Source organism: Bacteroides sp. 51 (assembly GCF_010500965.1).
GTDB lineage: Bacteria > Bacteroidota > Bacteroidia > Bacteroidales > Bacteroidaceae > Bacteroides.
This window is the reverse complement of sequence record NZ_QVMI01000026.1, coordinates 57,672-104,464: the sequence shown is the minus strand read 5'-3', so window position 1 is coordinate 104,464 and position 46,793 is coordinate 57,672. Positions and strand designations below refer to the sequence as shown.

Below are 46,793 nucleotides of genomic sequence, written 5' to 3'. Positions count from 1 at the left end.
ATTTGTCAAAAACATCCGGCTTTGTTCTCTCACAAAGCGGGTGCAAAAGTAGAGACTTTTGGAATACAAACCAAATTATAACAAGAAATAATTGAAGAAGAATGAAAGAAAAAAGATAAGGAGCTGATAATGAGGAGCCATAAAAATAGACTCTCACAAAAACAACTATTCCAAATCATTCACTTCAGTCCAAAAGCCGGGCCTATCTGGTCTGACTGTTCTGGAATAACATGACACAAGGAGGATTGCTTCCGTTTCCAATCCGCTGGAATCTACAGCAGTAACGGTTACAGATGACTTTCCATACCCCACTGAAGAGATTTTAAGCTGATTATCAGTAAGCGTCAGCGACACCAGGTTTGATATTGTTGATATCCGGAAGGTTAATTCTCTATCTGCTTGGGTAGATGCAAAGTAATCGCTTAGCGTCAACGTTCGTGAATCATTGGTTTTGTAGAAGGCTAAATCAGGCAATGGTTTTAAGAGCACGGGAGGCGTTGGAGGGATTATCACACCACCAAGAAAGGCTTTTGAAGCGTCCAGCGCGCCAATGCCAAGCATTCCCTGATAGCCGGGGTTATATGCGGAGATGTCATATACAGACGCATAAAGCATCTCTTTTAATTGAGCCGGCGTCAATCCCCGTTGTTCCACACCATATTTAGATATAAGAAGAGCAGCTACACCGGACACGTGAGGGCAGGCCATTGAAGTGCCATCCATATAATAATAAGCATTGGTCACCACCCCGGAGCCATTCCATCCGCCGCAGGTACTCAGAATGCCGGCAGATGCCGAGAAGCCAATCTCGCCACCAGGGGCTACGATGTCGACGGTAGAGCCATAATTGGAATAGGTACCTCTTTTATAATTGAACCCCATAGCAGCTACAGATATTACATTGTCATCTGATGCGGGGAAGGTAGGAATCATTACATCGTCATTGCCGGCAGCAAAAACAACTAGTCCGCCCTTCATGGGGCCAACCTGATTGCCCGATTTATCCATACCGGCGTTGGTTATAAAATAAGCAATGGCTTCCTGGATGAGCTGAGGGGTAGCAGATACTGTACCGACATCAAATCCCCAGCTGTTCTGGCTAATCACAGCGCCGTTATCGGCACCATATTTAATAGCAGCGGCAGCGTAATAGTTTGTTGCCGACTTCTCTCCTTCTTCATTATCAAGGTAGATCTGGCAATTCATCAAACGGACTCCACTATCGGGAGTGCCATCGCCACCTGCAATGCCCGACACACCGATATGGTTATTATTTACAGCACCAATAATCCCGGCAACATGACTGCCATGCAAGGTGGGTTCAATGGCTTTGCCGGTAACGAAATTAAAACCATATATATCGTCCGCATAGCCGTTTGCATCGTCATCGTGGCTGTCTACACCATTCTGCTCTGCTTTATTGACCCACATATTAGCCGCCAGGTCCTCATGGGCATAATCAATACCTCCATCTACCACGCAGACAATCACATCGGGGTGGCCGGTAGTAAACTCCCAGGCATCGAACAGGCGGATATCGGCACCTGCTAGTGAACCTTCCAGGCTGCCGTTGTTCTCAAAATTCCACTGGGCATAGGTATAGGCGTCGTTGAAAATATAATTTTCGGATGTTTGTTTGAACTGAGCTATTTCACCTTCATTGAACTTCCGGAAGGTACCGGAGCCCGTTTTCCTGACCGGGATAACGGGTTCAATCACCGATACATTATCAAGAAGCGATAATTCTCCGGCAGCACGGGTAGTAGCTACCGATTCGTCATACTCAACGACATACCATAAATGGAGCCCGGCAGCGCGAGAGCGTTCCTCAAACTCTCCGGCATGCGGAAACACACGCTCCATTTTACGGATATCAATGCCCGATGCACGGGTAAATGCTTCTGTTGAAGAGGGTTCTTCTTTCAACTTAACGATCAGCCGGCCGGCTTGCACCTGCCTCCCCGAAAGAGAAGCCATATCAACTTTGGGTTCAGGCACAGGCTCCGTATACTCCGCAGGGTGTTCGCTACACGAGTTTAAGGCCAGGAACAAAGCAATTGATAAAATCGAAAGTATTTTCCTCATAAAAGCAGTTTTAATGCATCATTCTTTTATTTCAATACAGTGACGGAGGAGCGCAATATGGTCTTTCCCTTCACTTTTGAAGAAGCAGGACGAGTAGATATCTGCTTGGATTTAGAGAGTTTACCCCGCGATAGAGGGGATTTGTTAACTGCTGTACTGAAATCTCTGAACGGATTATTCAACGGAGAGATTTCCAGCCAGCCCAGGTCTTCTTCTGTGAAAACATCAAAAGTGTGGAATTCCATGACCGTGGCTGCTGTACTTAATTTACGGTCTTCGACAGTGAATACCAGTTCATCCACCGGATTTTCACCGTCGGTCAGGTAGATTCCGGCATACAGTGCACCGTCGTCCAGTATAAATGCAATATCGTTGAACATATCGTATTCATAAACATCTTGTCCGGTAAAAATGAGTTTCCCGGTTTTCTCGTTATATTTGGCCACCATCTCAACATCTCCCATCAGGAAAAGACCGCTGACGATGTACGTGTTTTCTTGTTTGGCTTTAGTTACCAAAACTTCATTTTCATAGGGGTCAACGTACTCACCATCGACCATTGCCTGATAGATATCCTGGTAATAGACACCCGGAATGATTGGTCCGTCGGCACTTTGGTCGGGGTCGGGTTCAATACCTTCGGCAGAGACAAAGTCGTAACGCTGTATCTTGCTTATGCCGTTCTGGGTGGGCATAACCATCAATGAGTATTCTGTGAGAGACGCCATTGCATCGAAATTCATAAGCAAACCTTCGGCTGTGTTGAGTTGCGCCAGATAGCCGGTAGCCAGATCACTGCCGTTTCTCGCCATAAATTCTTCCGGCGACATGAGGTTAAGCATAAACTCAAGCGATGCGGTAGGAAACAGTCCATATTTCAGAGCAGTAACGTCCTTGCCCGTAGCCAGGAACGAAGAGGTATGGGCACCGATTTTAAGACCGGTCAGTGTAACCAGATCGTTATCGCCCAGCTCAAATTCTACAAAATGCGTAGGTGAACTTATCACTTTTACTGTAGCAATAATTGACAATCCGCCGGTGATTTGCGATGCCTTCAAGGTTGTTTCCCACAGTTGTTCTTTTCCCAGATCTAGAAGTTGTACTTCTTTACCACCGATTTTCAGGTACTCATCTCCATGTTTAATCCTCAGCTCAACTTGTTTGGGGTGGAAATAAGCTTTTGCTTCCCGGTTGCCGTTTTCAAAGTATAGGGTGGTATGATCTTGTTTCATCTCCGGCACGATATCGCCATAGCCGGCTGCTTCCAAAGAGGGGTCGTAAATAAAAGTGATACCGGCATTGGCCTGTACACACTCTACTGTTACCATATTGGTTCTTCCGCTCAGAACGGGTACCGGATTCTTTATGCCTTCATACCAGGGGTCTTCGAATGCAGGTACGAAACCATTTGGGTGGGAAGTCAGGGTTAATTCATAAACGCCTACCGACACATCATCGACCCGCCCATGGGGGAAATCGGAAAACACGCCGGTGATTGTCGCCTCCGGATTCGATTCGTGTTCCAGGATCAATGTAAACTGGTTAACATCCGCTTCTGCGCGCGTTCCGGTTAGTTCTATTCCCTCGATGGATGAGGCAATATACAACGTCGCTTTTTCGTCCGAAAGAACGTCCTTGCTCTCCGAACAAGCAACTAAAATCATTAATACTCCAAATGCTAACAAACAATGCCTTTTCATAATTGCTTAATATTTATTCTTTAAAATTTTGTTTATACTTTCTTTTAATACTCTTTTTACCACAGCGTGTTGAACACTATCTATGATAAAAGATAATTTACTTAAACGATATATAGTTAGAAACCAGAAATATCGTAACGATTAAATAACCACCACAAAAACAGACATGATTGACACTAAGCCTTACTACAAATAAATGTATAAAAATAGGGCTAATTTACACCTGAAAAATACGCAAGGAGTTTTACCTGAATGGTTTAAGCTCAAATTTTGTGCAATTTAGAAATGTTATTCCGATATTCCAAACTTTTAAATGACAATTTTATTCAACTTTTCTGCTGCATTTCGGCATTAATAAAGATATTTCAAACCGGGCAAAACTGTTTTTGTATCAGATTTGTGCTCCGGCTACCACCACCGGTTTAAGAGGGTGTATCGGCAGCACAAATACTTACCAAATTGTCAAATTGACATTTCTGTTCTTTCAGATTGGCTTATTTACACCAAAGGCAAGGAAGCACAAACTTTTCTTCAAGGAAACAAGACTAACAGAACGCAAAACGTTAGCAGAATTCCGTTTTTAGCGACAGCAGCAACACCGTTTGATAAATCTGCTTATAGCAAATGCAAACACAGGAAAGCAAAACAACATAAAAACCGGACAAAAAGACAAATCAGAAACGCACAACAATACAGAGCAACCAGAGAAAAACAAGCCGTTTCCGGCAGGAATTACACACCTTTTCAAAGATCAAACCGGCATTCAGCCGGAATTGCATAGGTATTCCCTCCGGATTCCATAAGAATTCCGTTCAAATTGCATAAGAATCCGAGCCGGATTCTATAGGAACTTGAACGGGATTCTATAGGAATTCGAAGGGAATTCTATAAGAATCCGGGTCGAAAACCGGTAAAATTCAACCGTAGCGCTTGTGGTTGGAGCTATTTGAAGAAATAGTGATTCAGGGAATCTGCCCAATGGCTGACAAATAACGAACAAAAGCCGCCTTTCACTATCAATAAGTCAAATGAGGCCGGACGCTCAATAAATATACCATATCGCAAAGAAGTTACTGGCTTTTTTTGTATTTTTGCGAGAATCTGTGTAATTACCATAAAAATAAAGATGAAAGTAATCGACTTGATACACAATACAGAGAGAACAGCCTTCTCATACGAGATTCTGCCCCCGTTAAAAGGAACCGGAATCGACAAATTATACGAAACCATAGATGCCTTACGGGAATTCGACCCTAAGTATATCAATATCACCACGCACCGCAGTGAGTATGTATACAAGGACATGGGAAACCGGATGTTCCAACGCAACCGGCTGCGCCGTCGACCGGGAACCGTTGCCGTGGCCGCTGCCATTCGAAACAAGTACAACATCACCGTAGTGCCTCATCTGTTGTGCAGTGGTTTCTCACGCGAAGAAACAGAATATGTGCTATTGGACCTTCAATTCCTGGGCGTTACCGATTTGCTGGTATTGCGCGGCGATAAAGCAAAGCACGAATCGGCATTTATACCGGAAGCAGACGGGTATATGCATGCCACAGAGTTGCAGGAGCAGATCAACCAGTTTAATCAGGGCATCTTCGTCGACGGATCGGAGATGAAAGTCACCGCAACCCCATTCTCGTACGGCGTTGCCTGCTATCCGGAGAAACACGAAGAGGCTCCCAACATCGATACGGACATCTACTGGTTGAAAAAGAAAGTAGAAGCCGGGGCAGAATATGCCGTAACCCAACTGTTCTACGACAACCGGAAATACTTTGAGTTTGTAGATAAAGCCCGGAAAGCAGGAATAAACATCCCGATCATACCCGGCATCAAGCCTTTCAAAAGAATGGCCCAACTCAGCATGATCCCTAAAACATTTAAAGTAGACTTACCCGAGGAACTAACCCGGGAAGTGGTTAAATGCAAAAACGACGAAGAAGTACGCCAGGTAGGCGTTGAATGGTGCATCAATCAATGCAAGGAACTGATGGAACATGGAGTGCCCAGCATCCATTTTTACTCTATCGCCGCCGTAGACAGCATCAGGGATGTAGCTAAAATAATTTATTAAGTATGTTTTTCAGGGACGTAATCGGACAAGAGGCGGCTAAGCTAAAGCTTATTCAGGAAGTACATGAGGGAAGAATACCCCATGCACAACTGATTTGTGGACCTGAAGGAATCGGTAAGATTCCTCTTGCCATCGCATACGCACGGTTTATCAGTTGCACCAACCGCGGAGAAGCCGACGCATGCGGCACCTGCCCATCCTGCATCAAATTCAACAAACTGGTACACCCCGACGTGCACTTTGTTTTCCCGATCGTAAAAAGCGCAAAAGGGAAAAAAGAAGTCTGCGACGACTACATTGCCGATTGGCGGCGGTTTGTACTCGACAACCCCTACTTCGGACTGAGCCATTGGCTGAACGAAATGGGTGCCGAAAACTCGCAGGCCATTATATACGCCAAAGAAAGCGATGAAATTGTACGCAAGCTAAGTCTCAAATCAAGCCAAGGCGGATACAAGTTTGTTATCCTATGGCTACCCGAAAAAATGCATGCCGTATGTGCCAACAAACTACTAAAGCTACTTGAAGAACCGCCCGAGAAAACCGTATTCTTACTACTCTCGGAAGCGCCGGACATGGTACTGGGAACAATCCTCAGCCGTGCCCAACGCTACAATATGAAGAAAATAGACGAACAAAGCATCGCCCAAGTTCTCGAAAAGAAATATGGCATACAGCCCAGAGAAAGTCAGTCCATAGCCCATCTGGCAAACGGCGACTTTGTTAAAGCGCTCGAAACCATACATCTGAACGAAGAAAAACAACTATTCTTCGACCTCTTCGTCAGCCTGATGCGCTTATCCTATCAGCGCAAAATCAAAGAAATGAAAGCATGGAGCGAGCAGGTAGCCGCCATGGGACGGGAACGCCAAAAAAGCTTCCTCGAGTACTGCCAGCGCATGGTAAGGGAGAACTTTATTCATAACCTGCACAATCCGAACCTGACATATATGACGCTCGACGAACAGAACTTCGCCACGCGTTTTGCCCCGTTCATCAACGAACGAAACGTAATGGGACTAATGGACGAAATGAGCGAAGCCCAAAAGCATATACAACAAAACGTAAATGCCAAAATGGTCTTTTTCGATTTCTCACTCAAAATGATTGTACTATTAAAACAATAGCAGCGAGGCGCTGCACCCAAGTTATGCGGGTGCCGATCGCAAAATTATAAATACTTAATTCAAACAAATGGATTATAAACTGCATAATGGAAGCGGCAACCTATGTTGCAAAGGCTGCTCCCGACAAGATAACAAACTGAACACTTACGACTGGCTTGCCGATATACCAGGCAATACCGAAGAAAGTGATATGGTGGAAGTTCAGTTCAAGAACACCCGGAAAGGATACTTCCGCAACAGCAACAAGATCACGCTTGAAAAGGGCGATGTAGTGGCAGTAGAAGCAAGCCCCGGACATGATATAGGAGTGGTAACACTTACCGGAAGACTTGTACCGCTACAAATGAAGAAAGCCAACCTGAAGCCCGATGTCGAAATCAAACGCATCTATCGCAAAGCAAAGCCGGTAGATATGGAGAAATTCCACGAAGCAAAGGCCAAGGAGCACGACACCATGATACGCACCCGCCAGATTGCACTCAACCTCAGCCTGAACATGAAGATCGGCGACGTAGAATACCAGGGCGACGGAAACAAAGCCATATTCTACTATATTGCCGACGAACGTGTAGACTTCCGTCAACTGATCAAAGTGCTGGCAGAAACTTTCAAGGTACGTATTGAAATGAAACAGATCGGTGCACGCCAGGAAGCCGGACGAATCGGAGGAATCGGTCCTTGTGGCCGCGAACTCTGTTGCGCCACCTGGATGACCAGCTTCGTATCCGTATCCACCAGCGCCGCACGTTACCAGGATATCTCACTCAATCCACAAAAACTGGCGGGACAATGCGCCAAACTTAAGTGTTGCCTCAACTATGAGGTAGACTGTTACGTAGAAGCACAGAAACGCCTGCCATCGCGTGAAATCGAACTGGAAACCAAAGACGGAACATTCTATTTCTTCAAAGCAGACATACTAAGCAATCACGTATCCTACTCCACAGACAAGAACTTTGCTGCCAATCTGGTCACTATCAGCGGCAAGCGCGCTTTCGAAATTATCGGCATGAACCGCAAAGGAGTCAAACCAGACAGTTTACTGGAAGAAGAAAGCAAACCGGCACCCAAAAAGCCTACCGACCTACTGGAACAGGAAAGCCTGACACGTTTCGACAAACGTCGTGGCAATAAAACCGAAGGTGGAAGACCCGAAGGCGGAAGAGGCGAAGGAAACAGAGGCGACAGAAACCGCAAAAAGAAGAAAAAGAACGGACCAGGCGACGGACAACAACCCCAGCAAGGAGGCCAACAAGGACAACAGAGCCAGCAAAACCAGCAACAACGTCCACGTCGGGACCGGGATCGCGACCGGGAACGAGACAATAAACAACGCGGAGGAGACAGGCCACCAAGAAATGACAGACCCCGCAACCATAATAACAACAGAAACGGGAACGACAGACCCAAGCAAGCAGAGAAAAAGCAGGGAGAATGAAACAATTTAAAGGCATCTGTCTGATCCTGATCTCTATATTATGGGCTTCCTGTACGGACCATATAGTATATCACTCTTATCACCATTTTCCAACAGAAGGATGGGCTAAGAGTGATACGGTTTTACTCAATCTTCATATCACAGATTCAGTAGCAAGCAATGCAGAGATAACCTTTCTGCTGCGTAACAAAACCAACTATCCTTTTCAGGATTTCAGTGCCATGCTACTACATAACATTCCGGACTCCACAAACTGGCGAAACTATGACCTGAACTTTATTCTGGCAGACAAGGATGGCCGATGGAGTGGTTCCGGATGGGGCGGATTATATCAATCATCCGTATCTCTTGGAAACCACTATGTAGCTCCGGGCACCTATACATTCAAAGTGATTCACCAAATGCAGGACGAACAGTTGATAGGCGTTAATGATATTGGGATACTGGTCGAGAAAGAAAAACTCAACTTATAATCTACGACCTCTTCCCGCATCAATCCGCAGAAAGATAAACAGAAGGATAGTAAAGCCCCACAAGGATGAGCCACCATAGCTAAAGAAAGGCAATGGAATACCAATAACAGGAGTCAGCCCAAGCACCATCCCCACATTGATTATCAAGTGAAAGAGGAAGATACTTAATACAGAGTATCCATACACTCTGCCAAAGGCGGAACGCTGTCGCTCTGCCAATGTTACTAAACGTAGAATCAGAACAAGATATAGAAGTAACACTCCCGCCGATCCGATAAAGCCCTGCTCTTCGCCAATTGTACAGAAAATAAAGTCAGTATCCTGTTCGGGCACATATTTCAGCTTAGTCTGGGTTCCATTCAAAAAACCTTTTCCGGTCAATCCCCCGGAGCCAATCGCAATCTTAGATTGGTTCACATTATAACCGGCACCAGCCAGGTCTTCCTCCATTCCTAATACAACCTTTATACGGATTTGCTGATGTGGTTCCAACACCCTGTCAAATACATAGTCGCTGGAATATAAAAAGAGAGTTGAACCTAAAGCAAAAACCATGATCCAGATATACTTCCATTGACGTTCGTTTATCGTCAGGAAGATCAGGTAAATAAGAAGAGCAACCAACAATCCCCAAAGAACATACATCAGGTTGAAGGAAACATGTTGCGATATATAATAAGCAAGCGCCAAAACAGGTATGCTAACCAACAAAATATAGCGAGCCGGTTTAGGCTTCTTCAACAATATCCAGGTCATTCCCGCTGAAAAAAGGATAACCAAAGAAAGCACAGCAAACTGCCCGATAGGAGTCGGCGTATTGGGAATCATTACCTCATCAAAGCGTATGCCCACAATAAAATAGATAATAGCGCAAACACCCAGGAAAAGAACAACACCGGGCATACCTTCCCGGTAAAGAACAAGAAAGAAAGCCAGATAAACCAAAGCAGACCCGGTTTCTTTCTGTAATATAATCAACAACATGGGAAGCAGAATAATTAATCCCACAACCAGCACATTATTGATCTTCTTCATACTAAACGTATAAGCATTCATGTACTTGGCCAGAGCCAGTGCTGTAGCAAATTTGGCAAATTCTGCCGGTTGCAAACTAACAGGTCCCATCTGAAGCCACGAACGCGATCCCTTCACATCGGGAGCTATGAAGATCGTGACAATAAGCAACAAGATCATACCCGCATAAACAACATACGAGAACATATCATACATGCTGTCCTCCAACATCAGCAGAATAAATGCAAGACCAAAAGAGCAGATTATCCAAACGAATTGCTTACCGGCACGGGTAGAGAAATCGAAGAAATCTTTCTCTCCATAGTCGTAACTGGCTCCGCACACACTGAACCAGCCCGCCACGATCAGCAGTAAATATATACAGATGGTTACCCAATCCAGGCTTTTCCAAAGATTAACGCTTCTGGAGGTCATATGGTATCAAATTAGCATTCTTGATATAATCTATCTTATATTCGCGTTCGGGAGCAATCTTTCCGGTCAGGTATTTCTCAATCATCAAAGCACCGATAGGCACTGCCCAGGTAGCACCGAAACCTCCATTCTCTACATAAACAGACACGGCAATCTTAGGCTTATCCATTGGAGCAAACCCCATAAAGATAGAGTGGTCTTTACCGCGATTCTGCGCCGTACCGGTTTTACCGCAAACCTCAATACCAGGTATATTGGCTCCCCGGCAGGTTGCACCATATGCACTACCGATCACCGCGCCACGCATACCTTCGACGATATACTCATAGTACGCTTTATCAACAGTTGTATGACGGGGAAAGCGATATATGCTATCCAACTCGTTATCTTCAATCTCCTTTACGATATGCGGAGTAATAAAGTGACCTCTATTAGCAATCGTTGCGGCAAGATTAGCAATCTGTATAGGAGTAAGAAGTACCTCTCCCTGGCCGATGGCTGTTGAAATGATACGCAACGCCCCCCAACGACCTTCACCATGTATCTTATTATAGTATTGAGCATTGGGTATCAAACCTCTTTTTTCACCAGGCAGGTCAACTCCAAGCGGATAACCGAATCCCATAGAAACCATATGATCTTTCCAAACCGTAAGTGCATTGGCTGCGGAACCGTACTTCTTCTTATTATCAATCATACGATAAAGCCCCCAGCAATAATAGGCATTACAGGAAGTAGAGATAGATGGAATAAACGGAATAGGCGAAGCATGCCCGTGACAGCCAACACTTAATCCGCCAACCACGAAACCACTCTTGCCATAACAGGGGAAAGTAGTGTTTGTATCGACTATGCCTTCTTGCAAGAATACCAACCCTTGTGCTGTCTTGAAAGTAGATCCCGGAGGAGTACCCGACATCAATGCACGATTAAACAACGGCTTCTGAGGGTCCTGCGCTAAAAGGTTATGGTTTGCTCCACGCTGACGCCCTACCATAGTAGAAGGATCGTAAGAAGGAGCAGATACAAAACAAAGAATCTCGCCGGTTTCGGGTTCAATAGCCACAATACTACCGAGTTTGTTCTGCATCAGTTCTTCGGCCAACATCTGTAGCTCAATATCAAGACTCAGTGTCAGATTCTTACCCGGCACAGGTTTCTTATCAAACTCTCCATCCATATAGTGCCCTTGAATACGCCCATGCGCATCTCTCAACAATACTTCTACCCCTTTCTCACCACGAAGATATTGCTCATAAGACTTTTCTATTCCCTGCTTACCGATATAGTCACCCCGGACATAATAGTCATCAGCTTCAATATCCTTCATAGAAACCTCGGCAATATCGCCCAAAGCATGTGCAGCAGAGTTGTAGGTATATTGACGAATGGTACGGCGTTGTATATAGAACCCTGGAAATTTAAAAAGCTTTTCCTGAAACACTCCGGTTTCTTCGGCAGACAGCTGAGTCATAAATACCTGATGCGTATAACGAGAGTAACCGGGGTTCTGGCGTTTGTCCCGAATGTCGGACATACGCTTCTTGAAATAAGTAGGAGTAATGTTGAGTGTTCTGCAAAAATCAAGCGTATCCAGTTGGCTGATTTCTTTCATAACCACCGTAATATCATATGCCGGCTGATTAAAAACCAAGAGTTTACCCGTACGGTCATACATCGCACCACGCGAAGGGTATTGTGTTTTATTCAAGAAAGCATTACTGTCAGCATTCTTTTTATAGTCGTCGGAGAGGATCTGCAGGTCGAATAACCGCAGGCAAAAAATGAGTACCGCTACAACAACGATACCACTTATGACAAACTTCCGTTTTTCCAGCGTATAGTTTTTAGCCATCCTTAATTCCTTATACCGTCAATAGCCAGAATACAGGCAACAGTTAACACTGTACTGCTAACTATTCTTATTAATAGTGTTTGAATATCCGAGAACGAGAAAAAGGCTATGGTATACAACATCATGTGATGCGTAAATACAGCCACTAAAAGGTATTTTACATAGGATGAAAATCCGAGGTTCTTCAGTGAAGGCAATATTTCCTGATTATCGCGCGGAGTAAATAACCGAAGGAATATCGGGCGCACAAAGGCAAGCATAACGGTTGCCGCGGCATTCATCCCGGGAGTATTCGAGAAGACATCAATACACAACCCCAATGCAAATCCCCACAACATAGCTTCATTCCTGGAAGTATTCGATTCCAATCGCAAGATGAAATAGATGTAGAGGAAAGGGGTGGCATATCCGGCTATATGCACATTGTTCAGGATAAGAACTTGCAGAAGTACCAATCCGGTGAACCAGAATATTTTATGTATATAGCTTATGATCATTGTTTAGCAGCTTTCTTTTCCAATTCTAATTGCTCTTGTTGTCCCGTTCGTGCAAGGATACGTACGGCATTTACTTTTCCGAAATCCGTAGCCAGTTTTACTTTCAACAGATAGGAAAGTCCGTCGTGCGAATCGGACATATCATCTACCGTACCGACCATAACGCCGGCAGGGAAAACGGTAGAGTATCCACTGGTTACCACCGTATCACCCAGATTAAATGCCGCATGGCGAGGCAAATCTTTCAGATAAGCATACTTTGAGTCTCCATGTTCCCATTTCAGATAGCCGAAGTACTCACTTCCCATGATCTTACAACTAATATTTGATTTACTATTGAGCAGCGAGATAACAACCGAATAATGGGATGAGGTCATATAAACAATACCTACCACGCCATTGGCATCTACCACTCCCATTTCGGGACGGATACCGTCATTTTCGCCTTTATCCAGAGTGATATAATTATCGGCGTTGGTCAAACTGTTATTGATTACATTTGCCTTAAAGATTTCATAATCGCCCATTGGAGTATTCTTAATGCTAAGAATCTTCAGTGAATCGGCATGATATGTTTTTAAAGCATCCTCCAATTGAGTGATTTGCTGCTCTAGAACCAAATTACGGTCAAGCAGAGCTTCATTTGTCGACTTCAGGTGAAAATAAGAAGTAATTCCACCAGATATCTCATAGACTTTCCCGGTCACTACATTGGCAGAGGTAAAGAACACCCCCTGCTGATAGTGATTGAAACGAAACAACAGGAGCAGGCAAACCACCTCCAAAAAGATGAAGAGGAACCAATGATTATATTTTATAAGAAAATCTAATAAATTCCGCATGGCATGCTAGAAGTAAGGGCAAAAGCCCTCTATAAAATAAATCCGTCGGTTAAAACCGACGGCAAGAGAGCAAGTTATATCTATCTCATTAAGAATGAGAAGCGATCCACGTTTTTCAATGCGATACCTGTACCTTTGGCTACAGCATGAAGTGGGTCTTCTGCAATATGGAATGGGATATTAATTTTGTCTGTCAAACGCTTGTCCAAACCACGGAGTAGCGCTCCACCACCTGCCAGATAGATACCATTATGAACAATATCAGCATAAAGTTCAGGAGGTGTATTCTCCAATGCGCTCAGGATGGCAGTCTCTATCTTAGAAATAGACTTTTCAAGACAGTGCGCCACTTCCTGATAGCATACCGGTACTTCCATTGGAAGTGCGGTGATACGGTTAGGACCATGAACGATATAATCTTCCGGAGCATCGTCACCCAGCTCGGTCAATGCAGCGCCTACATTTATCTTAATGCGTTCTGCCATACGCTCACTGACTTTCACATTGTGCTGACGGCTCATATATTCCTGAATATCGGCAGTCAGATCATCGCCTGCAATACGGATGGAGTTATTTGAAACAATACCACCTAAAGAAATCACAGCGATTTCAGTAGAACCACCACCTATATCAACAATCATGTTACCTTCGGGCGCTTCTACATCAATACCGATACCAATAGCCGCAGCCATAGGTTCGAAGAGCAAATACACATCGCGTCCTCCGGCATGCTCGGCCGAGTCGCGAACCGCACGAAGCTCTACTTCCGTACTTCCCGAAGGAACACCGATCACCATACGAAGTGATGGTGAGAAAAAGTGGTTACGTGAGTTCACCCGTTTGATCAAACCGCGCATCATCTGCTCGCAAGCGTAGAAGTCGGCAATTACACCGTCGCGAAGCGGACGGATGGTACGTATGTTTTCGTGGGTCTTTTCGTGCATCATCTTTGCCTTTTCACCCACTGCTATCATCTTGTCTGTGCGACGGTCGAGGGCAACAACCGAAGGTTCATCCACCACAATCTTACCATTCGTTATGATAATGGTGTTGGCGGTACCAAGGTCCATTGCTATTTCTTGTGTAAAAGAGAATAATCCCATGTCTTTTTTAATTTTGAATTTTAAATTTTGAATTTTGAATTATGACAAACCATACGATTTAAGCTAATACGCAGTCTACTCATAATTTATAATTCAAAATTCAAAATTAATGTTAGTGTTTAAAATGACGAATACCTGTGGTCACCATTGCGACACCGTGTTCGTTACAATAGTCGATCGTCAGGTTGTCTTTTACAGAGCCTCCTGGCTGGATAACTGCTGTCACTCCCTCTTTATCCGCAATCTCCACGCAGTCGGGAAATGGGAAGAATGCGTCCGAAGCCATCACTGCTCCTTCCAGACTAAAATCAAATGATTTTGCTTTTTCAATCGCCTGTTTCAATGCATCTACACGTGATGTTTGTCCTACGCCGCTGGCAATCAATTGCTTTCCTTTGGCTAGTACGATTGCGTTGGATTTACTGTTCTTCACGATCTTGTTAGCAAACAACATATCTTCTACTTCATCCGGAGTCGGTTCTTTTTCCGTAACGACTTTCAGATCGGCGATGGTTTCAATATTTAAGTCTCTTTCCTGAACTAAAACGCCATTCAAGAGTGAGCGGAATTGCTTTTTAGGTAACTTGGCCTCTTTGCGTACAAGGATGATACGGTTTTTCTTTTGTCCCAATATCTCAAGTGCTGCCACATCATAGTCAGGAGCGATGATAACTTCAAAGAAGATTTTATTGATTTCTTCTGCTGTTTCTTTATCAATCACAGCATTGGTCACCAATACACCACCGAACGCCGAAACCGGATCGCCGGCCAATGCATCTTTCCATGCATCGAGTACGGTTGGGCGTGAAGCCAAACCGCAAGCGTTGTTATGTTTCAGTACAGCAAAAGTGGTTTCTTCAAATTCGTCGATAAGTTCAACTGCTGCATTGATATCGAGCAGGTTGTTATATGAAATTTCTTTTCCGTGAATCTGGTCGAACATCGCCTCCAGATTTCCGTAGAAGTATCCTTTCTGGTGTGGGTTTTCTCCGTAACGAAGCGCCTTCTGATCGTTGGCTGTACTACGGAAAGCCGAACCTTCTTCAGCATCAAAGTAATTAAAGATAGCCGAATCGTAGTGCGAAGAAACGGCGAATGCTTCTTTAGCCATCCAACGGCGCTCTTCGAGTGTTGAAGTAGCTCCATGTTCCATCAGCATATCAAGCAACGGCTTGTACTGGTGCTGGGAAGCTACGATAATCACGTCATTGTAGTTTTTTGCTGCCGCACGGATCAATGAGATACCGCCTATATCAATCTTTTCGATGATAGCCGATTCCTCTGCTCCGGAAGCAACAGTTGCTTCGAACGGATAAAGGTCTACAATAACAAGGTCTATTTCAGGGATTTCGTATTTTTCGATTTGTTGCATGTCCTGTTCGTTCGAACGGCGACACAGGATTCCTCCAAAAACTTTAGGATGAAGGGTTTTCACTCTTCCACCCAAGATAGAGGGGTATGTGGTAAGGTCTTCTACCGCTTTGCACGGATAACCTAATGATTCAATAAACTGCCGGGTACCTCCGGTTGACAAAAACTCTACTCCTTCTTCGTGAAGTTTGGTTATAATTTCATCCAATCCTTCCTTATGGTAAACCGACACGAGAGCGGTTTTTATTCTTTTAGTTTCAGACATTTATACGCGCGTTAAATTTTAAAGATGCGCAAAGTTACTAACTAAAGTTGAAAGTTGAAAGTTGAAAGTTGAAAATTAATTGCAGATTATGAATAGATTAACAACATTATCTGCAAAGTTAACTTTCAACTTTCAATTTTCAACTTTCAACTGAATGAATTACCAAATATGCACACGTTCGGCCATCGGAACGAACATCGAATCTTTCTCCGTAATACCGAATGCTTCATACCATGCAGGGATATGCGGAAGGGCTCCGTTAACACGCCATTTGCCCAACGAGTGCGGGTCATCTTTTGTACGGCGAAGAATCTCTTCCGGGCGGATATTTCCTGCCCAGACATTGGCATAGGCCAGGAAGAAACGCTGTTCGGGAGTAAAGCCCAACTTGTCTTCCAACGGTGCATTAGCAGTTGCCGTTTTAAACGCCTGGAAGGAGACTTGCAAGCCACCATAATCGACTATATTTTCGCCTAACGTGAAACGTCCGTTTGCATGTACGCCGGGAGCTACTTCAATGTTATCGAAGAACTTAACCATCACATCGGCACGCGCTTCAAAATTCTTAGCATCTTCCTCTGTCCACCAGTCTTTCAGGTTACCATCTTTATCGTATTGACGGCCCTGATCGTCGAAACCATGAGTCATTTCATGCCCAATCACCACACCGATTGCACCGTAATTGAAAGCATCATCGGCATTCATATCGAAGAATGGATATTGCAGGATTCCGGCAGGGAAACAGATTTCGTTCGTTGTCGGATTGTAATATGCATTTACCATCTGAGGATTCATTAACCACTCATCTTTATCCACTGGTTTTCCAGCTTTGGCCAGCATTTCATTAAACTCAAAAACGTTAGCCCGATTTACATTAGCCCAGTAAGAGTCATCCTTAACTTCCAATGCGGTATAGTCTTTCCACTTATCAGGATAACCGATCTTCACGTGGAATGTAGAAAGTTTTTCCTGTGCCTTCACTTTGGTTTCGCCGCTCATCCAGTCCAATGCATTGATGCGTTCGCCCAATGAGACTTGTAGGTTTTTCACAAGTGTCACCATACGTTCTTTAGCAGCAGGAGGGAAATATTTTTCTACGTACATCTGCCCAACAGCTTCGCCTAAAGAACCGTCAACAACCGATACTGCACGCTTCCAACGAGGTTGAAGTTCTTGTCTTCCGGACATGGTTTTACCAAAGAAATCGAATTGTTGATCTACAAAATTATCGCTTAGGTAAGATGCAGAGGCAGAGATTAGTTTCCATTGCAGATAAGTGATCAAATCGGTTAATGATTCAGACTGAATGATCTTGCATGTTTCTTTAATTCCGTCAGGCTGTCCAATGCTCAGTTCTTGCAGGTTCCCCAATCCGACAGTAGTCAGAAAAGCATCCCAATCGAAAGGAGTGTAATCTTTCTTCAAAGCCTCAACAGTCATCTTATTGTAGTTAGCATAAGGGTTACGCAGGTCAACACGCGAGCGAGCCACTTTAGCCAACCGGGTTTCGATGTTCATGATCGCTTTCTGAGCTTTCGTAGCTGCGCTTTCATCGAAACCTGCCAAAAGGAACATTTTTACGATATGTTCTTCGTATTTGGCGCGGATATTTTTGATTTTATCGTCTTGTTCCAGATAATAAGAACGTTCGCCCATTCCCAGACCGCTTTGATAGGTGTGTACAATATTCATTGAGCTGTTCATATCGTCGGCACTCACATAAACGGCAAAGAAAGGGCTCATACCCCGTGTTTGCATTTCGGCTATTGCAGGGTAGATTTCTTTTTTATCTTTTATAGCACCCAGTTTATCAAGTTCTGCTTTAATAGGGGCGGCACCGTCGGCGTTCAACTTCACACTATCCATAGCGATATTGTACAGGTCGCCTACTTTCTGGGCAACGGTTCCGGCTTCATGTGAAGCAGCAGCCAACTCCTCGATAAGGCCATGCAGTTGTACACGGTTGTTCTCTGCCAATTGGTCGAAAGAACCGAAGCGCGCATATTCGGCAGTCAATGGATTGTTCTTCATCCATCCGCCACATACGTATTGATAGAAGTCTGTGCCCGGAAGGGCAGTTGTGTCAAGATTAGCAAACTGGATGCCCGGAGTTAACGGAGCTTCCTTGGGGCTGTTACATCCTGTACTCATAAGACATAATGCAAGGATTGGTAAATAATGTTTTTGTTTCATATAGAATCATTTAGAGATTTTCCAGTTCCATTGACACCTGCTCCCACTCTTCAACCGCCTCATCAAGTTGTTGTTTGAGTTTCTGGTGTTTCTCATACAATGCCATATCGGACGATCCTTCGGGAGTAGCCATCCTGGCCTCTAGTATAGCAATGGCCGATTCGGTTTCTTCAATAGCCGTCTCGCAATCTGCCACCTGTTTTTCCAGCTTCTTCTGTTTTTTATTCAGTTCTTTCTGGGCGGCGTATGACCGAGCAGCCTCACCCCGACCCTCTCCAAAGGAGAGGGAGTTAGCCTGCAGATCTGATTGCGCAGCCTTCTCCCTCTCCTTTGGAGAGGGCTGGGGTGAGGCTGTAGGTAGGACATTCAATTCATTCAAATGTTCAATCTTCTTTTTTTGCAGGAAGTCGTAAATACCGCCCAGGTGTTCTTTTACCAGACCACCGCCAAACTCGTAGACTTTAGTTACCAGTCCGTCAAGGAATTCACGGTCGTGACTGACTACAATAACGGTTCCGTCAAAATCGCGGATGGCGTCTTTCAACACATCCTTCGAACGCATATCCAGGTGGTTGGTCGGCTCATCAAGAATCAGGAAGTTAACGGGTTCCAGCAGCAGCCGGATCATAGCCAGGCGCGTGCGTTCCCCACCGGAAAGTACTTTCACTTTCTTATCGGATGCTTCACCGCCGAACATGAATGCACCCAGGATATCGCGAATTCTAAGACGGATATCGCCTACCGCTACACGGTCGATGGTATCAAACACAGTTATATTTTCGTCCAGCATCTGGGCCTGGTTTTGAGCAAAGTAGCCGATCTGCACGTTGTGTCCGATGGTGAGTTTACCTTCGAAAGGTATTTCACTTAAAATACATTTCACCAGCGTAGACTTACCCTCGCCGTTCTTGCCTACAAAAGCCACTTTATCGCCACGGTTGATCGTGAGATTGACATCGTAGAATACCGTATGTGCACCATACGCTTTCTTCACATCCTCACAAATCACCGGGTAACTACCCGAGCGTGATGCCGGCGGGAACTTCAGCCGCAGGCTTGAATTGTCTTCTTCGTCAATTTCGATACGATCAATCTTATCCAGTTGCTTGATACGACTTTGCACCTGTACGGCTTTCGTTGCTTTATAGCGGAATCGTTCGATAAAGTCTTCGGTATCTTGTATTTGTTTTTGCTGGTTTTCGTAAGCACGAAGTTGTTGTTCGCGACGTTCCTTCCGCAGTTCCACAAATTGATCGTAGGCTACACGGTAATCGTAAATCTTACCGCAGGATATTTCGATGGTGCGGGTGGTTACGTTATTAATGAATGCCCGGTCGTGGCTGACCAGCACTACGGCATTGGCACGGGTAGACAGGAAGTTCTCCAACCATTGAATGGATTCGATATCCAAGTGGTTGGTCGGCTCATCGAGCAACAACACATCGGGACGGCGGAGCAGCAGTTTTGCCAGTTCGATACGCATGCGCCAGCCTCCGCTAAACTCGGAGGTAGGGCGATCGAAGTCTTCGCGAACAAAGCCCAGCCCCATCAGTGTGCGTTCTATCTCTGCCTGGAAGTTGGTACCTCCCATCATCAGGAAGCGCTCGTTCTCGTTGGTGAAACGGTCTATCAGGTTATGGTATTCTTCGGAATCGTAATCGGTACGTTCGGCCAGTTCCGCATTCATCTTATCGAGGCTGGCTTGCAAATCGAATATATGCCCGAAAGCCAGTTCGGCTTCCTGCATCACGGTACGATTGTCTGCCAGTACCATCACCTGCGGCAGGTAGCCAATGGTGGTATCACGGGGTATAGACACATTGCCGGAGGTGGGCATTTGCAGTCCGGCCAATATCTTAAGCATGGTAGATTTTCCCGCCCCATTCTTGCCGACCAATGCGATACGGTCTTTCTTATTGATTACATACGATACGTCATCAAAAAGCGGCGTGGCGTTAAATTCTACTTTTAATTGTTCTACTGAGATCACGGGTAAGTTGAAATTAAAGAGTCAAAACAAAGCGTCTTCTATAGTTTTCTTGATGACTTCCCAACTAACATTTTCCAACATATATGGCATTGGTTCTATTTCTGCATCATCAAAATAAGATAAACTTTTCAGAACGGTAAAGTCAGAGCCGTCAGCATATTTGCTTAAATAATACGAAAGCATTTGTTCAAGAGAATAACGCTGTAAAAGGAAATAGATATCTACAAAATCTTTCTTCGTTCCTCTTCCGGTAACAGCTGCCAGTTTCATTGCACAAATATCTTCAAGCGATGCCATGGTCACATCATCGTCATAAATAGCATTCATCAACCAAGGATAACGATAGTTCACAATATCAACCTTTACATCGTCTAATAGAAATATGCGAATATTGCTAAAGTTTTTAAGTATCTTTAAATCACCGATAGTCGATAGTTCTTCAACAAGTGTATCGGGGTCAGCTGTAACTCCACCAAATAAATCAATATCAATGGATTTCCGGTGTCCTATCTGAAGTGCTAATGCCGTGCCGCCAACTAATCGCGTATGTTGCAAACAGGGTATTTTTTGCAACTTCCTTAGAAGTTCCAATGTCGCGGTGTCGACTGTAGAGTAGTGTAACATCTGAATTGTTCGATTGGAGTATGTGAAACAGTTGCAATATAAGACAAAGCACGTTCTTCCAGTTCTCTGAATTTTTTAGCTTTATCTACAATGACCGGAATGGTATAATAATCACGAATCAGCACCCAATCCGACAGTTGACCATATTCAAGCACTCGCTTTATGATGTATGCATCATGAACACTGGCGTCTAATGTACTTTTATCTATATCCCAAAAAAGATAAGATGAAAAGCTATGTATATTTAAGGATTCGCTCATAAAATAGGATTTGTAATGAACAAAGATAGTCATTATCTCTAAACAAACAATTCAAACTGATGTTCTTTACACCATGAATTTTCGAAATCCCTTCGGATCTTTGACACATTTGATCCGACCTTTTACTATAATGGTACGATGCTTTACAGTGAATGATCCGATGATATTTTATTCATCATTTACGGGGCTGCTTTTAATGGTTGGCGACACTTCATTTGAAAGGCTCGAACCATGCTATTGGTATGCCTAGGACATATCATTAGGATGCCTAGGGCATATCACTGGGATGCCCTAGGCATAATTTCATCGCCCCATATCCGCCGCTGCGTCTCAGAAAACACTAACCGTTCTTTACTTTCATTGAAGTACTCGCTGCTAGCTCCTCCTTTCTTTGCGACGGGGCGAGGTTATTAATTAATTCCATCTAATACGCATCAATTAATGGCTAGCAGTACAAGTAGTCATAGAGCCTGATCCTATTAAGTCCAAACCGTCTACCTCTACACTGGTACAGCAATTATAAACTTGGGTTGAAGAAGGCAATGTGCCAACCAGACTACCTACACTACACTCAGACTCGCTTCCGTTTACAGTAAGCTTACCTATGATAGATGTAGAAGCATTATGGCTAGTATGTAAGGTTCGCGAATTAACAGAGCCATAGCCCACTATACCTCCTACCCGAACTGCCTTTCCAGAATTATTCGCACTACTCTCAGCCTTGACTGCACCATAGTTATGACAATCCGTAATATTAGAATTCATTGACCCAAAAACACCACCAACATAGGCAAACCCTGCTGCCGTTACATCTATTTCTCCATAGTTTTTACAAGAATTCTGTGTTAAAGCGTCTAGCGTCGCACCGGCAACACCGCCAACCCGGCAGTCAGCTCCTGCCACAACCTTGATTGCACCAGTCATCACACAGTTGTCCGCAGTGCTTAAACCACCGCCCACTCCGCCAACACGGACAAGATGGCCGAGCTCAACATCCATTTTCCCAGACATACTACATGACAACACGGAGGACGCCTGAGCATATCCAACAACACCTCCCACATGCTCCCATTTACCGGAAGATACTGACACGTCTGCTGTTATATGTAGATTACGAATAATTGCACTTTGGTATACAAATCCAAAAAAACCAAATTGCGTCCAATCACTATCATTGGATTGAAGTTTACCACTTATTGTACGTTCGTCTCCATCAAATATACCATAAAAACCCCGTCCACCTACGTGCCCTATTGGTCTCCACTCATCCGCAGTTATATGAATATCAGTATTGAGTTTAAAGTACACATTGGCATAATTGCTTTTCCCCTCATTCACATTTATCTCCAAATATTTCAGATGTTGGGCAGTTTCTATCAGAAACGGGGTTGTTGAAGATTTCCCATCCCCCTTAGTCCATGGCTCACCGTCTCCTTTGGCTACATCATTATCAAATATGCTTGGCGTTCTAAATCCATTGCCCACTCCACCATATACAAGAGTAGCATTATATACTTTACCTACATCATAGGAGAACACATCATCTATTTCCGCAGTATAACTATAATACACTCCGTTGTCACCTTCCACACCAACAGTCAGATCTTCTTTCAAAGTAGAAGGAAGTATGGCCATATAAGCGGTGTGTGCATTACTCATTGCTTTTTTAATAGTCATAGTGAGCTGCTTAGCAGTTGTTTTAACCGTTTCATCACTAGCGTTCTGCTTTACTACAATACCTGCATCAGAATTAGACGATGTGCTAAGGGTGATTGATTTGGGCAAAACACCATCCGGCAATTCAACTATAAACTTCAGAATAGCTATTTTATGCGAGAAATTAACAGTTGAAATTTCATTACCGGAGAGATTTACCTTAGCCGTCATGAAATTATAATCTGCAAGATGAGCACGTGGATTTTCGGCATCTTGTATTTGTCCCAACACACTGAAATAGCAATCCGCCCAGCTTTCTTCCGCACGAGAATCGGGAAAGAAAGCGTTCAGGACAGTACCGTCAAACGACGGACTTCCTACAAAGGTTGCAGTTTTTCCATCATTATTCTCCGCAGGATTATACCCGTCAGGAATGGTAAATGTTGCATAAGTATCAGATGTTGCATAAAGTCTGAAAGCATCTTTCTCAGTCCACCTTACCATAAGTCCATGATTCCCGTCGGTGGTATCGTCATGAGTCATGCGGGTTAATGAACCACCTTGGGTGCCCACAAGGGATATTTCATTGGGAGTGTCATTCTTGTCATCAATATATTCTTCCTCACTTTGCGAACATGCACTTAATATCAGCAACCCGGCTGCAATGGCTACAAACAGCCTACCTGTCTTTATAAACATTCTATTCATAGCTGCTAATTTTCAATAGTTAGGATATCATTAACAAAATCTTCCAGGTCGCTAAACGAGCTTGTGGCTGGAACATAACTCTTCGCAGAATGACTTGACGTAGGGTTACCGCCTGGCAACCCTGGGTTTCCACCGGAAAAATCGGAAAGTGCCATCACACCTTCATTCTCCACCTCTATCACCTCCACCACTGGTGGCAGATATTTTTCTTTGATTGTCTTGATTTGCATATCTCTTATTTTATTTAAAATCTTAGCCACAAAGCTACACAATAAGAGCATGCAAGGGGTATCAGAGCTACAATGATTGTGTATCAAAACTACAATATATACACTATTTCAGCTCGTTTTCGATTAATTTTCGAATATATTCGGTTGGTGTGGTGCCAGTGTATTTGCGGAAGTATCGCAGGGCAGTCATTTTGGAACGAAAGCCTACGTCGAAGAAAGTATCCTGTACATTTGTCACCTTGCCGCTGTTTGCTACTTTAAGAAATTCGTCGACACGGCGGCGGTTAATAAATTCTCTATACCCACTGTGGCCTTCTTGTTGAATGAGTTGGGTTAGCGTTGTTCGGTTGGTGTACAGATGGTTGGAGAGTTTCTCAAGATCGAGGTCCGGGTTGCGCCACAGTTCATCATTGTCCATGGCTGCGTTTAGCTGGATCAGTAACGGATCGGAAGGGGTTTCCTTTTCCACCGGAACGACAGGCACGGTTACCAAAACCGGGACTGCTTCGGACTGTTTAACGGGAACCTCTATGCGCAGGAACAAATCCTGATACGTAACCACGAGGATGAAAAACATGCAATAAAGGAGATGGCAGATGCTCACCGTGACGGAGCAGGTAAGCATGAAGGCGGTAAACAGAGCAGTAATCACCTGTACGCCAATTGTATAGAAATAGATCCATCGATAGCTCACGCTACTCTTCATCCAGTTGTGGGGGATGTAGAAAAGCATGAAGGAGTAGGGCACGATGATGAGCAGTATAAATAGTCGGAACCAGACGTTGAATTCGCCCACATACTCCCAAATCTCGCCAAATGATGACAGCGTTCGGAACTGTATGGGCAGAACAACCAGCAACAGGGTGATGAACACCCAGGGCAGAAACAATAGGATGATGCGCTTCCACGTGAGCCACCCAGGGCTGATGGCTTCTATGGGGTACAGATAGAGCAACAACATGGTCAAAAGTCCCAAATGCAGGTTGGCAATGGGTAATATAGTGGGACTGGGTGGGACTCCGGTTTTAGTCAACAGCAATCGTAGCAGAAAAGCGCCACCCGATGCCAGGGTGGTAAGGGCCAGATATCGTCTCGACTTGCCGTTGGTTTCGCGTCGCATCCATAGCAGTACGCTGCAAAAAAAGAATGCACATATGGTAAAATATAAAATGAAAGTTAATACTTCTATCTCTGTCTCCATGATGGTTGCGACTATTAGCGTACTGCAAAATTAAGAGATTTTATTGTAATACCAAGTTAAGTGCTCTCTGATTCTATTTATAAAGGTTGTGATTTATATGATTGAAAAGCCCGCTTAATTTTCTATATTTGTAGGATATAGGATGCGCTTCGGCAATTTCAAGCAAGCTTGATTGCGCTCAGCTTTCACTATATTTGCATGTAACGTGCAAATCAATAGCCAAATACAGGAACAACTAAATGCTAAAAACCAATACCTATTTCATTCTTGCGGCACTCATTTTTGTGTCCGTTATAGTCAGTTGCAATTCTTCACCTAAAGACACCCGCCTTCCTACCCGCTTCGAAACAGACAGCATAGCCATACTAGCCCGGGGAAATCAATACCGGATGGACAAGGAATACGACCGAGCCATCGCGTTGCTGGACTCCGCCTTTCTGATACCCGTTAAGAGCCCGGAACACCCTGATGGATTATCCGTGGACGAGGCACGCCGCCGGATAGCCGAGGGCCACGAACATTTTGTCCGGCTCCGGGAGATGAGCCACCCTATTCTATCCGCCTATTGCCAGCGCGAAATTCTGGTATGCGATGCCCAAATGCTTCAAACACTGGGCCGACGTGCCGAAGCCTGCCAGCTGCTTGACCAGGCTATGGCGATAGATGAAAACAATGATCTATCCAGCGAGCTGTTCTGCACTATTGCCGCCGGAGTTACCTATATGGCGGTGGACTCCACCGAGACAAAAGCCAAACCGACTCTGCTACGTGCCGCCCAGGCGGTAAGGAACGGTGCGTATGATGACACCGGACTCTACCCGCAAGCCATGGCCAACCTCGCCAATATCTACATCCGGAAAAACGAATACCAGAAAGGAATCGAGCTTTGCCAGGAAGTGCTGAAACAGAGTGAAAAGGTAGAGAACTATCGTGGGGTGACGTTGGCAGCTGCCACAATTTGTGCGGCACGCATACCGAACTGAATTTCTTCGACAAAGCACTGTATTACAACGACCTGGGACTCCAGTATTTCAATCCCGACAACGAAACCTGGGGCATGGCCGCCAGCCTCTACGAACGCCGGGATGAGGTTTATACCCGAATAGGCAAGACCGACTCTGCCTTCTATGCCTTTAATCTGGCCGACAGTTTTTATATCCGTGCCACCAACCCCCGCGGACAAATACGGGTTACGCTGGACAAGCTGGAAGCTAAAGCCGATTACCCGGATTCCCTCTCAAACGTTCTGGCCCATTACGAGAGGATAAAAGATAAAGTTCCGGGCTATATGTATCTCGACTACTACATGGGCTACGGAAAGGCGATGTACATGGGCGGCAGATACAAAGAAGCCATCCCCTTACTCGAAGAGGCCGTCCGGTTATCCAAAGCCCGCCAGGATATGGAAACAGAGAATCATAACAACAGATTATTGCTTGACAGTTACCACAAAACCGGTATGGCCGGTGCTGCCCGTGAGTTGTTGCCCCGATACAATATGATTATAGACTCTGTTACTCACGAGAAGTCCATCCGCGAATCCATCGCCTCACATATCCGCTACGAAACCGATAAAGTAGAACAGGAAAACCGGTTGCTTTCTACAGAAATAGCCCTGAGGAACAATACCATCCGTATGTACACCATCGCTGCCATCGCATTGGGTTTCTTTATACTACTGCTTACCACCTGGTTCTGGATGAGGCACCGGTTCGCATCCATCCGCCTGCAAGAGAATGAGAGGGAGCTGCAACGCATCATCAATTCGCGGCAGGAATTGCACGAGCGCAACCGGGAGTTGCTGCGCCAACTGAATGAAATACAAGTTTCAACCCAATGTGATGCCGGATTGGATGCGCTGATGGAAACTTTAAATCCGACCATGCTTACGCCCGAAGAAGAAAAGGAGTTCCGTACCACCTTCACCGGAATATACCCACTGGCGGTTGCGCGGTTGCGTGAGGCTTGTCCCGGCATTACAAAAAACGAAGAATTGCTGTCTATGCTTATCCTGATTAACCAAAACACGGAAGATATAGCGCGGATATTGGGCATTGCGCCTGCCAGCGTCAGCAGGATACGCTACCGGCTGAGGCCCAAACTAAATCTGCCGGAAAAGGCTTCGCTGGATGTGGAGATAAAGAAGATTATGAGGGGGAATACCAATAATTATTGATATAGCACCCGCTATACATGCGATTTTTATATTCAAAATGTATCACAAGTCGCACAAGACAAGGTAACTACCTATCATTCAAAGGAAAACAATTTATTATTTTAATACAGAAGTCACACCTTAATATCACAAGTGTCACACAAGAAAAACCACGCGGAGAAATCGCTATAGCCTCATCGTACAAATGGGTGAACCTTGAATAGACCCGGGTCTTTTGGTGACAAACACCCGGGTGTATGGGTATGAAAGACCCGGGTGTTTTACATCAATACACCCGGGTCTTTCAGAACTTATCGAACTTTCAAATTGACTTCTTTCCTATACTATTCGGGAATCAATCTTTGCTTTTGGCAAACGATTGATGGTTGCACGCACGAACACGATTAATATCGTATTCATCCGTATCTTTCAGTCGTGTGACACTTGTGATATTAGGATGTGACTTCTGTACAAAATGCGGTGTTCTACAACTCCCTATTTATCGGCCTTTGGGAGGTATGTGTAAGATATGACACTTTTTTCGTGGAAAATCGTCATGTAGTAGTGAGATGGCCATATTAAAATTGAAATCACTGCTCCAAGAGATTTCTCTTAAAATAATCTAATAAAAACAGAGGCTATCCCCCACAAAGAGAGATAGTCTCTATTTCAGCCCACAAGAAGCAAACCATAACACACTCATTTGCGAAAATAATTAGTTATACAGATAGAAGATAATACCAACATTAGTTTTAACGTGAGTTCGATATAAGAGATAGATTAGATGGATGATTTTATATCGAATTCACGTTAGTTTTAATTATCGACATAAATTCATTGCAAATAAAAAGGACTGTTCTTTTCAAAATGAGAACAGCCCTTTTATTTGTCAAATCAACACAGATTGTTATTCATACTTATACTCCACACTTCCCTTTGGCGAAAGCGTTGTGCCGCCAATTGAAACTAAAATTTCTTTGCACTATAGAAGATTTGTTTAAAGCACAGAATATGCACCTTCTTCTTGTCTTTGAAATATGGTATTTACTTAGTGCGTTTTTCAAACACAATAACAAAAAACTATGTGACACAAAAAAGGGGGCTCTTTTAAAGGCCTCTGATATATAAAACTTCTATACTTCCTGAGATACGATCACCTTAACCATCGGTGGTAAATACATGTATTTGATTGTCTTGTTATTCATTGTTTTTAACCAAAAAGTTAATACTATATATTCTTTATCCAGTCATCCATTGCTGTTTCGTTTGTCAGTATCAGTAGTTTACGTTTAAGCCTTGCGCGCGAGGTATGCACACTCTTAACGTCAATATTCAGCATCCGGGCTATTTCGCGGACGGTCATATTGAGTTTAACCATCATACAAAGGCGTTCTTCGCCGGGGGTAATGGTAGGAAGCAGTTCGCGCAAGCAGGAAATAAAACGGGGATGCTCCCGAGAGAAAGTGGTATAGAAATCGCCTTCGGTATCGGGAGTGAACATTTTGGGGAAAAGAAAAGGGTCCACCATATTTTGCCGGCGTATATATTCCTCCACTTTTTGTAGCCGGCAGTTCATTTCATGTAATTCTTCTTGTATTGATTTAGTTGTCTCGCACATGTATTTGTTACTTTTATGGCGAAACTAAGGAATATAATCAGAAAAGTATAGAAAAGCGACTGTACAATTCTCTGTACAATTTGCACGACAGAATCATAATCTATTAAATATCAGCAGATTAAATAAACAACTGTTATAGGGGCGGTTCGCGAACCGTCCGAAGAATCACAAAGACACAGAGAAAGAATAAAAGCTCTGTGTCTTTGTGACTCTGTGTTCATTAATTCTTTTTATTCGCCTCGCTTATAAATCATTCTTTTTATGTAAGTTTGTGACTGAATAAGGATTTCATGCATGTATAAACAATTATATTACCAAGTAGGCGATCATACATTTTGTATTTCAGCACCGGATTGCGTAAACATAACCGAATTACTTCCCTCCTTTCAACCTTTTGCACGACAAGATGGCGAGGAGCTTTTTACGCTATCCCTATCAGAGTTGCCCCTGCCCCAACTGCATAATGCTACGGAACTAACCAGTTTTGAGTGGGAAGGTGCCGAATGTATTATAAACTCAACAAGTAGCGAATACGAAATTAACATCTACCCCAATGGCGACCGGGCATTGCAACGAAAGATGCACATCAACAAAGAAATGAACCGCGCCACAGTAGAGTTTCTGCATACACCGACAGATAGTTTTGCTATAAATAACTTCCTGATGATGGCCTATGCATTTGCAACAGCCGCGCACGGTACATTGATGTTCCATGCCTCGGTCATACGCCATCAGGGACGGGGATATCTGTTCCTCGGCAAAAGCGGTACAGGTAAAAGCACACACAGCAGGTTGTGGCTGAAACATATCGAAGGCGCCGAATTACTGAATGATGACAACCCGATTGTACGCCATTTCCCGGATGGACGGACCATTGTATACGGTTCGCCGTGGAGTGGCAAGACACCCTGCTACCGGAACGAGGAAGTGCCCCTAGGTGCATTTGTCCGCTTGCATCAGGCACCGGAAAACAAAATAACCAGGGAAAGGTCTGCACGGGCCTTTGCATCTCTGCTTCCATCGTGTTCTTGTTTGCGGCAGGATGAAGAACAATATAATCACATCTGCAATACCATCACAGCCATTGCAACAACCGTACCCGTATACGATCTGGAATGCCGGCCGGATGAAGAAGCCGTCAGGATGTCCTACACAGCAGTAACCCAAGCGTAAACGCCGCCCATACATGGAAGTAACCCGAACAAAAGCCATAGCAAACGAAGTACTACTGCAAGAAACAGGCTTACTGATTGCAGAAGGACATACAGTGACTCACCTGGTAAGGGGCAACAGCATGAACCCGTTTATGGTGGACCGCCGCGACAAAGTAATACTTTCGCCTTTCACAACCAACGAACTGTTGCCGGGTGCAGTGGTATTGGCGCGGGATGATACAGATAGACTGGTATTGCACCGCATCATCCGTCGCCGGGGAACCGGCCTCACGCTTATGGGCGACGGGAATATTGCAGGTACCGAAGAAACATCCACCGACCGGGTGCTGGGATTGGTAACGACAGTCATCCGCAAAGAAAAGCCATATCGTTGCACAGGCCGGACATGGCGCACGTATTCCTATATATGGACGAAACTGTTGCCAGCACGCAGATACCTGCTAGGAATATGGAGAAGGATATAACCCGGCAGCTAGAATTTAAAATCATAATACAGAAAATATATGAAAATAAAACCAGGATTCAACCTTCGTCAGGTAGGCGATGAATATATCATAGTAGCATCCGGAGTTGAGAACGTCGACTTCACCCGTATCATCAGCCTCAACGAGTCGGCCGCCTTCCTGTGGAAAGAGGTAGCCGACAGGGAGTTTACCGAAGAAGAACTCACCAAGTTGCTTCTGGACCAATACGAAACAGACGAAGAAACAGTACGGAATGACGTGAACGTATTGACGCAAGCCTGGCTCGATGCCGGAATCGTTGAGCGATAACATACCGCAGCGAAGTGAATTAAATCCAGAATACAGATCTATGTTATTAAACCAATTCTTCGGACTACTACGCTCCGGTTTGTGGGAAAAACCCGCAGATGTTTCTTTATTCGACAAGGCAGAAACAAACTGGCAGGCGATATACCAACTGGCACAACGACAGGCGCTACTTGGCGTGGTATTCGACGGAATAGAAACACTTCCCGCGGAACTGCGTCCGCCACGCCCGCTTTATATGCAATGGTGTGCCCGGGTAGCCCAGATAGAAACCACCAACGAACACCTGAACAGTGTAGCCGCAGAACTTTTTACCCAATATAAAGAAGCCGGCCTTCACCCGGTACTGTTGAAGGGGCAAGGTATTGCCACCTATTATCCCAATCCGAAGCACCGGCAATGCGGAGACATTGATGTGTATATCGGAAAAGAACAGTACGACCAGGCCAAGCAACTCATGCTGGCATTGGGAGGCACGCCCGGCCATGAAGAGTCCATCAAACATATGGACTTTGAGTATAAAAACGTTCAGATAGAAATACACCGCATTGCAGCCATGCTTTATAACCCGGCGGCCAATCGTAGGTTTAATCGTTTTGTTGGGAAATGGCTGTGTTATGAATCACTTGAGCCAAGTCTGGCTAAGATAAGTGGAAGCGACATCCCCATCCCCGCTCCTACTTTCGATACCGTCTACCTGTTTATACATGCTTTCAACCATTTCTTAGGTAGTGGAATAGGGTTACGACAGTTGTGCGACTGGGTCCGGTTAATGAAAACAGAAGCCAACGAGATTGACCACGCAGAAGTAACCGCGCAACTATCTGTTATGAAACTGCTGAAAGCCGCCGGAGACTTTGCCTACATTGCAACAACCTATTTGGGGTTAGCCCCGGTTTATATCCCCTTCCCCGTAAAAAACAAGAAAGAAGATGGAGAACGACTACTTGCCGACATCCTGATGGCGGGTAACTTCGGACAGCATGATGGCCGGATAAAGCCACGCCCCAAAGGGTACTGGGCAGGGAAATGGCATACCTTTACACGAGCAGTCCGGAGATGCAACGAGCTCAGGCAATATGCACCTTCCGAGGCATTCTGGCACCCGATCTTCCTGATCAGGAATTCTTCGGCAGCCCAATGGACGATTCTGAAGAAGAAAATAAAACGATAACACCACAGCCTATGCCACGCCTCTCTTCATACCTACATATCAGTTCATTACGACGCCAGTTTAAATGGCTCTGGCAAGTCTCCGCAGGACAACGAAAGCGGATAGCTATTACCTGTCTCACCGGTATTGCAGGGGTAGCATTCTCGCTGGCTTTTATCTGGACCTCAAAACAGGTCATAGATATAGCCACAGGTACCACAGAAGGCAGTTTATGGGAGATGGGAGTGGTGACTGTTATACTACTCATTCTGCAACTATCGTGCAACGTACTGGAATCCTGGCTCAATAGCCGCATGCAGGTAGAAGGGGGAAATACCCTGCGCCGCCGACTGTTTGCCCGGTTGCTCCAAAGCCGTTGGAATGAGTTGGAACGGTTTCACACCGGCGATGTTATTAACCGGGTGGAGCAAGACACCAATGCCATTATCAGTTTACTAACGGGAACCGTCCCGGCATTCATCACCACAGGCATTCAGTTGCTAGCCTCTTTCATTTTCTTCTGTATGCTTGATAAGGCATTGCCGTGGTTGCTGATAGGCATCCTCCCGATATTCTTGTTAGCCAGCCGTTTCTACATTCGCCGGATGCGCAAATACACCCGCGAGATACGCCATAGCGACAGTCGTATACAGTCCGTTATTCAAGAGAGCCTGCAACACCGCACGGTAATCAAAACCCTTGAACAGGGCGACCGCCATCTGGAAAAACTGGACGACCTGCAACGGACGCTACGCACGCAAGTATTCGACCGGACCAAATTCTCTCTGTTCTCCCGCAGCATGGTAGCCCTGGCATTTTCGGGTGGTTACCTTATCGCTTTCCTTTGGGGGGCCGTACGGTTAAGCGTTGGCAGTATGACTTTCGGTACGATGACTGCCTTTCTGCAACTCGTTAGCAAACTCCAACGTCCGGCGCTTGATGTAGTCAGAATGATTCCGGCCTTTATCAATGCGCTCACCGCCATCGAACGGCTAATGGAACTGGAAGCCCTCCCCGCCGAAGAAATGGGCGATAGAATCCGGTTCGAGGAGACTCCGGAGCTTACGCTTCAGGATATTACTTTCCGGTATAAACCAGAGGATAAGCCGATATTCGAGCACTTCTCGCTGGATTTTCCGGCAGGCAGCCAGACCGCCATTATGGGCGAGACGGGAAAAGGAAAGACGACATTGATCCGGCTTCTGCTCGCGCTAGCCACTCCGCAAGAGGGAAGCATCCGGCTGAGAAACAGCAGTATGGAAGCAGAGATTTCCCCACTCACCCGCTGCAACTTTATTTATGTACCCCAGGGAAATACGCTGTTTAGCGGTACCATTCGCGATAATCTACTTATGGGAAACCCCGAAGCTACGGAAGAGGAAATGAAAGAAGCCCTGCACACAGCCGTTGCCGACTACGTGTTCAGTCTGCCCGATGGCATGGATACCATTCTGAATGAGCTAGGCGGAGGGCTGTCCGAAGGGCAGGCACAACGCATCTCCATCGCACGGGCACTCTTACGCCCGGGTAGTATATTGTTATTTGACGAAGCAACCTCAGCACTCGATCCCGAAACCGAAAAGCTATTGGTAGAGAACCTGAGATCATACGGACAAGGTAAAACTGTAATCTTTGTCACCCACCACCCTGCACTGGCCGAAGCCTGCGAACGAACGTACTATTTGTAATGAACAATACCGCCTACTCTTCTGTTATCTATATAAAATTATGACTATGGATAAGAAACAAGTTACAGTAGCAGAAGGCAGTAAGCAAGCGCCGGAGAAATACTACATTCAAATTACTGAAGACGGACCATATTTGGTGTATGGTAGCCCGACAATCGACCAGGAAATTATTGCACCCAACGAAGAAGGTTCCTCATGGGAATATCGCAAAGGGTTGAAATTCGACAGCTCATCGGCATGCGTTGCATTATGCCGCTGCGGACATTCCAAGAACAAGCCATTTTGCGATGGAGCACATAAACATGTGCAGTGGGACCCACGCGAAACAAGTTCCATGCGTCCGATACTGGAAGATGCCGAGGCATTCGAAGGCCCATCTATGGTATTGCTCGACAATGAAAAATATTGCGCATTCGCCCGTTTCTGCGATGCGTATGGTCGTATATGGAACATCGTACAACGCGCACGTACGGAAGAAGAGAAAGAATTACTCCGTCATGAAGCCGGACATTGTCCCGCAGGTCGCCTGGTGCTTTATGATAAAGAAAAGAAGGAAGTCTACGAACCTCCATTCGAACCATCCATCAGCGTATTGGAAGATCCGGGCATTAAAGTCAGCGGACCGCTTTGGGTGAAAGGCGGCATACGCATTGAAAGTGCTAACGGCAAAAGTTACGAAACTAGAAATCGTGTGACGCTGTGCCGTTGCGGAGCATCAGACAACAAACCATTCTGCAATGGAGCACATGCCTCTATGAAGTTTCAGGACGGGTTGCCATTAGCCGAAGAAAAGAATAAAGAATAAGCATTTGTACTCAGATGTTTTATCAGGGAACCGCGCATCAAGTTGCTGTTATAAGCAATAAGATACGCGGTTTTTCTGAATATAGGAAGCTAGTTTAATTTTTAGAGTTGCTTTATTGCAATTCTCATATCCTCATCTTTTTTCAGATCAATTTCCATGGTCTGGGACTGATAAGAGATAAAGTCTACGGAAATAAGATGCTTCCCCTTTGTTAGTTGCGGAATGTTGAAGTTTCCGGATAAGTCGGAATAATACTTCTTGCCATCTACCGTAATACTGGCACCGGATAATACTTCATTGTCATTCGGATCATACACCGTACCGCTCAGTTGGTAAACAGCGGAAGTGTTTTCTGTTGAGGCTTTAGACGAGTTCTCTTTATCGTTGTTATTGGTAGCATTAAGACTACAGAAAACAACAAAGGTCAGAGCAAACAATAATGCAATCTTTTTCATATTCTTTTAAATTAATGTGTGGTTTGTTTTTCTATACTGCAAATATCGGATCTTGATATTACAATGTAAGTACAGTGATTTTACATCCTTGTAAACTAATAGGGTTTCTCTGAGATAAGGTGTCCGTCTTCGTCCCACATCTTCCATACGCCTATACGCTTGCCTTTGTTGTAGTGCATTTCGTACAGTTTCACCCCTTTTTCACTCCAGATAATCCATTCACCGTCTTTTTTGTCATTCTCGTATTCGGCATGCGAAAGCATCATTCCACTTTCGGAATACGTGCGCCAAGTTCCGTGAAAGAGCCCGCCTTTGTAGGAACGTATTTCCTGTATTTTTCCGGTGGGGAAGTAAATGACGTAGGTTCCTTCGGGTTTTCCCTTACGGATAAAGATTTCCATTTTCAGGGTTCCGTTGGGATAATACTCTTTATAATCTCCGGTATAGATTTCCTTCTGTTGCTTATCGGCATAGTATAGTCCATCTATATAATATACCTTGGTGTTTTCCTGCGCAAATACAAACAGCGTAACAAGTCCCAGCAAAAGGAATATGATTTGTTTCTTTAATTTCATTGGTTTTGAGTTTAGTTCTGTTCAATTAGAATTACTTAAAGATGTCCCAGCGAAGGCCAATTTGCCCGCGGACACCATACCACTCCACGTTGGTGAGCCGGCGACTATCACCCATATATTGCTTCAGGGGTTCATCTGTGAGATTATTGACTTCGGCAAATACTTTCAAGCCTTTGGCCATGTCGAAGGTTGCGGAAGCATCGAGGGTAAAGTTCTTATCCGTCCAGGTGTAAAAGTCGGGACCGAGTTGTTGATTAATGGTATTAATGGATTTGCCGCGATAGTTACCCGCCAACCGTACCATGAGGCGGTCTTTTTCGTAGAAGAGAATGATGTTGGCCATGTGTTTGGACTGGTCGGGCAAGCTGCTTTTGTCATTAACAATCGTAGCCGACGCCCCACTACCCACCTGGCGGGGAACTTTCACTTCACTATCTATAAAGGTGTAGTTCACCTCTACTCCAAAGCCACTCAGGAAACCCGGAAGAAAATCGAAACGTTTATTGATTCCGGCTTCAAGTCCAAAGAGGCGGGCGCTTTTCAGGTTCTTGGATTGTGTCAGTACATAGTCTTTGCCTCCTTCGGTATAATAGCTGATATCCTTAAAGATCACATCCTGAATGTCTTTATAGAAGAATCCACCGGAAATAAGACCGACATTATCAAAATAATATTCACCCATCAGGTCGAAGTTATTGGCGAAGGTAGGTTTCAGGTCCTGGTTTCCTTTACTGAGGACGATAGGGTTCTGCGTCTGGTCTATGGATTGTCCGGGAGTCATGTCACCAAAGTTTGGACGGACAAAAGTGCGGGTATAAGCAGCACGTAGATTTGTTTTGTCGTTCAATTCGTATTTCAGATGTACCATCGGTAAGAATGCATTGTAATTGTTGGTTAGTTTCACCGGGGTGATCTCCGTTGTACCTGAAACAACGGCCTGCGAACCTTTCAATGTGGTTTTGGTGTATTCGTTACGGAATCCCCCGACAAGCCGCAGGCGGCTGGTTAGTTCAAACTCTCCCATAACATAGGCGGCAATCACATTCTCGTCTGCTTTATATAGATTGGTTTCGTTGGCAGCAGAGGTATAGTCTTTGAAGCCATTTGTTTCAAGGAACTCAGAAGAGTAAAGATTGAATAACTGATCCTTGGTCAGTGGGTCCATGATATACTGATCGTACTGCCCCTTCATCTCTGTAAAATAACCGTGCCCCATAGGGAAACTCTCGGTTTGCATGCTACCTAAAGTAACCAGATCGGGAGAACCCGGAATGCCCAGAGCCGCACCGGGAAGATATACAAAATTGGACCCGAAGGCACTTCTTCTTGCCTTTGTACGGTATTTACCACCGGCTTTCAGTTTGATTTTAGAAGTAGGCTCCACCTTTACATTCAGTTGGAAGGTGCGGTCATGTTCTTTGGTATCGAGTTGGGAAATGACGAGTTGTCGCAAGGTTAATTTATCAGCATCCATCACCTCGGTCGGGTCCTGTAATCCGGCATTGAATTCAAGTGGGTTTCCTCCTACTCCGTTGGGAGAATCGAATCCCCAGTAACGCAGTCCGTCACTGGAAAGATTATTAAATCCTCCTTTTATAGATTGGCGGAAGGTGGCGATAGGCAGCCCTTTCCGGTCGGAACCTTTGGGGGTATCGAGGAAATAGTCCGAAGTATAATCGCTTACCGACCAATCTACATTGACCATAGAAGATAGCTGGTGCTCACCACCCAATTCTCCACCACTGAGCACGGTCTGGTAGTGCGAATACCGGTAGTTATACTGATAGCATGACTTATTGTAATCAACGTAGGATTCATACACGGGACGGATGTCATTAAACTTATCGTACAGTCCGCGGAAGGTAACTTTATGATTGTTGTTGAATTTATATTCCAACCCCAGATTTACGCCATAGGTCTGGCGTTTACCCATATAGCGTTTCAGCATCACGGTGTTGATGGAATTTCGTTGATCCGGGTCTTCGAGTGCGGTATTGTATTTCACGTCGTAACTATCCGAACCCCACTGCCTGTCCCAAATGGCACCGACGAGGATGATGCCTAGTTTATCATTGAAAAAGCGGTCACCATAGACGATAGAGCCGTTATAAGTTCCGTTTTCCGAAAAGGCATTATATCCTCCTGCCAGACTGACACCTAGCTTGCGGCTCATCGGGGCGGTACGGGTAATGAAGTTCACAGAACCACCAATGGCATCGCCTTCCCAGTCGGGCGTCAGTGCTTTGGCCACCTGTACATACTGGATGAGTTCGGAAGGAACGGCATCGAGCACCGAAGAACGGTTTCCCATCACATTGGAACTGGGTAGCCGGCTTCCATTGAACAGTGTAGACGTCCAGGCAAAAGGTGTACCGCGAACGGTGGCCTGATCAGCCTCGCCGTGATAACGGGCTACGGCAACACCCTGTATGCGCTGTACAGCCTCAGCAGCATTCCGGTCGGGAAGCTTTCCGACGGCATCGGAAGCAACGATGTCGAGTAGCGCCATAGAGGTCTTTTTAATGTTATAGGCTTTGGCCTGCGATGGCGCCATTGTACCACTGACCACCACCTCGCCGAGCATCAGCTCGTCTGTTTGCAGGGAAATAATGCCGAGGTCGTTGATGCCTTTTTGTAGTTTTATGTCGACCATCTTGTCCTGGTATCCGATGTAAGATATTCTCAGGGTTTGGGTACCTTCTGCTTTGGTTTGAATGGAGAAGTTCCCATCCAGGTCGGTTGCGGTTCCTTGTTTTAGTGTTTCCAGATAAACGGTTACGCCGGGCAGGGGGCCGTCTTCGCATATAACGGTTCCTTTAATCATCTGTGCATTGGCAGCCCCGGCAAGAAGGCACAAGGGTAGCAGGAGAAGTCGGACGGACCTCTCAAACAGGTTAAATCGTTTCATGTATCGGGTAAGTTTATTTAGTGAATTTCCGTATCAGGAACGCTCGTTCGCCGGCACCGACGCCGAGTTCTTTTTCCATGAAGTTCTCTACGCTTCCATAGCTCTCTTTTATGGCGGCAAAGAAGTTTTGAAGGAGTTCGGGACGAAGTTTCATGCGTTCCGTAATTTCTTCTTCGGACAGGCCGGACAGTTCGATCATGGACTTATACATATTTTTATTGGCGGGAGCCAGGTAGATATTGGACGCCACGTAATCGGCTTCGATAATATCCATAGGTACTTGTAAGGTGTAGAGGATCAAAGCAGTAGCCATGCCTGTACGGTCGCGCCCACCGGTGCAGTGATACATCAGCGCATCCGAATCGGACAGGGATAACAATTTCTGAAACATCGGTTTGTAACGGCTACCGTAATGTTGCATGCTGGGTGCTCCATACATGGAGAGTAGGAAGTTCTCATCTTTAAGCATTTCTGCCAGGTCTTTTGTACTTGGAAGATTATCGCTTCCGGCAGGGCAAAGAGTGTAGTCTGTACCCGGCAACAAGCGGTCGGGCGCCATAGCCGATTCTTTCTTTCCGCGGAAATCAATTACCGTATAAATGCGTCGTTCCGCTAGCTTTTCCATATCTCGATCTGTCAGCCGACTGATATCTGCTGCACGGTAAATACGGTTCTTGATTACCTCTCTGCCGTCTTTGGTTTTATATCCGCCGATATCCCGGAAGTTCACTGCGCCTTCCATTTTTACGACTCTCGACAAACTGTCTGCAACCTGCGCGTTTACACCCAGTGGCAGTAGGATTAAACAAACAATGATTAGTTTTTTTAGCTTTTGCATATTCAAATGATTTAATTTTCACTGTGATCTTTCAGCCGCAAAATAAAGCAATATGCATTACAGTCGAATTGCACGCGAATGATGTTTTGATTACGCAAAGAAGACAATGGTGTGACACTTCACACTGAGTCCAACGCAAACACCTCAAAAGCTCAACGCAAACGCCTCAAAAGTCCAACGGAAAAAGATTTTTGCGTTGGACTTTTGAGGTGTTTGCGTTGGACTTTTGCACAAGAAGTCCAACGCAAAAAAGAAAAAGCGTTGATGTTTTAGAAAGGATACGTCCCTGCTCGCGCCCCTTTCGTAATACCGTCTATGGCATAATTATCTCTTATCGCACCTGTATTGCGATTAATCACCCGGCCTGTTTCCCAATAGAAAGGAACCAACCCATGATTCTTAGCTTCGCGTGTTACAGTTTCGTCATAATGGCTGCGCGACTTATCATGGGCTTCCTGAAGATCACCCAATCCGGTGTGATGCGTAATAGCGCCATACTCACCCAGAATAACAGGAATACCTTTATCTACAAACTGAGTCTTCATCCGGGTAAACAAGGACTTCATCTCAGCCTCATCGCCAAACGTAGCGTTGCGGTCCGAACCATCCACTTTATAATCTCCCCAGAAATAAGCCATTCTGCCCCAGGTTTCATCTTGCTCCATTCCGCAGAACGTCCAGGGGTTGTAATAATGTACCTCTACCATCAAACGGTTGGCTACAACGTCGGTCGGCATAGTACCAAACAGATTGTTTGTTTTTTCGATATCCGTACTGGGTCCCTGAACGATCAGGTTACGCACAGCATTATTTCCTCCCGTGGCACGTACGGCATCAATAAATGTTTGTTCATAAGTTCGCAATACCGCCATCTGCTCGGCATTTTCCACATTCGGTTCATTACAGCCGGCAAAAAGTAAGTGCTCATCGTAATAGTTTAACCTGCCGGCAATCTGTGTCCACAATGCCGCTTGTTTCTTGTTGTTCTCCACTTGTTTGTCGGGCGTACAGTTTTCTTCCAGCCAACCGCCATCCCAGTGAATATTGACAATGGCATACATATCGTTGGCAACACAATAGCCCACTACTTCGTTTACACGATCCAACCAGCTGGCTTTCACCTTATAAGTTGCTGCATCTTCAATATACTGATCCCATGCACATGGAATACGGATGGCATTGAAGCCAAGCGCTTTTATACTCTTGATATAATCCTCAGTAACCTTAGGATTGCCCCAACCCGTTTCGCCGCCCATAGCTTCGAGCGTATTTCCAACATTCCAGCCGGCGTAGATTTTAGCAGCCAAAGTCAAAGCATCACTATCCATTCCGATGTTCGGAAGATTCAGGGCGAGCTGGTTGATGGTTACGGTTTCCGTCAAATCGCCCACAGTGAAGCTGATACTTCCCGAACGGGCTTCGCCATAATTAGCAGCCACTTTGAAGGTCAGCGTTTGCTCCTGCATGGCACGAGTGTCAACTCTGGTTATCCAGTTGTTGTTGCTGGTAACGGTAACCTGTCCGTTCGTTGTCAGTTTCACCTGGATGTTGGCACCTTCGCCGGATACATCATTAAATGTCTTTTGTTCCACAATTAAACCATCCATAGCCGATTGTTTCACACGAACGGTTTCTGTTATATCGCCGGCTTTCACAGTCAGCGTAGTCGAACGTTCGTTCGTATCCGTACTTGGATCTACCGTAACGGTAAATTTATACATGGTTGCCGACTCGGAAGTAGCTGGCACCACGTGGCACCAGCTTTCATTATCACTTGTTACACCCAATGCTACATTGGATTTAATATAAAGTATATCCGTTCCTCCTGTTTTAGGAAAGCTCATCTCCGGATTGGCAATGGTGATTGCCGGAGTCGCCGGATCATCATCGTCCGAACAGGCTGTTGTGGTTGTCAGGCAAAGAAGCGACAAGGCCGCCAGCACCAGACGGTTTTTAAATAGCTTAATCATATCTTTCATCATGTCTTTTTATTAATTACTACCATCGGTAAAGATCGTATAAGTCATTTCGAGCTTGCTACTGAAATTAAAAGCCGGATCGGACGACACATTTTGCAGGTCGCTGAAAGGACTATTCAACACATTACCATCAACTGCACCCTTACCCCAGATATTAAACAATTCGATACGGTAGTTGCCGTTGTTTTCAATATCTCCATAGAAGAAGTAATTAGCGTTGAAAGTAATGGCATTACCGTCACACTTCATCTCATCAATACGTACGGAAGCGTTAGGGAACTTCGTTAACAAAGTCTGAAAATCAAGGGTGAACACCATCGCTGCGTTGCACGCACCTTCATACGTAAAGGTATGCTGACCAGCCAGTTCAGCAGGTGCTATCCGGCTAACAACTTCTCCCCAGGTACCATTCCAGTCGGCACCCACGCAAAGCAATGATACCGGAATCTTAGCATCGGCTTCGGCCTTACGCTCACTATAATAATTGACAGAGTAAGCATAATCATCATTATTAGGAAGAGCAATTTGCAGACCGTCGCTTGTCAGAGACAGAATGTTCAGTTTACCGCTCTTCACAGCTACCCAGGTATTAGCACAAAGCACATTGATATCAATATCAATTACCTTATTCACTTCGTCGATAATATATGTGCCGGTTTCGTCGGTGGCTGCTCCATCGTCCGTCAGGCGGTGAATGTTTACGGTTCCGTTTTCAAGGAACTCCATATAGCCGTAGTCAACACCGTAGGTATAACCAATCCAGCCATTACCCGTACCCATTTCCCAATGAATCTGCTGTTCGATATTAGGCTGGCCGTTAGATACCGTAGCCCAGTTGTCCGTATATCCCCATTGGGTGAATGGTCCTTCGAATACATGTTGCTCACCATCCTGACCATTATCAATATACCACTTTCCATAAAGCAACGAACGGTCGAACCGCACATTCTTTGCTGTAGAAACAGCACGTACAGCCATTGCCTGATATACTGCTGCGGTAGTTTTAGTATCAACACCCGCATTGAATTGATAGCTGATAGCAAACTGTGGGTTCGATGGATTTATCGCACCGGTCAGATAATACCCCTCAGTACCTTCATTGGTCACATCGTTACCAATGCGCGATCCGGCAGCAGGCAGGAAGATGGAGTTACCGTTAGGGCCGGTAAGTTTGTATCCCGTCACGCCATCCATTTCAATCCATTCCTTTGTACAGAGCGAGAAGAGTTCCTCAAAGTCGGCTACCGTAGGCATTGTGGCGCGACCCTGAAAAGCCTGGAAAGCCAGGTCGGAAGCGGTACGGTAAACATCGGCCGAGGCATAATCTTCCGGATTGATACTGTTATTGCAGCCGGTAAGATCGCCAAAGCCGAAAAGACCACCCAGGCCAGTCTCGTTTTTAGCACCTACATTGAAGCGCGCCCACTTAACTGATAGCCCCAGGTCAACAAGGTCATTATCAAGATCGAAGTCGTATGTACCGGTAGTAAAGTTCTTCACATCGCCATAAAGTACGCCATTGCCCAGATCCAGGTAAGCGGCATAATAATACTGTGTATTGGGTAGCAAACCGGCACGTTCAAGTGTAAAGTCACCGGATAAGTTTGAACTCTTAACGATTAAACCATCACGAACACTTTCTACATCGGCCGAAGTAGAGATCACGATACCACATGTGGCATCAGCCGGATAGTCGGCCAATGTCCCGCCAAGTGTTGCAGAAGCATAATCTACTCCTGTTGCCGGCTTAGTAGTTACCTTGGCATTGGTCGTAACCAGACTCTTGACTTCTCCTTTATAGTACACCTTGCTTTGCAAACATACAAATGCCTGATAGTAAAGGGTAGAATTATTTTGCAAACTGGTAAGCGTTGCAGAGAATGCACCGTCATCAAATGTAGCCGTTACACTCTCGGCCAGATTTTCTTGCGTTGAACCATAAAAGAAACCCACGGCATAAGCACCGGAAGCCATGTTGCCCAAATCGGCTACAGTTCCATGCAGAACAGCCGTAGTAGCCGTAACATCCGACGGGCCTGTGACTACAGACGAATCATTGAGGATAGGTGTAGTAGCAATCGCATAGTCGTTATCGTCGTCGCATGAGGCTAATGAAAGCCCCATGATGAGTGATATAATTCCTAAATATATTTTTGTTTTCATATACTATATTCTTTAAGGTGATTATTCAATGGTCATTGAAGTGACTTCAACCGTAACTGCCGAAGGATCGAGCACACCGTCAAGCAAAGGAGCCGAAACCAAACCATCAATCTGTACGGCGATGGTTAAACAACTTGGTGCAGTAGCAAAATTCGCGGTAGCACCTGTAGTATTAGTAAACGTCACGGTGGTTTCACCACTCTTATTCAGGCTCACAGCCGCAGCATCGGTAAAACAAGCCGGTTCCCAAAGACCATCACCTATATTATGACAGATTGCCGCTTTAGGGTCTGCACCGTCATTCCATGTTATTCCATTAACATTAAACTTGACAGTCAACTTCTGTTCTTTTCTCAATTTCACCTTAGAGATATCAATAGGCCAATCTTTATCACCCCACGGATTATACATTTCAATCCGGAAGAACTTACTTGCCTCCACATAGCAATTCAGCTTTTCATTATTTACCGCAATCACCGTAGGTCCGGATTCGGACGTAATCGGTTTAATCGTCAGATTGGCACACAGATAACGGTTCACCGTACCTGCTCCATCTGTTCCGGCCGGAATACCCAATACCACCTGACTATCATCCGGCGAACAAGCCATCACGGTAAATTCCTTGCCGCGGATGTCAACAGTCGTAAAATCATTGGATGCAGTGAGCAAAGAAATCTCATCGGCAAATACCAGTTTATTGCCCACGATGGTAAACGTGGTAGCTGTACCTCCATCAACAGTTTCCAATTCGCAGGAATACGTTCCGGCAGTACCTGTTGTAGAAAGATTCATCGAGAAGTCACCGGCATCGGCAAATGCGGGAGTCCAGTTGGCAGTGTAATCTCCGGCACCTTCGAAACCATTCGATTCCCATGCGCCTGTTGCACCGTTCCACCACATCCAATCGTAAGGAGCATCTTCATTTAGAAGGAATGTAGTAGCCGTAGCAATATATGTGGCATTCGGACCGGCAATGGTAAAGAGCGATTCACTCAGATTTGCGTACTCGGGTTCCTGCACCGGAACAGTTGGAAGCAAGCCCGGGTCATCGGTAGGTATCAAAGAAGGGTCTTGTTGAGCTTCTTCGGAAATGAAATTCCAAACCAACCACCAGGGACCTTCACTGTTGGTACGCATGGTAGCAATCTGAAGCAGATAAGGAGTCAGTTCGATGATTTTCAGATTGATCGTATAATTATCGCAAACTTCATCGAAAGCTGCGTTATGCAAAGAGTAACAACCATCAAATGTTATTGTAGGACGTTTAGGGTCCGAGAGGTTCAAATTGAACTTTCCGTTCATCCGGGTACCGCCACTCGCATCGTTGCGGAATACTTCGGCTGTACATCCATTGGCAGCATCGAGGCCGAAGGTCATATACGAACTCATGTAAGGATCATCGGCCGGAATCAACCAGGATTGGAAACCGGGGTCCCAGTTGGGTGACCAGTTATCGCCACCAAACACCAGATCGGAAATATTTGAGCCATCATTCTTCACATCGGTCGGACTCATATACATCACCGGGCCGGTACATTTACCAATACCGTAATTGCCGTCCATCGGTATCCATTTGCGTGTTTTGCCTACACCACCGGCAAGATTACTCCAGATCTCATTGCTGAGCATATTGAAGTTGTTCGAGGACACCGTAAACTTATACGCCGGACCATAAACCGGACCAGCCTGGGTCATCACACCAAAAGTCACTTCATAATCGCCTGCAAAAGGCAACTCAATGGTCATTGTAGCATCCTGTGAACGTCCTTGTGGGGTTTCCCAAAGAGGAGTCACACCCTCTGTTATAAGCGATTGAAGATGTATGGTATTAGGGTCTTCAGCGTCAGGAGTAACCTTGAAAGCTATGCCTTGCACCAAGTCGTCAGATACATAGGTCTTTGCACCCAAATCATGATCCTCGGGTGTGCAAGCAGAGAAAAGAATGACTGCGCTTGCAATAAATGAATATATATAAGATTTTAATTTCATAATCTTTTCAGCATTAATTGTTATACGATTACCAACCGGCATTTTGCTTCAGTGTACCATTAGCCAGCGTTATCTGGTTGTAAGGAATCTGACTAAGCCCTTTCGTAGCACGAACACGCTCAGCAGCTATCCTTATCACATCCGGATTACCACCGCTATGAACTGAGGCCTCGAGTGCCAGTTTTCCGGCAGCATAGTCTACTCCCTGACGAAGTAAATCCCAATAGTTGATGCTTTCGAACGCAAACTCCAAACGGCGTTCCTGCATAATATTTTCTTTCGTAGCATTAAGCTGTGAGTAGCCGGAAGAGAGCGTAGTTCCCGAAGTATAAGCACGTTTGCGAACTTCATCGAAGTAAGTTTGTGCCTTAGGACTACCCAATTCGGCTGCCATTAGCAACACATCAGCATAACGGATAATCACATAATCCTGGTGATTGGCTATCTGGAAATCGCCCGAACCATCTTCTTTTGATGCGGAGGTTCCATCGGCAAAGCACAACGGAGCATATTTCTTCACGGCATAACCCGTGTATTCGCGTTGGTCTTTGTAGCTGGCTTCGTAATCGGACAATGAAGTAATACCTTCGCCTGCCAGGTCAATAACAGAAGCACTGAGACGCGTATCTCCATTCTTATATTCATCTACAAATGCAGGGTTAACAGTCAGTCCGCCCCAACCTTTTCCATAAGGAGCAGCATTGAGCGAACGCATACCCACCATCACCTGCCAACGATTACCATCGTTGTTTCCGTTATAATCTTGTGAGCTGGTAAACTTCATGGCAAGAACTGTTTCACTATTACCATCGCCGGCGTAGGTTCCATAGAGTTTCTCCATATCACCGATTTCGGCAACACCACCCGAAGCGGCAGGCCACAAGTTCTTAAACTCGCTTATCAGACTGTATTCGCTGGAAGAGATGACATCTTCTACGGCAGCCAAAGCCTCTGCTTTCGTAGCACCTGCGGGTTCTGTTCCGTAATAACCTGTATAATAAAGGTACGCACGCGCGAAAAGAGCCTCAGCAGCATACTTTGTAATGTGTCCGTCATTGCTCGCCGCATTTGCTTTAGGATAAGCATCGGCAGGAATGTTCTCCATAGCATATTTCAAATCGGCGAAGATTAGTGCAAACACCTCCGATGCGTCTACTTGCGGACGGTTCTCATTCACCGGTTCGTCAAACAATGGGATGTTGCCCCACAAGCGAACCATATCAAAATAAAGCAGTGCACGGATAGCGCGACATTCGCCCATATAGGTTCCGCGCTTGCTGTTGGTTTCTTTCCACTCAATCTGCTCTTCGCGGGAGATCAATTCATTGCAACGGTAAACACCTGCGTAGTAGTTCTTCCAATCGCTTTCGTATAA

At 45.2% G+C, this 46,793-nt stretch carries 35 protein-coding genes and 2 pseudogenes (1 of these 37 only partly in view); 12 read left to right on the top strand and 25 right to left on the bottom strand.

The window, feature by feature from the left end; all coding sequences use genetic code 11:
• Window positions 1–165: 165 nt before the first annotated feature.
• Both D0T87_RS17535 and D0T87_RS17530 read right to left on the bottom strand, forming a co-directional pair.
• Window positions 166–2,085, bottom strand: a complete 1,920-nt coding sequence (locus D0T87_RS17535) for a S8 family serine peptidase (RefSeq protein WP_163176422.1) — start codon at window positions 2,083–2,085, stop codon at window positions 166–168.
• Between the two features lie 26 nt (window positions 2,086–2,111).
• Entirely contained in the window at window positions 2,112–3,785 is a 1,674-nt protein-coding gene (locus tag D0T87_RS17530) for a DUF4493 domain-containing protein (protein ID WP_163176421.1), read from the bottom strand.
• A gap of 1,126 nt (window positions 3,786–4,911) precedes the next feature.
• Between D0T87_RS17530 and metF the strand changes: the two genes are divergently transcribed.
• The 4 genes from metF (at window position 4,912) to gldH (ending at window position 8,903) form a co-directional block, all read left to right on the top strand.
• Entirely contained in the window at window positions 4,912–5,865 is a 954-nt protein-coding gene (metF, locus tag D0T87_RS17525; protein ID WP_163176420.1) for a methylenetetrahydrofolate reductase [NAD(P)H], read from the top strand.
• A gap of 2 nt (window positions 5,866–5,867) precedes the next feature.
• Window positions 5,868–6,992, top strand: a complete 1,125-nt coding sequence (locus D0T87_RS17520) for a DNA polymerase III subunit delta (protein WP_163176419.1) — start codon at window positions 5,868–5,870, stop codon at window positions 6,990–6,992.
• A gap of 67 nt (window positions 6,993–7,059) precedes the next feature.
• Window positions 7,060–8,430, top strand: coding sequence for a regulatory iron-sulfur-containing complex subunit RicT (locus D0T87_RS17515; RefSeq protein ID WP_163176418.1), 1,371 nt, complete (start codon window positions 7,060–7,062; stop codon window positions 8,428–8,430).
• Window positions 8,427–8,903, top strand: a complete 477-nt coding sequence (gene gldH, locus D0T87_RS17510; protein ID WP_163176417.1) for a gliding motility lipoprotein GldH — start codon at window positions 8,427–8,429, stop codon at window positions 8,901–8,903. Before D0T87_RS17515 ends, gldH begins: the two co-directional genes overlap by 4 nt.
• Here gldH and rodA read toward each other — a convergent pair.
• The 14 genes and pseudogenes from rodA to D0T87_RS17445 all read right to left on the bottom strand — a co-directional run bounded on the left by rodA (window position 8,898) and on the right by D0T87_RS17445 (window position 25,147).
• Complete coding sequence (gene rodA, locus D0T87_RS17505) at window positions 8,898–10,352, bottom strand: rod shape-determining protein RodA (protein ID WP_163176416.1); 1,455 nt, start codon at window positions 10,350–10,352, stop codon at window positions 8,898–8,900. The genes gldH and rodA overlap by 6 nt on opposite strands.
• The gene (gene mrdA, locus D0T87_RS17500) at window positions 10,333–12,207 is read right to left on the bottom strand and encodes a penicillin-binding protein 2 (RefSeq protein ID WP_163176415.1); all 1,875 of its coding nucleotides are present in this window, start codon (window positions 12,205–12,207) and stop codon (window positions 10,333–10,335) included. The genes rodA and mrdA overlap by 20 nt, the downstream gene beginning before the upstream one ends.
• A 2-nt stretch (window positions 12,208–12,209) precedes the next feature.
• Window positions 12,210–12,704 carry a rod shape-determining protein MreD gene (gene mreD / locus D0T87_RS17495; RefSeq protein ID WP_163176414.1) on the bottom strand — a complete coding sequence of 165 codons (495 nt, stop codon included), beginning with the start codon at window positions 12,702–12,704 and terminating at the stop codon, window positions 12,210–12,212.
• Window positions 12,701–13,546, bottom strand: coding sequence for a rod shape-determining protein MreC (mreC, locus tag D0T87_RS17490; protein WP_163176413.1), 846 nt, complete (start codon window positions 13,544–13,546; stop codon window positions 12,701–12,703). The genes mreD and mreC overlap by 4 nt, the downstream gene beginning before the upstream one ends.
• 80 nt (window positions 13,547–13,626) lie before the next feature.
• Window positions 13,627–14,649 (bottom strand): rod shape-determining protein, encoded by a 1,023-nt coding sequence (locus D0T87_RS17485; protein ID WP_163176412.1) that lies wholly within the window; start codon window positions 14,647–14,649, stop codon window positions 13,627–13,629.
• Window positions 14,650–14,761: 112 nt separating this feature from the next.
• Entirely contained in the window at window positions 14,762–16,285 is a 1,524-nt protein-coding gene (gene purH / locus D0T87_RS17480) for a bifunctional phosphoribosylaminoimidazolecarboxamide formyltransferase/IMP cyclohydrolase (protein WP_163176411.1), read from the bottom strand.
• Window positions 16,286–16,444: 159 nt separating this feature from the next.
• Complete coding sequence (locus tag D0T87_RS17475) at window positions 16,445–18,478, bottom strand: M13 family metallopeptidase (RefSeq protein ID WP_163176410.1); 2,034 nt, start codon at window positions 18,476–18,478, stop codon at window positions 16,445–16,447.
• A gap of 10 nt (window positions 18,479–18,488) precedes the next feature.
• Window positions 18,489–18,728, bottom strand: a pseudogene (locus D0T87_RS25160) (ABC transporter ATP-binding protein); the annotation flags it as partial.
• 113 nt (window positions 18,729–18,841) lie between these two features.
• Window positions 18,842–20,468, bottom strand: a pseudogene (locus D0T87_RS17470) (ABC-F family ATP-binding cassette domain-containing protein); the annotation flags it as partial.
• Between the two features lie 21 nt (window positions 20,469–20,489).
• Window positions 20,490–21,092: a nucleotidyl transferase AbiEii/AbiGii toxin family protein gene (locus D0T87_RS17465; RefSeq protein ID WP_163176408.1), complete on the bottom strand. Its 603-nt coding sequence runs from the start codon at window positions 21,090–21,092 to the stop codon at window positions 20,490–20,492.
• On the bottom strand, window positions 21,047–21,352 hold the full coding sequence (locus tag D0T87_RS17460; protein ID WP_163176407.1) for a hypothetical protein: 306 nt from the start codon (window positions 21,350–21,352) through the stop codon (window positions 21,047–21,049). Before D0T87_RS17460 ends, D0T87_RS17465 begins: the two co-directional genes overlap by 46 nt.
• 438 nt (window positions 21,353–21,790) lie before the next feature.
• Window positions 21,791–23,716: a fimbrillin family protein gene (locus D0T87_RS17455; RefSeq protein ID WP_163176406.1), complete on the bottom strand. Its 1,926-nt coding sequence runs from the start codon at window positions 23,714–23,716 to the stop codon at window positions 21,791–21,793.
• Window positions 23,717–23,721: 5 nt separating this feature from the next.
• On the bottom strand, window positions 23,722–23,976 hold the full coding sequence (locus tag D0T87_RS17450) for a hypothetical protein (RefSeq protein WP_370526899.1): 255 nt from the start codon (window positions 23,974–23,976) through the stop codon (window positions 23,722–23,724).
• A 73-nt stretch (window positions 23,977–24,049) separates the two neighbouring features.
• Complete coding sequence (locus D0T87_RS17445) at window positions 24,050–25,147, bottom strand: AraC family transcriptional regulator (protein WP_163176405.1); 1,098 nt, start codon at window positions 25,145–25,147, stop codon at window positions 24,050–24,052.
• A gap of 239 nt (window positions 25,148–25,386) precedes the next feature.
• Between D0T87_RS17445 and D0T87_RS24685 the strand changes: the two genes are divergently transcribed.
• Window positions 25,387–26,130 (top strand): hypothetical protein, encoded by a 744-nt coding sequence (locus tag D0T87_RS24685; protein WP_239063749.1) that lies wholly within the window; start codon window positions 25,387–25,389, stop codon window positions 26,128–26,130.
• The gene (locus D0T87_RS24680; RefSeq protein WP_239063747.1) at window positions 26,106–27,323 is read left to right on the top strand and encodes a hypothetical protein; all 1,218 of its coding nucleotides are present in this window, start codon (window positions 26,106–26,108) and stop codon (window positions 27,321–27,323) included. The genes D0T87_RS24685 and D0T87_RS24680 overlap by 25 nt, the downstream gene beginning before the upstream one ends.
• 1,207 nt (window positions 27,324–28,530) lie before the next feature.
• Here D0T87_RS24680 and D0T87_RS17435 read toward each other — a convergent pair.
• Window positions 28,531–28,920, bottom strand: coding sequence for a sigma-70 family RNA polymerase sigma factor (locus tag D0T87_RS17435; protein WP_163176404.1), 390 nt, complete (start codon window positions 28,918–28,920; stop codon window positions 28,531–28,533).
• 294 nt (window positions 28,921–29,214) lie between these two features.
• Here D0T87_RS17435 and D0T87_RS17430 point away from each other — a divergent pair, with 294 nt between their 5' ends.
• Genes D0T87_RS17430 through D0T87_RS17405 form a run of 6 tightly spaced genes read left to right on the top strand, consistent with a single transcriptional unit; the run spans window position 29,215 to window position 34,511 of the window.
• Complete coding sequence (locus D0T87_RS17430) at window positions 29,215–30,093, top strand: hypothetical protein (RefSeq protein ID WP_163176403.1); 879 nt, start codon at window positions 29,215–29,217, stop codon at window positions 30,091–30,093.
• A 13-nt stretch (window positions 30,094–30,106) separates the two neighbouring features.
• Window positions 30,107–30,559: a S24/S26 family peptidase gene (locus D0T87_RS17425; protein ID WP_163176402.1), complete on the top strand. Its 453-nt coding sequence runs from the start codon at window positions 30,107–30,109 to the stop codon at window positions 30,557–30,559.
• 39 nt (window positions 30,560–30,598) lie between these two features.
• The gene (locus D0T87_RS17420; protein WP_163176401.1) at window positions 30,599–30,868 is read left to right on the top strand and encodes a PqqD family protein; all 270 of its coding nucleotides are present in this window, start codon (window positions 30,599–30,601) and stop codon (window positions 30,866–30,868) included.
• Window positions 30,869–30,908: 40 nt separating this feature from the next.
• Complete coding sequence (locus D0T87_RS17415; protein ID WP_163176400.1) at window positions 30,909–32,039, top strand: nucleotidyltransferase family protein; 1,131 nt, start codon at window positions 30,909–30,911, stop codon at window positions 32,037–32,039.
• Entirely contained in the window at window positions 32,006–33,706 is a 1,701-nt protein-coding gene (locus tag D0T87_RS17410) for an ABC transporter ATP-binding protein (RefSeq protein ID WP_370526898.1), read from the top strand. The genes D0T87_RS17415 and D0T87_RS17410 overlap by 34 nt, the downstream gene beginning before the upstream one ends.
• A gap of 46 nt (window positions 33,707–33,752) precedes the next feature.
• Entirely contained in the window at window positions 33,753–34,511 is a 759-nt protein-coding gene (locus D0T87_RS17405; protein ID WP_370526897.1) for a CDGSH iron-sulfur domain-containing protein, read from the top strand.
• Window positions 34,512–34,612: 101 nt separating this feature from the next.
• Here the strand turns inward: D0T87_RS17405 and D0T87_RS17400 are convergent, their stop codons facing one another.
• The 8 genes from D0T87_RS17400 to D0T87_RS17365 form a co-directional block, all read right to left on the bottom strand.
• Window positions 34,613–34,966 carry a carboxypeptidase-like regulatory domain-containing protein gene (locus D0T87_RS17400; protein ID WP_163176398.1) on the bottom strand — a complete coding sequence of 118 codons (354 nt, stop codon included), beginning with the start codon at window positions 34,964–34,966 and terminating at the stop codon, window positions 34,613–34,615.
• A gap of 95 nt (window positions 34,967–35,061) precedes the next feature.
• Window positions 35,062–35,541 (bottom strand): toxin-antitoxin system YwqK family antitoxin, encoded by a 480-nt coding sequence (locus D0T87_RS17395; protein ID WP_163176397.1) that lies wholly within the window; start codon window positions 35,539–35,541, stop codon window positions 35,062–35,064.
• Window positions 35,542–35,572: 31 nt separating this feature from the next.
• Entirely contained in the window at window positions 35,573–38,449 is a 2,877-nt protein-coding gene (locus D0T87_RS17390; RefSeq protein ID WP_163176396.1) for a TonB-dependent receptor, read from the bottom strand.
• Window positions 38,450–38,462: 13 nt separating this feature from the next.
• Window positions 38,463–39,287 carry a tyrosine-protein phosphatase gene (locus tag D0T87_RS17385; RefSeq protein ID WP_163176395.1) on the bottom strand — a complete coding sequence of 275 codons (825 nt, stop codon included), beginning with the start codon at window positions 39,285–39,287 and terminating at the stop codon, window positions 38,463–38,465.
• Between the two features lie 269 nt (window positions 39,288–39,556).
• Entirely contained in the window at window positions 39,557–41,269 is a 1,713-nt protein-coding gene (locus D0T87_RS17380; protein ID WP_163176394.1) for a cellulase family glycosylhydrolase, read from the bottom strand.
• A gap of 9 nt (window positions 41,270–41,278) precedes the next feature.
• A complete protein-coding gene (locus D0T87_RS17375) occupies window positions 41,279–43,429 on the bottom strand; it encodes a hypothetical protein (protein WP_239063745.1) in 2,151 nt (716 codons plus the stop codon).
• Window positions 43,430–43,450: 21 nt separating this feature from the next.
• Window positions 43,451–45,418: a hypothetical protein gene (locus D0T87_RS17370; protein ID WP_163176393.1), complete on the bottom strand. Its 1,968-nt coding sequence runs from the start codon at window positions 45,416–45,418 to the stop codon at window positions 43,451–43,453.
• Between the two features lie 28 nt (window positions 45,419–45,446).
• A protein-coding gene (locus D0T87_RS17365) for a RagB/SusD family nutrient uptake outer membrane protein (RefSeq protein ID WP_203558722.1) crosses the window boundary here: on the bottom strand, window positions 45,447–46,793 show its 3' portion. 327 nt of this gene lie beyond the right edge of the window; only the last 1,347 of its 1,674 coding nucleotides appear in the window; its start codon lies beyond the right edge, outside the window — the gene reads right to left on this strand; its stop codon occupies window positions 45,447–45,449.

Bases quoted from the DNA above. Each gene is read 5' to 3' on its own strand.
- D0T87_RS17535 (WP_163176422.1), bottom strand. From the start codon at position 2,085: ATGAGGAAAATACTTTCGATTTTATCAATTGCTTTGTTCCTGGCCTTA.
- D0T87_RS17530 (WP_163176421.1), bottom strand. From the start codon at position 3,785: ATGAAAAGGCATTGTTTGTTAGCATTTGGAGTATTAATGATTTTAGTT.
- metF (WP_163176420.1), top strand. From the start codon at position 4,912: ATGAAAGTAATCGACTTGATACACAATACAGAGAGAACAGCCTTCTCA.
- D0T87_RS17520 (WP_163176419.1), top strand. From the start codon at position 5,868: ATGTTTTTCAGGGACGTAATCGGACAAGAGGCGGCTAAGCTAAAGCTT.
- D0T87_RS17515 (WP_163176418.1), top strand. From the start codon at position 7,060: ATGGATTATAAACTGCATAATGGAAGCGGCAACCTATGTTGCAAAGGC.
- gldH (WP_163176417.1), top strand. From the start codon at position 8,427: ATGAAACAATTTAAAGGCATCTGTCTGATCCTGATCTCTATATTATGG.
- rodA (WP_163176416.1), bottom strand. From the start codon at position 10,352: ATGACCTCCAGAAGCGTTAATCTTTGGAAAAGCCTGGATTGGGTAACC.
- mrdA (WP_163176415.1), bottom strand. From the start codon at position 12,207: ATGGCTAAAAACTATACGCTGGAAAAACGGAAGTTTGTCATAAGTGGT.
- mreD (WP_163176414.1), bottom strand. From the start codon at position 12,704: ATGATCATAAGCTATATACATAAAATATTCTGGTTCACCGGATTGGTA.
- mreC (WP_163176413.1), bottom strand. From the start codon at position 13,546: ATGCGGAATTTATTAGATTTTCTTATAAAATATAATCATTGGTTCCTC.
- D0T87_RS17485 (WP_163176412.1), bottom strand. From the start codon at position 14,649: ATGGGATTATTCTCTTTTACACAAGAAATAGCAATGGACCTTGGTACC.
- purH (WP_163176411.1), bottom strand. From the start codon at position 16,285: ATGTCTGAAACTAAAAGAATAAAAACCGCTCTCGTGTCGGTTTACCAT.
- D0T87_RS17475 (WP_163176410.1), bottom strand. From the start codon at position 18,478: ATGAAACAAAAACATTATTTACCAATCCTTGCATTATGTCTTATGAGT.
- D0T87_RS17465 (WP_163176408.1), bottom strand. From the start codon at position 21,092: ATGTTACACTACTCTACAGTCGACACCGCGACATTGGAACTTCTAAGG.
- D0T87_RS17460 (WP_163176407.1), bottom strand. From the start codon at position 21,352: ATGAGCGAATCCTTAAATATACATAGCTTTTCATCTTATCTTTTTTGG.
- D0T87_RS17455 (WP_163176406.1), bottom strand. From the start codon at position 23,716: ATGAATAGAATGTTTATAAAGACAGGTAGGCTGTTTGTAGCCATTGCA.
- D0T87_RS17445 (WP_163176405.1), bottom strand. From the start codon at position 25,147: ATGGAGACAGAGATAGAAGTATTAACTTTCATTTTATATTTTACCATA.
- D0T87_RS24685 (WP_239063749.1), top strand. From the start codon at position 25,387: ATGCTAAAAACCAATACCTATTTCATTCTTGCGGCACTCATTTTTGTG.
- D0T87_RS17435 (WP_163176404.1), bottom strand. From the start codon at position 28,920: ATGTGCGAGACAACTAAATCAATACAAGAAGAATTACATGAAATGAAC.
- D0T87_RS17430 (WP_163176403.1), top strand. From the start codon at position 29,215: ATGTATAAACAATTATATTACCAAGTAGGCGATCATACATTTTGTATT.
- D0T87_RS17425 (WP_163176402.1), top strand. From the start codon at position 30,107: ATGGAAGTAACCCGAACAAAAGCCATAGCAAACGAAGTACTACTGCAA.
- D0T87_RS17420 (WP_163176401.1), top strand. From the start codon at position 30,599: ATGAAAATAAAACCAGGATTCAACCTTCGTCAGGTAGGCGATGAATAT.
- D0T87_RS17415 (WP_163176400.1), top strand. From the start codon at position 30,909: ATGTTATTAAACCAATTCTTCGGACTACTACGCTCCGGTTTGTGGGAA.
- D0T87_RS17410 (WP_370526898.1), top strand. From the start codon at position 32,006: ATGGACGATTCTGAAGAAGAAAATAAAACGATAACACCACAGCCTATG.
- D0T87_RS17405 (WP_370526897.1), top strand. From the start codon at position 33,753: ATGGATAAGAAACAAGTTACAGTAGCAGAAGGCAGTAAGCAAGCGCCG.
- D0T87_RS17400 (WP_163176398.1), bottom strand. From the start codon at position 34,966: ATGAAAAAGATTGCATTATTGTTTGCTCTGACCTTTGTTGTTTTCTGT.
- D0T87_RS17395 (WP_163176397.1), bottom strand. From the start codon at position 35,541: ATGAAATTAAAGAAACAAATCATATTCCTTTTGCTGGGACTTGTTACG.
- D0T87_RS17390 (WP_163176396.1), bottom strand. From the start codon at position 38,449: ATGAAACGATTTAACCTGTTTGAGAGGTCCGTCCGACTTCTCCTGCTA.
- D0T87_RS17385 (WP_163176395.1), bottom strand. From the start codon at position 39,287: ATGCAAAAGCTAAAAAAACTAATCATTGTTTGTTTAATCCTACTGCCA.
- D0T87_RS17380 (WP_163176394.1), bottom strand. From the start codon at position 41,269: ATGATGAAAGATATGATTAAGCTATTTAAAAACCGTCTGGTGCTGGCG.
- D0T87_RS17375 (WP_239063745.1), bottom strand. From the start codon at position 43,429: ATGAAAACAAAAATATATTTAGGAATTATATCACTCATCATGGGGCTT.
- D0T87_RS17370 (WP_163176393.1), bottom strand. From the start codon at position 45,418: ATGAAATTAAAATCTTATATATATTCATTTATTGCAAGCGCAGTCATT.